The sequence below is a fragment of the Cupriavidus sp. FW305-46 genome, from assembly GCF_058787075.1.
In genome coordinates this window covers 83,707-140,422 of record NZ_JBYSZI010000004.1, presented here as the reverse complement: position 1 = coordinate 140,422, position 56,716 = coordinate 83,707, and the positions used below count along the sequence as shown (strand labels likewise).

50 protein-coding genes (2 of these 50 running past the window's edge) are annotated in these 56,716 nt (G+C 66.9%); 31 read left to right on the top strand and 19 right to left on the bottom strand.

All coding sequences use genetic code 11. The features are described from left to right. Both AC3WON_RS03380 and AC3WON_RS03375 read right to left on the bottom strand, forming a co-directional pair. Positions 1-1,302, bottom strand: the 5' portion of a protein-coding gene (locus AC3WON_RS03380; RefSeq protein ID WP_492351140.1) for a class I adenylate-forming enzyme family protein. 249 nt of this gene lie to the left of the window's left edge; the window shows 1,302 of its 1,551 coding nt (coding positions 1-1,302); its start codon is at positions 1,300-1,302; its stop codon lies beyond the left edge, outside the window. Between the two features lie 66 nt (positions 1,303-1,368). Beyond that, on the bottom strand, positions 1,369-2,376 hold the full coding sequence (locus AC3WON_RS03375) for a tripartite tricarboxylate transporter substrate binding protein (protein ID WP_492351139.1): 1,008 nt from the start codon (positions 2,374-2,376) through the stop codon (positions 1,369-1,371). A gap of 306 nt (positions 2,377-2,682) precedes the next feature. On the opposite strand from AC3WON_RS03375, the gene AC3WON_RS03370 reads away from it, so the two are divergent. After that, complete coding sequence (locus AC3WON_RS03370; RefSeq protein ID WP_114130968.1) at positions 2,683-3,003, top strand: helix-turn-helix domain-containing protein; 321 nt, start codon at positions 2,683-2,685, stop codon at positions 3,001-3,003. After that, entirely contained in the window at positions 2,996-4,318 is a 1,323-nt protein-coding gene (locus tag AC3WON_RS03365; protein WP_492351138.1) for a HipA domain-containing protein, read from the top strand. The genes AC3WON_RS03370 and AC3WON_RS03365 overlap by 8 nt, the downstream gene beginning before the upstream one ends. Positions 4,319-4,324: 6 nt before the next feature. On the opposite strand, the gene AC3WON_RS03360 is transcribed toward AC3WON_RS03365, so the two are convergent. The 7 genes from AC3WON_RS03360 to dapC all read right to left on the bottom strand — a co-directional run bounded on the left by AC3WON_RS03360 (position 4,325) and on the right by dapC (position 11,114). Continuing rightward, positions 4,325-5,587, bottom strand: a complete 1,263-nt coding sequence (locus tag AC3WON_RS03360; protein WP_492317849.1) for an MFS transporter — start codon at positions 5,585-5,587, stop codon at positions 4,325-4,327. Positions 5,588-5,943: 356 nt separating this feature from the next. Beyond that, the gene (gene prmB, locus AC3WON_RS03355) at positions 5,944-6,837 is read right to left on the bottom strand and encodes a 50S ribosomal protein L3 N(5)-glutamine methyltransferase (RefSeq protein WP_492351137.1); all 894 of its coding nucleotides are present in this window, start codon (positions 6,835-6,837) and stop codon (positions 5,944-5,946) included. A gap of 25 nt (positions 6,838-6,862) precedes the next feature. Then, entirely contained in the window at positions 6,863-8,014 is a 1,152-nt protein-coding gene (gene dapE, locus AC3WON_RS03350) for a succinyl-diaminopimelate desuccinylase (protein ID WP_492351136.1), read from the bottom strand. 19 nt (positions 8,015-8,033) lie between these two features. Next, on the bottom strand, positions 8,034-8,381 hold the full coding sequence (locus tag AC3WON_RS03345) for an ArsC family reductase (RefSeq protein WP_436221894.1): 348 nt from the start codon (positions 8,379-8,381) through the stop codon (positions 8,034-8,036). 22 nt (positions 8,382-8,403) lie between these two features. Beyond that, positions 8,404-8,787, bottom strand: a complete 384-nt coding sequence (locus tag AC3WON_RS03340) for a hypothetical protein (protein ID WP_011615476.1) — start codon at positions 8,785-8,787, stop codon at positions 8,404-8,406. Between the two features lie 97 nt (positions 8,788-8,884). After that, a complete protein-coding gene (gene dapD / locus AC3WON_RS03335) occupies positions 8,885-9,712 on the bottom strand; it encodes a 2,3,4,5-tetrahydropyridine-2,6-dicarboxylate N-succinyltransferase (RefSeq protein ID WP_492317846.1) in 828 nt (275 codons plus the stop codon). Positions 9,713-9,914: 202 nt separating this feature from the next. Next, positions 9,915-11,114, bottom strand: coding sequence for a succinyldiaminopimelate transaminase (dapC, locus tag AC3WON_RS03330; RefSeq protein ID WP_492351135.1), 1,200 nt, complete (start codon positions 11,112-11,114; stop codon positions 9,915-9,917). 194 nt (positions 11,115-11,308) lie between these two features. Between dapC and AC3WON_RS03325 the strand changes: the two genes are divergently transcribed. Continuing rightward, positions 11,309-12,277 carry a DMT family transporter gene (locus AC3WON_RS03325; RefSeq protein WP_492317844.1) on the top strand — a complete coding sequence of 323 codons (969 nt, stop codon included), beginning with the start codon at positions 11,309-11,311 and terminating at the stop codon, positions 12,275-12,277. A gap of 17 nt (positions 12,278-12,294) precedes the next feature. Here the strand turns inward: AC3WON_RS03325 and AC3WON_RS03320 are convergent, their stop codons facing one another. Continuing rightward, on the bottom strand, positions 12,295-13,122 hold the full coding sequence (locus AC3WON_RS03320; protein WP_492317843.1) for a ferritin-like domain-containing protein: 828 nt from the start codon (positions 13,120-13,122) through the stop codon (positions 12,295-12,297). A gap of 431 nt (positions 13,123-13,553) precedes the next feature. Between AC3WON_RS03320 and smc the strand changes: the two genes are divergently transcribed. From smc to def, 4 genes are read left to right on the top strand one after another with little or no spacing between them, the layout of a single operon-like run. Beyond that, positions 13,554-17,069: a chromosome segregation protein SMC gene (gene smc / locus AC3WON_RS03315; RefSeq protein ID WP_492351134.1), complete on the top strand. Its 3,516-nt coding sequence runs from the start codon at positions 13,554-13,556 to the stop codon at positions 17,067-17,069. Continuing rightward, positions 17,066-18,400, top strand: a complete 1,335-nt coding sequence (locus AC3WON_RS03310) for a cell division protein ZipA C-terminal FtsZ-binding domain-containing protein (RefSeq protein WP_492317841.1) — start codon at positions 17,066-17,068, stop codon at positions 18,398-18,400. The genes smc and AC3WON_RS03310 overlap by 4 nt, the downstream gene beginning before the upstream one ends. A gap of 12 nt (positions 18,401-18,412) precedes the next feature. After that, positions 18,413-20,542, top strand: a complete 2,130-nt coding sequence (gene ligA, locus AC3WON_RS03305) for an NAD-dependent DNA ligase LigA (protein ID WP_492351133.1) — start codon at positions 18,413-18,415, stop codon at positions 20,540-20,542. A gap of 14 nt (positions 20,543-20,556) precedes the next feature. After that, positions 20,557-21,090, top strand: coding sequence for a peptide deformylase (gene def / locus AC3WON_RS03300; protein WP_492351132.1), 534 nt, complete (start codon positions 20,557-20,559; stop codon positions 21,088-21,090). Positions 21,091-21,179: 89 nt separating this feature from the next. Here def and AC3WON_RS03295 read toward each other — a convergent pair whose 3' ends face one another. The 3 genes from AC3WON_RS03295 to map form a co-directional block, all read right to left on the bottom strand. Then, complete coding sequence (locus AC3WON_RS03295; protein ID WP_492351131.1) at positions 21,180-22,931, bottom strand: pseudouridine synthase; 1,752 nt, start codon at positions 22,929-22,931, stop codon at positions 21,180-21,182. Positions 22,932-22,953: 22 nt separating this feature from the next. After that, positions 22,954-25,536 (bottom strand): [protein-PII] uridylyltransferase, encoded by a 2,583-nt coding sequence (locus tag AC3WON_RS03290; RefSeq protein WP_492351158.1) that lies wholly within the window; start codon positions 25,534-25,536, stop codon positions 22,954-22,956. Positions 25,537-25,623: 87 nt separating this feature from the next. After that, a complete protein-coding gene (map, locus tag AC3WON_RS03285) occupies positions 25,624-26,442 on the bottom strand; it encodes a type I methionyl aminopeptidase (protein WP_013956962.1) in 819 nt (272 codons plus the stop codon). Between the two features lie 335 nt (positions 26,443-26,777). Here map and rpsB point away from each other — a divergent pair, with 335 nt between their 5' ends. From rpsB to AC3WON_RS03205, 16 genes are all read left to right on the top strand, one after another. Next, positions 26,778-27,524, top strand: a complete 747-nt coding sequence (gene rpsB / locus AC3WON_RS03280; protein ID WP_492317837.1) for a 30S ribosomal protein S2 — start codon at positions 26,778-26,780, stop codon at positions 27,522-27,524. A gap of 296 nt (positions 27,525-27,820) precedes the next feature. Next, positions 27,821-28,699, top strand: a complete 879-nt coding sequence (gene tsf, locus AC3WON_RS03275; protein WP_010809600.1) for a translation elongation factor Ts — start codon at positions 27,821-27,823, stop codon at positions 28,697-28,699. Between the two features lie 271 nt (positions 28,700-28,970). After that, entirely contained in the window at positions 28,971-29,681 is a 711-nt protein-coding gene (gene pyrH, locus AC3WON_RS03270; RefSeq protein WP_010809599.1) for a UMP kinase, read from the top strand. A 110-nt stretch (positions 29,682-29,791) separates the two neighbouring features. Next, on the top strand, positions 29,792-30,352 hold the full coding sequence (frr, locus tag AC3WON_RS03265; RefSeq protein ID WP_010809598.1) for a ribosome recycling factor: 561 nt from the start codon (positions 29,792-29,794) through the stop codon (positions 30,350-30,352). A gap of 44 nt (positions 30,353-30,396) precedes the next feature. After that, positions 30,397-31,167 carry a polyprenyl diphosphate synthase gene (gene uppS / locus AC3WON_RS03260; protein ID WP_035815510.1) on the top strand — a complete coding sequence of 257 codons (771 nt, stop codon included), beginning with the start codon at positions 30,397-30,399 and terminating at the stop codon, positions 31,165-31,167. Positions 31,168-31,203: 36 nt separating this feature from the next. Further along, positions 31,204-32,025: a phosphatidate cytidylyltransferase gene (locus tag AC3WON_RS03255; RefSeq protein ID WP_492317836.1), complete on the top strand. Its 822-nt coding sequence runs from the start codon at positions 31,204-31,206 to the stop codon at positions 32,023-32,025. An 11-nt stretch (positions 32,026-32,036) separates the two neighbouring features. After that, entirely contained in the window at positions 32,037-33,218 is a 1,182-nt protein-coding gene (gene ispC / locus AC3WON_RS03250) for a 1-deoxy-D-xylulose-5-phosphate reductoisomerase (RefSeq protein WP_492351130.1), read from the top strand. Between the two features lie 107 nt (positions 33,219-33,325). Further along, entirely contained in the window at positions 33,326-34,729 is a 1,404-nt protein-coding gene (gene rseP, locus AC3WON_RS03245) for an RIP metalloprotease RseP (RefSeq protein ID WP_010809594.1), read from the top strand. Positions 34,730-34,829: 100 nt separating this feature from the next. Beyond that, positions 34,830-37,163: an outer membrane protein assembly factor BamA gene (bamA, locus tag AC3WON_RS03240; protein ID WP_231881344.1), complete on the top strand. Its 2,334-nt coding sequence runs from the start codon at positions 34,830-34,832 to the stop codon at positions 37,161-37,163. 23 nt (positions 37,164-37,186) lie between these two features. After that, entirely contained in the window at positions 37,187-37,714 is a 528-nt protein-coding gene (locus AC3WON_RS03235) for an OmpH/Skp family outer membrane protein (protein WP_492317834.1), read from the top strand. A gap of 53 nt (positions 37,715-37,767) precedes the next feature. After that, positions 37,768-38,859, top strand: a complete 1,092-nt coding sequence (gene lpxD, locus AC3WON_RS03230; protein ID WP_492351129.1) for a UDP-3-O-(3-hydroxymyristoyl)glucosamine N-acyltransferase — start codon at positions 37,768-37,770, stop codon at positions 38,857-38,859. A 12-nt stretch (positions 38,860-38,871) separates the two neighbouring features. Next, complete coding sequence (gene fabZ / locus AC3WON_RS03225; protein ID WP_010809590.1) at positions 38,872-39,321, top strand: 3-hydroxyacyl-ACP dehydratase FabZ; 450 nt, start codon at positions 38,872-38,874, stop codon at positions 39,319-39,321. Positions 39,322-39,455: 134 nt separating this feature from the next. After that, entirely contained in the window at positions 39,456-40,259 is an 804-nt protein-coding gene (lpxA, locus tag AC3WON_RS03220) for an acyl-ACP--UDP-N-acetylglucosamine O-acyltransferase (protein ID WP_340530707.1), read from the top strand. 87 nt (positions 40,260-40,346) lie between these two features. Continuing rightward, positions 40,347-41,480 carry a lipid-A-disaccharide synthase gene (gene lpxB / locus AC3WON_RS03215; RefSeq protein WP_371258342.1) on the top strand — a complete coding sequence of 378 codons (1,134 nt, stop codon included), beginning with the start codon at positions 40,347-40,349 and terminating at the stop codon, positions 41,478-41,480. Beyond that, positions 41,480-42,205: a ribonuclease HII gene (gene rnhB, locus AC3WON_RS03210; protein ID WP_492317832.1), complete on the top strand. Its 726-nt coding sequence runs from the start codon at positions 41,480-41,482 to the stop codon at positions 42,203-42,205. Before lpxB ends, rnhB begins: the two co-directional genes overlap by 1 nt. A 34-nt stretch (positions 42,206-42,239) precedes the next feature. Beyond that, positions 42,240-43,022 (top strand): TrmH family RNA methyltransferase, encoded by a 783-nt coding sequence (locus tag AC3WON_RS03205; RefSeq protein WP_492351128.1) that lies wholly within the window; start codon positions 42,240-42,242, stop codon positions 43,020-43,022. Between the two features lie 48 nt (positions 43,023-43,070). On the opposite strand, the gene ppsR is transcribed toward AC3WON_RS03205, so the two are convergent. Next, positions 43,071-43,874, bottom strand: coding sequence for a posphoenolpyruvate synthetase regulatory kinase/phosphorylase PpsR (gene ppsR, locus AC3WON_RS03200; protein ID WP_010809585.1), 804 nt, complete (start codon positions 43,872-43,874; stop codon positions 43,071-43,073). Positions 43,875-44,271: 397 nt separating this feature from the next. Here ppsR and ppsA point away from each other — a divergent pair, with 397 nt between their 5' ends. The 3 genes from ppsA (at position 44,272) to AC3WON_RS03185 (ending at position 48,264) form a co-directional block, all read left to right on the top strand. Beyond that, the gene (gene ppsA, locus AC3WON_RS03195) at positions 44,272-46,656 is read left to right on the top strand and encodes a phosphoenolpyruvate synthase (protein WP_492351127.1); all 2,385 of its coding nucleotides are present in this window, start codon (positions 44,272-44,274) and stop codon (positions 46,654-46,656) included. A 152-nt stretch (positions 46,657-46,808) separates the two neighbouring features. Then, positions 46,809-47,231, top strand: a complete 423-nt coding sequence (locus AC3WON_RS03190) for an NfeD family protein (RefSeq protein ID WP_010809583.1) — start codon at positions 46,809-46,811, stop codon at positions 47,229-47,231. A 100-nt stretch (positions 47,232-47,331) separates the two neighbouring features. Next, positions 47,332-48,264: an SPFH domain-containing protein gene (locus AC3WON_RS03185; RefSeq protein ID WP_010809582.1), complete on the top strand. Its 933-nt coding sequence runs from the start codon at positions 47,332-47,334 to the stop codon at positions 48,262-48,264. Positions 48,265-48,304: 40 nt separating this feature from the next. Here the strand turns inward: AC3WON_RS03185 and smpB are convergent, their stop codons facing one another. Continuing rightward, positions 48,305-48,757, bottom strand: a complete 453-nt coding sequence (smpB, locus tag AC3WON_RS03180; RefSeq protein WP_013956942.1) for an SsrA-binding protein SmpB — start codon at positions 48,755-48,757, stop codon at positions 48,305-48,307. Between the two features lie 177 nt (positions 48,758-48,934). Between smpB and AC3WON_RS03175 the strand changes: the two genes are divergently transcribed. Both AC3WON_RS03175 and AC3WON_RS03170 read left to right on the top strand, forming a co-directional pair. Next, positions 48,935-49,372, top strand: coding sequence for a type II toxin-antitoxin system RatA family toxin (locus AC3WON_RS03175; RefSeq protein ID WP_010809580.1), 438 nt, complete (start codon positions 48,935-48,937; stop codon positions 49,370-49,372). Continuing rightward, a complete protein-coding gene (locus AC3WON_RS03170; RefSeq protein ID WP_492317829.1) occupies positions 49,359-49,706 on the top strand; it encodes an RnfH family protein in 348 nt (115 codons plus the stop codon). Before AC3WON_RS03175 ends, AC3WON_RS03170 begins: the two co-directional genes overlap by 14 nt. 54 nt (positions 49,707-49,760) lie before the next feature. Here the strand turns inward: AC3WON_RS03170 and AC3WON_RS03165 are convergent, their stop codons facing one another. Together AC3WON_RS03165 and AC3WON_RS03160 are read right to left on the bottom strand one after the other, a co-directional pair. Further along, entirely contained in the window at positions 49,761-50,270 is a 510-nt protein-coding gene (locus AC3WON_RS03165; protein WP_492317828.1) for a DUF4124 domain-containing protein, read from the bottom strand. A gap of 203 nt (positions 50,271-50,473) precedes the next feature. Beyond that, the gene (locus tag AC3WON_RS03160) at positions 50,474-51,433 is read right to left on the bottom strand and encodes a DMT family transporter (RefSeq protein ID WP_492317827.1); all 960 of its coding nucleotides are present in this window, start codon (positions 51,431-51,433) and stop codon (positions 50,474-50,476) included. A 124-nt stretch (positions 51,434-51,557) separates the two neighbouring features. Here AC3WON_RS03160 and guaB point away from each other — a divergent pair, with 124 nt between their 5' ends. The 3 genes from guaB to guaA all read left to right on the top strand — a co-directional run bounded on the left by guaB (position 51,558) and on the right by guaA (position 55,435). After that, positions 51,558-53,021, top strand: coding sequence for an IMP dehydrogenase (guaB, locus tag AC3WON_RS03155; RefSeq protein ID WP_010809576.1), 1,464 nt, complete (start codon positions 51,558-51,560; stop codon positions 53,019-53,021). Between the two features lie 196 nt (positions 53,022-53,217). After that, entirely contained in the window at positions 53,218-53,841 is a 624-nt protein-coding gene (locus tag AC3WON_RS03150) for a membrane protein (RefSeq protein ID WP_010809575.1), read from the top strand. Beyond that, the gene (gene guaA / locus AC3WON_RS03145; protein WP_492351126.1) at positions 53,816-55,435 is read left to right on the top strand and encodes a glutamine-hydrolyzing GMP synthase; all 1,620 of its coding nucleotides are present in this window, start codon (positions 53,816-53,818) and stop codon (positions 55,433-55,435) included. The genes AC3WON_RS03150 and guaA overlap by 26 nt, the downstream gene beginning before the upstream one ends. Before the next feature lie 122 nt (positions 55,436-55,557). Here guaA and AC3WON_RS03140 read toward each other — a convergent pair whose 3' ends face one another. Together AC3WON_RS03140 and AC3WON_RS03135 are read right to left on the bottom strand one after the other, a co-directional pair. After that, complete coding sequence (locus AC3WON_RS03140; protein ID WP_492317825.1) at positions 55,558-56,574, bottom strand: D-cysteine desulfhydrase; 1,017 nt, start codon at positions 56,572-56,574, stop codon at positions 55,558-55,560. Between the two features lie 107 nt (positions 56,575-56,681). Beyond that, positions 56,682-56,716, bottom strand: the end of a protein-coding gene (locus tag AC3WON_RS03135) for an amino acid ABC transporter ATP-binding protein (RefSeq protein WP_492317824.1). Its footprint extends 691 nt past the window's final position; only the last 35 of its 726 coding nucleotides appear in the window; the start codon falls outside the window, past its right edge; its stop codon occupies positions 56,682-56,684.

Sequence of the window (56,716 nt, the reverse complement as noted above, 5' to 3'; positions counted from 1 at the left end):
GCGCACCACCGCCTCGAGATCGCTCGGGTAGATGTTGAAGCCGCCCGAGATGATCATGTCCTTCTTGCGGTCCATCAGCACCAGGAAGCCGTCTTCGTCAAAGCGGCCGATGTCGCCGGTGCGGATAAAGCGCTGGCCCTGCGCGTCGTGCCACTCGGTCTCGGCGGTTTTTTCCGGCTGGTTGTGGTAGCCGTTCATCATCGCCGCCGAGCGGCCCACCACTTCCCCGGTGCTGCCGGGCGGCAGCTCGCGGCCCTCGTCGTCGATGATGCGCACGTCGGCACCGGTGGCGGGGCGCCCCACGGTATGCAGCTTGTCGGGGAACTGGTCGGCGAACAGCAGGCAGCCGCCGCCGCCTTCGGTCATGCCGTACAGCTCGGTCAGCGCGCCCGGCCAGCGCCGCAGCACTTCGGCCTTCAGGGCGGGGCTGAACGGCGCGCTGGTGCAGAACTTCTGCTGGAAGGACGACAGGTCATGGCGGTCGAACTCCGGATGCGCCAGCAGCCGCTGGTACTGCACCGGCACCAGCATGGTGTGCGTGGCGCGGTGCTGCTGCGCCAGCGCCAGGTACTGGCCCGCATCGAACTTGGCCATCAGGATCGCCGTGCCGCCCAGGCCGATGGTCGGGAAGAAGCTGGCCAGCGTGGTGTTGGAGTACAGCGGCGTCGACAGCAGCGTGATGGCATGCGTGCCGTAGCCGGTGGCGGCGCCGCGCGACACATGGGCCCAGCGCATGCCGTGCGACTGCACGATGCCCTTGGGGGTGCCGGTGGTGCCCGAGGAATAGATGATGTTGAGCGGCATCTCCGGGCGGATCACGGGCTCGGTCACCGGTGTGCCGGCGGGTGCCAGCCAGGCCTGGTACGGCTGGCCTGCGTCGCTGCCGTCCAGCGTGACGATGGGCGTGGCGGCCAGCTGGTCGCGCACCGGTTGCAGCACGTCGGCCACGCTGGCGTCCGTGAACAGGATGCGCGCGCCCGCGTCGGCAACCATGCCGGCCAGGCTGTCCGGCGTGGATGACGGTGCCAGCGGCGCCACCACTACGCCGGCGCGCACCGCGCCCAGGTACACCGCGGCGTATTCGATCGAGGACGACGCGCAGATGGCGATGGCCTCGCCGGGGCGCACGCCGTCGCGGGCCAGCGCCGCGGCAATGCGGTCCATGGCGGCATCGAGGCCGGCATAGTCGAGCACGCGCTCGCCATGCATCAGGGCGCGCTGCGTGGGGCGCTGCGTGGCGTGCTCGCGCACGAGCACGGACATGGTGGTAAAGGGGCGTTGGAGCGGGGTCGGTTGGATCATGTTCGGCAAGGGAATGCGGACGCCGGCCTGGCGGCGCCCGATGAGCAATGATGGAGCGAAGCAGGCTTACTGGATCTGTGCGCCGGAGTCCTTCACCACCTTGCTCCAGCGGTTGATCTCGGCGTCGATATGGGTGCGCAGCGCGGCGGGCGTCGAGCCCACCGGCTCATAGCCGTTGGCGGCCAGCGTCGCCTTCAGTTCGGGCTGGCGCAGCACCGTGGCAATCTCGGTGCTGAGCCGGTCGATCACGGGCTGCGGCGTGCCGGCCGGTGCCAGCATCGCGTACCAGCCGGTGATGCTGATGCCCGGCACGCCGGCCTCGGCCAGCGTCGGCACCTCGGGCGCGACCGCGGCGCGCTGGCTGCCGGTCACGGCCAGTGCGCGCAGCTTGCCGCTCTTCACATGCGGCAGGGTGGTGGAGATGCTGTCGAAGGTCAGCTGGACCTCGCCCGACAGCATTGCCGTCACCACCTGAGCGCTGCCTTTGTACGGAACGTGGGTCATCTTGATACCCGCGACCGAATCGAACAGTTCGCCCGCCAGGTGGCCGGTATTGCCGTTGCCGGCCGAGGCGAAGGTCAGCTTGCCGGGCGCGGCCTTGGCCTCGGCGATCAGCTCTTTCACGTTGGTGGCCTGCAGCGAGGGGCTCCCGGCCAGGATCATCGGCAGGTTGGCCACCAGCGAGACCGGCGCGAAGTCCTTGCGCGTGTCATAGGGCAGCTTCGGGTACAGGCTGGCATTGATGGCATGGGCGGCCAGCACCATGATCAGGGTGTAGCCGTCGGGCTTGGCCCGGGCCAGCGCCTGGCTGGCGATGGTGCCGCCGGCGCCGGGCCGGTAGTCCAGCACCACGGGCTGGCCCAGGCGCTCCTGCAGCCTGGCCGCGACCGGGCGGGCCAGCAGGTCGGCGCTCCCGCCCGGCGGGTAGGGGATCAGCAGCTGGATCGGGCGCGATGGCCAGGTCTCGGCGCTGGCGCCGGACGGCAAGGCGGTTGCGGCCGCGGTGGCCAGCATGCCGGCCAGCCATGCGCGGCGGCCCCAGGCGCGGCGGCGGGATGCGATCAGGGATGCCATCAGCTTGTCTCCTCGTTATGCCGGCCGCGGGCGCAGCCGTTGTCCCTTGTCGCCAGGTCGGGCTGGGATGTTGGTGTCACAAACGGTAAAGGCGTAAGCGCGCCAGCGGAATTCTTAAATCGATAAGTCTGGCTTTTTGCAGGCGAAGCGGTAGGGCGGCACCGGCGCCAATGGCTGCAATAATCTTTGTGAATGAGGAGATTTTTCCGGTTGGCCGTGTCCAGAGGCTAGAATCTTTGCAATCAGGGAGATTTCTTGATTTTCCCGCCTGGAAACACTAAAGTCTTTGCAATCAAGGAGATTTTTGTGCCAGTGACCCTCACCGAACCCGGCGATATCGGCGCCTTCGTACGCGCTGCCCGCAAGGCGCAAGGCCTGCGCCAGGACGATGCCGCAGGCGCCATCGGCGTCAGCGAAAACTTCATGGTGCGCGTAGAGAACGGCGCCGAAGGCATCCAGTGGGGCAAGCTGTTCCAGGTGCTGGAAGGGCTTGGCCTGCGCGTGGTGGTGGATATGCCGGAGGCAGCGGCCCCGCTGGTAGCGGCTGAACTTGCCAAGCTCAGGCAACGCCAGGCGCGCAGCCGCAACCGGCGCGCAGCGGTCAAGGGAGGCGGCCAGCATGGCTGAGCGCGTACTGGTCGCCAGCATCAACGGTACGCCGGTGGGCGAGCTGCATGAGGCCAGCGATGCCTGGTCGTTCCGCTATGACGCGGCGTGGCTGGGCAACCCGCACGCCTTCGCCCTGAGCCCGGCGCTGCCGCTGCAGCCGGAGGCGCTCGCCGATGGCAGCACGCTGCGGCCGGTGCAGTGGTACTTCGACAACCTGCTGCCCGAGGACGGCCAGCGTGCGCTGCTGGCACGCGATGCCAGCATCCGCAACGAGGCCGATGCCTTTGCCCTGCTGGCCCACTATGGGGCGGAATCGGCGGGCTCGCTGACGCTGCTGCCGCCCGGCCGCGGGCCCGCCACCGCGCCGGCCCTGCGCGCCTTGAGCGACGCCGCGCTCGACGCCCGCATCCACAGCCTGCCCAGCGTGCCGCTTACACATGGCGCGGTCAAGCGCATGTCGCTGGCCGGTGCCCAGCACAAGCTGGCGGTGGTGCTGCGGGACGGCGCGCTGTTCGAGCCCGGCGCGGATACGCCGTCCACGCATATCCTGAAGCCGACCCGCCAGATGCAGGAGATCTATCCGCATTCGGTCATCAACGAGTGGTTCGTGATGTCGCTGGCCGCGCGGCTGAAGCTGGAGGTGCCGCCGGTGCACCGGCGCTATGTGCCGTCGCCGGTCTACCTGATCGACCGTTTCGATCGCCATCTTACGCAGCAAGGGCAGTGGCAGCGGCTGCATGCGATCGATGCCTGCCAGCTGCTGAACCTGCCGCGCACCTTCAAGTACGACCAGGGCAGCGTCGAGCGGCTGGCGCAGCTGGCAACGCTGTGCCGCGCGCCGGCGGTGGCGCGGGCACGGCTGTTCGACTGGCTGGTGTTCAGCATCCTGGTGGGCAATTCGGACGCGCACCTGAAGAACCTGAGCTTCCTGGTGTCCGATGCCGGCATTGCGCTGGCGCCGTTCTACGACCTGCTCAGCGAGGCGGCTTACGCCACCCGCACCTATGACAAGACCGGCTGGCCGCAAGCGCACCGCTTTGCCTGGCCGGTGCTGGGGGTGGAGTTCTACAGCGATTTCTCGCGCGCGCTGGTGCTGGAGGCAGGGCGCGCGCTGGGCCTGACCGGCGTGACCGCCGAGCGGCGGCTGGACGCCATGCTGCGCGGCATCGGGCCGGCCGCGCAGGCGCTCTACGAGCAGGCCGAGCAGCAGAACGCGGCCATGGCGCGGGAGCGCCCGGCGCTCACCGGCGGGTTTGCCGGCGAACTGGCCTGCCTGCGCGTGATCCGCTTCACCATCATCGCCGACATGGTCAGGGCGCTTGCCGCGGCCTGAGTCTGGCTAATGACTGGTGGGATGCGGCTGGCTGAAGAAGTAGGGCACCAGCGCGGCGGCAATCAGCAGGCCCGCGGACAGGAAGATCGCCGCATAGGTGGAAGGCAGCGGCCAGCCGCGCACATGGCCGGCATTGGCGATCAGCCCGTAGCCCCATGACGTCAGCGCCGATCCCAGGAACACAAAGGTGTTGAGCAGGCCCAGCCCGCGCCCGCGCCGCGACGGCGTGATCAGCCCGCGGCCCTGCGCCATCACCAGCGGGTGCAGCATGCCGATGGTCGACAGCAGCGCCATCATCGCCACGCCGTAGCCGATGCCGCTGTCCGGCCATAGCGCCAGCAGGAACGAGCCCGACATGGCAAAGCACGACCAGCCGGCGATGGCGGTTTTGAGCGTGTTGCGGCGGACCAGCACCGGCAGCAGGAAGGCGGTCAGGAAGCCGGCCAGGCTCAGTAGCGCCAGCGCCACCCCGCGCGGCGCCGAGCCCAGCCCGAACACGTCGGCCAGGTAGGGGCCGCTCCAGGCATTGCGGAAGGCGGTGCCGGCGGACATCGCCACGCACAGCGGAATCAGCGTCCACAGCGGCGCCAGCTTCAGCAGCTGCAGGCTTTCCGACAGCATCGCCGGCCACGACGCGCTGCGGGCCTCGGCATGGCCCTGGTCGCGCACGAAGCGCCACACGCCATAGCAGGCCGCGACCATGCCCAGGGCCGATACCGCCATCGACGGGCGCCAGCCGATCAGCGAGATGGCCCAGCCCAGCGGCGCCGTGGCACACAGCGCGCCGATCATGCCCATGGCATTGGAGCGGCTGACCACGCGGGTGTAGTCGCGCTCGGACAGCTGCTCGGAGGCGAAATGCAGCAGGCCCATGAAGACCGGCGCGCATGCCAGCCCCAGCCCTACCTGCGCCAGCGTGGCGGCCGCGCCGTTGGGCGCCAGCACGAACAGGATCGACGACACCGCGCCCACCGCCAGCAGCAGCGCGGTTGGCCGGCCCACGCCGTAGCGGTCGAAGGCAATGCCCACCGGGATCTGCGCCACGGCAAAGGCCAGGAAGAACGACGAAGACAGTGCGCCAAAGCCCGCCGGCGACAGCCCGAAATCATGCTGCAGTTCGGGCGCCATCACCGCCAGGCAGGAGCGGAAGAACTGGCTGAGCGCAAAGGCGAACGTCAGCAGGGCGATACCGCGCGCGGCGTGCGCTGCCGGGGCATGGGCGGGCAGGGCGTCGGGCGATGCGGGGAGGCGGGTGTTGCTGGGGGTCACGGCTTCAGGCCTTGCCGCCGCACTGGCTGCGGGGCGAAGGCGCTAATGGTTGGGGTGGAATGCCCTGGCGGGTACTTCAGGAACTGAGGTGGTATCTGTAGCGAGTGTAGGGCGGGCGCGGTATTCATGGCCGGGGGATGGCCGGTGTTCGCCCAGTTTGCGCGTGCTGGCAGTTGAGTGGCTGGTCCAAGGCGGCGTGGCATCACAGGCCACAGGCCGGGTCCCTCTCCTCTCAGCGGGCGAGGGTTGGGGAGAGGGGTGGTCTAGCAAGGCGCCACGCATCCGGAAGCTCCTGCCCTCTCCCCCAGCCCCTCTCCCGCAAGCGGGAGAGGGGAGCAAACAATGGCCCGGATCAATTACCCCGGCAGCGCGTCATACGTCAGCAAAAACACCTGCTCATCCCCAGCACTGACCGGCAGCCAGACGATTTCCAGTTCAGGGAACGCGGCTTCCACGTTGGCGTGCTCGTTGCCGATCTCCACCACCAGCACGCCGCCCGAATTCAGGTGCGCCTTGGCGCCGGCGACGATCCGGCGCACCACGTCCATGCCGTCGTCGCCGCCGGCCAGGGCGATGCGCGGCTCGGCCAGGTATTCCGGCGGCAGCGCCTGCATCGAGCCTTCGTTGACGTAGGGCGGGTTGGTCAGGATCACGTCGTAGGTGGCGCCGTGCGGCAGCGGCGCGTACAGGTCGCCCTCATACAGCCGGATGCGGTCGTCCATCTTGTAGTCGGCCACGTTGCGGCGCGCCACGGCGAGCGCGTCGGGCGAGATGTCGACGGCGTCGATCTTCGCGTTCGGCCACACGTGCGCGGCCACGATCGGCAGGCAGCCGGAACCGGTGCACAGCTCCAGCACCGGGCCGATGCTGTCGGTCTCGCCGACCCACGGCTCCAGCCCGTCCTGCAGCAGTTCGCCGATAAAGCTGCGCGGCACGATCACGCGTGAATCGACGTAGAAGCGCAGGCCGTGCATAAAGGCCTCGTGCGTGATGTAGGCGGCCGGCACGCGCTCATTGACGCGGCGCTCGATGACCTTGAGCACGGCATCGACTTCCTCGGGCAGCAGGCGCGCGTCCAGGAAGGGATCGAGCGTGTCGAGCGGCAGGTTCAGCGTATGCAGCACCAGGTAGGCGGCTTCGTCATAGGCATTGGCGCTGCCGTGGCCGAAGGACAGGCGCGCGGCGGTAAAGCGCGAGACTGCGAGACGCAGCAGGTCGCGCACGGTGCGCAGGGGAGAGGGCGTTGCCATGTATGGGTGTCTTCCGGCGAAAAAATCAGGCGACGAGACGTTCCAGCACGCCGCGGTAAACGTTCTTCAGCGGCTCGATGAAGCGCAATTCAACGTGCTCGTCGATCTTGTGGATGCTGGCGTTGGGCGGCCCGAACTCGATCACCTGCGGGCAGATCTTGGCGATAAAGCGCCCGTCCGAGGTGCCGCCGGTGGTCGACAGCTCGGTCTTGACGCCGGTCTCGGCCTCGATCGCCGACGACAGCGCGTCGGACAGCTCGCCGCGCGGGGTCAGGAAGGGCTCGCCGCCCAAGGTCCAGTCCAGCGCGTATTCCAGCTGGTGGCGGTCCAGGATCGCATGCACGCGCGCCTTCAGGCCTTCGGGCGTGCTGGCGGTCGAGAAGCGGAAATTGAAGTCGATGGTGACGTGGCCCGGGATCACGTTGGTGGCGCCGGTGCCGCCGTGGATGTTCGACATCTGCCAGCTGGTCGGCGGGAAGTACTCGTTGCCCTGGTCCCAGACCTCGGCGGCCAGCTCGGCCAGCGCCGGCGCGGCTTCATGGATCGGGTTGCGGCCCAGGTGCGGGTAGGCGATATGGCACTGGATGCCCTTGACCGTGAGCTTGCCCGAGAGCGAGCCGCGGCGGCCGTTCTTGACCATGTCGCCGAGCGTGTCGACCGAGGTCGGCTCGCCGATCACGCAGTAGTCCAGGCGCTCGCCGCGCGCGGACAGGGCCTCGACCACCTTGATGGTGCCGTCGTGCGCCGGGCCTTCCTCGTCGCTGGTGATCAGGAAGGCGATCGAGCCGGCATGCGCGGGGTGCGCCTTGACGAACTCTTCCACCGCCACCACGAAGCCGGCGATCGAGGTCTTCATGTCGGCGGCGCCGCGGCCGTACAGCTTGCCGTCGCGGTGTGTCGGCGCGAACGGGTCCGAGTGCCATTGCTCCAGCGGGCCGGTCGGCACCACGTCGGTATGGCCGGCAAAGACCAGCAGCTTGCCGTCCTTGCCCTGCGTGCCGCGCCTGACCGCCCACAGGTTGGTCACGCGGAAATCGTCGGGGCCGCTGACGAGCGCTTCGCAGTCGAAGCCGAGCGCCTTCAGGCGGGTTTCCAGGATGGCCTGGCAGCCTTCGTCGGCGGGCGTGACGGAGCGGCGGCGGATCAGGTCTTCGGTGAGGGCGAGGGTGGCGGTCATCGGACTACGGAAATGGAAATCAGAACTGGCCGGCGTACTGGTCGGCGGAGAAGCCGACCATCACCTTGCCATCGTGGGCCAGCACCGGGCGCTTGATCAGCGACGGGCTTTGCTGCATCAGCGCGATCGCGCCGGCTTCCTGCTCGGCGCGGGCCTTGTCGGCGTCCGACAGCGCGCGCCAGGTGGTGCCCTTGCGGTTGAGCAGCGTGGCCAGCGGTACATGCTTCAGCCAGCCGCGCAGCATGGCTTCATCCACGCCCTGCTTCTTGAAGTCGTGGAAGCTGTAGGCCACGCCGTTGGCATCCAGCCAGGTGCGGGCTTTCTTGACGGTATCGCAGTTGGGAATGCCGTAGAGCAGGACGGTCATGGCTAGTCTTGATGGATTGGATTCAGCGGAACAGCAGGTTCAGCGCGATCACCAGGCCGCCCAGGCCCAGCGCCACGCCGCCCATGGCCACCGCGGTCATCAGGCGCAGGCGGCGGTCCAGCCGGGCGGCTTCCTTGCGCAGCGCGTCGATGGTGATGGCATGTTGCTCGGCCAGCAGCTTGACGGCCTCGGCCTGCTGCACGGCAGCGGCTTCCAGCTCGGCGATGCGGGCGGCGGGATCGCGCGTGTCGGCCACCGCGCCTTCCGGCGTGCCGTCCTTGCGCTTGTTCTTCTTCAGTTTCTCGATGGTCTTGTTGGCCTGCTCGAGAATGGTGGGCAGCAGGGAGAGCACGGTACTGACGGTGGTGGGATCCAGGGCCATGAGTCGCTTGCGGAGGGAAGGCATGTTCAGCCTGGCCAGGCGGGGTGACAACGGAAATACTGCCCCGGGGCCGGGCCCCGGAGCGGGGCGGCGCAGCCGTTGCGGGCTGCGCCAGGCGCGCTCAGTCGCCGCGCAGCAGGTCGTTCAGGCTGGTCTTGGCGCGGGTCTGCGCGTCGACCTTCTTCACGATCACGGCGCAGTACAGGCTGTACTTGCCGTCCTTGGACGGCAGGTTGCCCGCCACCACCACCGAGCCGGCCGGCACGCGGCCATAGTGGATCTCGCCGGTTTCGCGGTCGTAGATCTTGGTCGACTGGCCCAGGTACACGCCCATCGAGATCACCGAGTTCTCTTCCACGATCACGCCTTCGACCACTTCCGAGCGCGCGCCGATAAAGCAGTTGTCTTCGATGATCACCGGGTTGGCCTGCAGCGGCTCCAGCACGCCGCCGATGCCCACGCCGCCCGACAGGTGCACGTTCTTGCCGATCTGCGCGCACGAACCGACCGTGGCCCAGGTGTCGACCATGGTGCCTTCATCGACGTAGGCGCCGATGTTGACGTACGACGGCATCAGCACCGCGTTCTTGGCGATGAACGAGCCGCGGCGGGCCACGGCCGGCGGCACCACGCGGAAGCCAGCCTTGGCGAAGTCGTCGGCGCTCCAGTTGGCGAACTTGGTCGGCACCTTGTCGTAGAACTGGGCAAAGCCGCCGGCGCTCATCGGGGCGTTGTCTTCCAGGCGGAACGACAGCAGCACGGCCTTCTTGATCCACTGGTTGACGATCCAGTCCTTGCCTTGCTTCTCGGCCACGCGCAGCGCGCCGGCATCCAGCTGGCTGATGACGTTGGCGACGGCTTCGCGGATGTCGTTGGGGGCGGACTTGGGCGACAGGCTGGTGCGGTCTTCCCAGGCCTGGTCGATCAGGGCTTGCAGAGCTTGCGTCATGTTTGGCTTCTCAGGGTTGATGTTGATGTTCGGTCGTCGAGTCTCAGCCTCGACCTCTTGTTTGCTCCCCTCTCCCGCTTGCGGGAGAGGGGCAGGGGGTGAGGGTGGGCGGTTCTACGGGCGTGGTGCCTTGCTAAACCACCCCTCACCCCGACCCTCTCCCCTTGAGGGGAGAGGGAGAACACAATTGGACAATCAGGCCTCAGGCCAGCGATTTGCAGAATTCCACGATCCGGCGCGCGCCTTCCAGGCATTCCTCCGGCGTCGCCACCAGCGCCATGCGCACGCGGTTCGCCCCCGGGTTGATGCCGTCGGCTTCGCGCGCCAGGTAGCTGCCGGGCAGCACGGTCACATTCTGCTCGGCCAGCAGGCGCGCGGCGAATTCGGTATCGGTGAGGCCGGTGCGCCAGACATCGGCCCACAGGTAGAAGCCGGCATCGGGCAGCGCGACGTCCAGCACCTCGGCCAGCATCGGCGTGACTTCGCTGAACTTGCGCACGTAGGCGGCGCGGTTCTCGCGCACATGCGATTCATCGTTCCAGGCGGCGATGCTGGCGCTCTGCACCGCGGGGTTCATGGCGCCGCCGTGGTAGGTACGGTATAGCAGGAATTTCTTCAGCAGCGCGGCGTCGCCGGCGACGAAGCCCGAGCGCAGGCCCGGCACGTTGGAGCGCTTGGACAGGCTCGAGAACATCACCAGCCGGTCAAGGCCGCGGCCCAGCTTGTGCGCGGCTTCCAGCGCACCCAGCGGGGCGCGCCCCTCGTCGAAATAGATTTCCGAGTAGCACTCGTCCGAGGCGATCACAAAGCCGTAGCGGTCCGACAGCGCAAACAGCTGCTTCCAGTCTTCCAGCGACAGCACCGCGCCGGTCGGGTTGCCGGGCGTGCACACAAACAGCAGTTGCACCTTCTGCCAGACCTCGCCGGCGATGCGGTCGAAGGCCGGGGAGAAGTTGCGCGCCGGGTCGCTGTTGGCGAATACCGGGGTGGCGCCGGCCAGCAGCGCCGCGCCTTCGTAGATCTGGTAGAACGGGTTGGGGCACAGCACCAGCGCGCCCGGGCGGGTGCCGTCGACCACGGTCTGGGCAAAGGCGAACAGCGCCTCGCGCGAGCCGGTCACCGGCAGCACTTCGGTGGCGGCGTTGACCTTGGGCAGGCCGTAGCGGCGTTCCAGCCAGCTGGCGATGCACTGCCGTAGTGCCTCGGAACCTGCCGTTGTGGGATAATTCGCCAGCCCCGCGAGCGACTCTGCCAGCGCTTGCTTGATGAATTCAGGCGTCGGATGCTTGGGCTCACCGATGCCAAAGCTGATGGCCGGCTTGTCGGCAGGCTTTACCTGCGCAAAGAGCACCCGCAGTTTCTCGAACGGGTAGGGCTGGAGCAGGTCGAGGCGCGGATTCACAGTGTCAGTCGGGGCCGGTTAAAACGACGCATTATAGAGGAACGGCGCGGGTTTCCGTGCGCCGGCCCGGCCCGCGCGGCCGGCCACGAGCACGGATGGCGGGCATCACGCCCTGGTGATGCCGCCGGCGCCGTCCGGACGCCGCCTGCCTGTCACCGGCCAGCGGCCCGGCTCGCCTCGCACTGATTCCCTTTATGAGCACAAATACTGTTGCGGCGCAGCATGCGCCGGCCGACCGCCATGCGGTCAAGGCATCGCTTTCCATCCTGATCGGCGCCTCGGTCTGGGGCATCGCCTGGTTCCCGTATCGCATGCTGGCGGGCTGGGGCCTGGGCGGCATGCACGCCGCGGCGCTGGTCAGCTCGGTCGCGGCGGTGCTGTCGCTGCTGGCCTTCCGCCGGCACCTGGCCGGCCTGCGCCCGCACTGGCTGTTCGTCGCGATCGGGCTGGCGGCGGGCGTGACCAACGCCGGCTTCGTCTGGGGCAGCGTCAACGGCCATGTGATGCGCGTGCTGCTGCTGTTCTACCTGACCCCGGTCTGGACCGCGCTGTTTGCCCGGCTGTTCCTGGGCGAGCGGCTGTCGGCGGCGGGGCTGTCGCTGGTGGCGCTGGCCCTGTTCGGCGCCGGGCTGATGCTGTGGACGCCCGAGGTCGGCGTGCCGCTGCCGGGTTCCGCCGCCGAATGGTCGGGCCTGATCGGCGGCATGGGCTTTGCCGTCAACAATGTGCTGTCGCGCCGCGCCGGCCAGCGCTTCCCGGACATGGACGCACGCGTGCGCACGGTGGTGGTCTACCTGGGCTGCACGGTGGTGGGCGTGCCGGCCGCGCTGCTGCTCGATGGCCCGTCGGTGACCATCGTCGCGGGCGCGCAGGTCAGCGTGGGCATGCTGGTGCTGGGCCTGGCGGCGGTGCTGGTGGTCAGCAACTCGGTGGTGCAATACGGGCTGCAGCGGCTGCCGGCCAACCGCGTGTCGCTGCTGATGCTGTTCGAAATCGTCATCGCAGCGCTGTCTTCGTGGTGGCTGGCGACCGAGGTGCTGAGCTGGAAGGAAGCGGCCGGCGGCCTCTGCATCATCGCCGCCGGCGCCTTGTCGGGACTGGTGCACCGCAGCCGCGCGCCGGCGCCGGCCGCAGCGGGCGCCGAGGCAGCGGCATGTCACTGACTGGGCCGGCGGGTGTTTCAGTGCAGCATGACCCGCGACACCACTGCCACCAATGGCGTCCGCACCGCGCGCTCCACGCCGCGATGCAGGTGCAGCGGCCGCAGCAGCATCTTCACGGTCATTTCGATGGGGAGGTTGCGCCGGATCACCCCGGACACGCGCGCATTGAGCGCGCGCACCTCGGCTTCTGACACCGCTTCCACACCGCGCTCCATGCGCAGCACATTGCGCAGCGCGATCGCGGCGTCCTCGTTCTTGATCTCCAGCAGCCGGCGCGCCAGCGCACCCAGCACGCGCAGCCGGCCCAGCCGCTCGGATGCCGCAAAGCGGTTGAAGTACTGGTAGAAGTGCTTGTAGTGCCGCACCTCGTCGTTGGAGATGCGGCGCGTCAGGTCGCGCAGCACCGGTTCGTCGCTGGCCTGTTCCAGCGCGCGGTAGTAGGCGGCGGTGCCGGTTTCCACCACGCAGCGGGCCGCCATTTCCAGGCCCTCGGTCGGCTCGAACTGGTCGATCGAGCAGGTCTTGCTGTACTCGTCGAAGAAGCGTGCATAGCCGCGCTCCCAGTCGAATTCCGGCCAGACATGCTCGACATAGCGCCGCAGCGCCAGCCCGTGCTGCAGTTCCTCGGCTTCCCAGTGCTCGGCAAGCCAGTCGGCCGCGTCGGGCACACGGGCGTAATAGGTGGCAAGGTTGCCTGCATAGGTGTCGGATCCGCTCTCGATAAACGAGGCTGACACCAGCAGGTAGAACAGATCGCGGTCGCCGCGTACGCGTTCCACGTCGATCGCCTGGTAGTTGATGTCGCTGACAGACCACGGCCGGGCGGCCGTTGACGGTTCACTCATGCTCTGTCCTCCTGGTTGGCCAAAGGCTGCGAGGGGCGTTCATGGGCGTGTGGCCCGGAGCGCATCCGGAGTCACGCCGACAGATCAGAGACTAGCATTTACCCTAATTAGTTTCCCGGCGATTGGCCGGCAACGATGGCTGACAGCGCCTGCGGCGCCTGCCAAAGTGCTTGCGGAAACGCCTGTAAGGGGCGGAATAGCAAGGGAAATCGGCCATGGGATAGGACGCCGGGGCGACTGCCAAACGGGCCGGCGAAGGCATCTGCGATGGTATGATTAGCCCCAATTCTCGGGCCCGAGGGGTATTTTGAGGTGCTGGCGTCACGCCGCGCCGGCTCCCGCGCAGCCCGGCTTTCTGAACAGTGCAATAGCCCCGATACCAGGCCGACCCCGGGTTCCATGCCGGAGTGGCCGATACCACACGAGAAACCGTGCGACTATCCTCGATCAAGCTGGCGGGCTTCAAGTCATTTGTCGATCCCACCAATTTTCAAGTGCCCGGCCAACTGGTCGGCATCGTAGGGCCCAACGGCTGCGGCAAATCGAACATCATCGATGCGGTGCGCTGGGTGCTGGGTGAGTCACGTGCGTCAGAGCTGCGTGGCGAATCCATGCAGGACGTCATCTTCAACGGCTCGACCGCGCGCAAGCAGGCCGGCCGGGCGAGTGTCGAACTGGTGTTCGACAACGCCGAGGGCCGCGCCGCCGGCCAGTGGAGCCAGTACGCCGAAGTCGCGGTCAAGCGCGTGCTGACCCGCGACGGCACTTCGTCCTATTACATCAACAACCAGCCGGTGCGCCGGCGCGACATCCAGGACATCTTCCTGGGCACAGGCCTGGGGCCCCGCGCCTACGCCATCATCGGGCAGGGCATGATCTCGCGCATCATCGAGGCCAAGCCCGATGACATGCGCATCTTCCTGGAGGAAGCCGCGGGCGTGTCCAAGTACAAGGAACGCCGCCGCGAGACCGAAAACCGCCTGTCCGACACGCGCGAAAACCTGACCCGCGTCGAAGACATCCTGCGCGAACTCGGCAGCAACCTCGAGAAACTGGAAGGTCAGGCCGAGGTGGCGCAGCGCTTCAAGACGCTGCATGCCGATGGCGAAGAGAAGCAGCACCTGCTGTGGCTGCTGCGCAAGCGCGAGGCCCAGCAAGAGCAGGAACGCCACCAGCGCGCCATCGAGCAGGCCCAGATCGACCTGGAAGCGCAGACTGCGCAGCTGCGCCATGTCGAGGCAGAACTCGAAACCATGCGCGCCGCGCATTATGGGGCGTCCGATGGCATGCACGCCGCGCAAGGCGCGCTGTATGAGGCCAATGCCGAAGTCAGCAAGCTCGAAGCCGAGATCCGCTACGTGGTGGAATCGCGCAACCGCGTGCAGGCCCAGATCGCCGCGCTGACCGGGCAGCGCGAGCAGTGGCAGGGCAAGGCCGAGCAGGCCACCGACGAGCTGGCGCAGGCCGAGGAAAACCTGGCCGTGGCCGAAGGCCGCACGGTCGAGGCGCAGGAAGCCGTCGCCCACAAGAACGACGAACTGCCGACGCTGGAAGCGCAATGGCGCGACGCGCAGCAACTGCTCAACGAGCAGCGCGCAGGCATCATGCAGGCCGAGCAGGCCCTGAAGCTCGAAGCCGCGCAGCAGCGCAGCGCCGACCAGATGCTGCAGCAGCTGGAACAGCGCCGCGAACGCCTGTCGGCGGAAGAAAAGGGCCTGGACCGCCCCGACGAGACCCGCCTGGAGCAGGCCCGCGCCGAACTGGCCGAGCAGGAAGCGCTGGTCGAGGAAGCCCAGGCCGTGCTGGCCGATGCGGAAGAGAGCGTGCCGCGCCTGGATGAAGCGCGCCGCGCCGCGCAGGCGAGCGTGCACAGCGAAGCCTCCGCCATCGCCACGCTGGAGGCGCGCCTGTCGGCGCTGCGCCAGCTGCAGGAGAATGTGCAGACCGACGGCAAGGTGCAGCCGTGGCTGGCCAAGCATGAGCTGGCCGAGCTGCCGCGCCTGTGGAAGAAGGTCCATATCGAGCCGGGCTGGGAAAACGCGCTCGAATCCGTGCTGCGCGAGAAGCTGGCCGCGCTGGAAGTGTCGAACCTGGACTGGGTCAAGGCCTTCCTGTCCGACGCGCCGCCGGCCAAGCTGGCGTTCTACTCGCCGCCGGCCGCCGCCCGCCCGCTGGAAACGCCTGCCGGCCTGCGCCCGCTGATGTCGCTGGTGCAGATCACCGAGCCCGGCATCCGCGCCGTGATGCAGGACTGGCTCGCCGATATCTATGTCGCCACCGACATGGCGCAGGCGCTGGCCGCGCGCAACACGCTGCCTGACGGTGCGTCGTTCGTCGTGGCCGAGGGCCACCTGGTGGGCCGCAACGCCATCCAGATCTACGCCGCCGATTCCGAGCAGGCCGGCATGCTGGCGCGCGAGCAGGAAATCGAAAACCTGCAGAAGCAGGCGCGCGCGCAGCTGCTGCTGTCCGACGAAGCCAAGACCCAGGCGGTGCGTGCCGAAGCGGCCTACACCCAGGCCAGCCAGGGACTGGGCGATGCCCGCGCGCGCGCCGAGCAGGCTACCCGCCGCGTGCACGCGTTGCAGATGGACGTGCTCAAGCTGTCGCAGGCGATGGAGCGCTACTCCGCCCGCAGCGGCCAGATCCGCGAGGAGCTGGACGAAATCAACGCGCAGACCGAGGAGCAGCGCGCCATCCGCGCCGAATCCGAAGCCAGCTTCGAGCAGCACGACGCCGCGCTGGCAGAGATGCAGGCCACCCACGAAGACCAGCAGATGGCCTTCGAGGCGCTGGACAGCAAGCTCTCGGGCGCGCGCCACCAGCTGCGTGACTTCGAGCGCGCCGCGCAGGAAGCCCTCTTTGCCGAGCGCAACCTGGCCAGCCGCATCGACGAGCTGCGCCGCAATATCCAGGTGGCCGCCGACCAGGCCGAACGCATCGCCGAGTCGCTGGAAAACGCCCGCGCCGAGCTGGAAACCATCAACGAGCAGACCGCGCACACCGGCCTGCAGGAAGCGCTGGAGCGCCGCGCCGAGAAGGAAGAAAAGCTCACCATCGCGCGCACCGAACTCGATGCGCTGTCGGCACAGCTGCGCCAGCACGACGAGCAGCGCCTGGCCGCCGAGCGCAGCCTGCAGCCGCTGCGCGACCGCATCACTGAACTGCAGCTCAAGGAACAGGCCGCGCGCCTGAACCAGGAGCAGTTCAGCGAGCAACTGACCGCGGCCGAGGTGGATGAGGCCGCGCTGGCCGACAAGCTGACCGGTGACCTGAAGCCGTCGTACCTGCAGGGCGAAGTCACGCGCATCAACAACGCCATCAACGCGCTGGGCCCGGTCAACATGGCCGCGCTCGACGAACTGGCGGCGGCGCGCGAACGCAAGACCTTCCTCGATGCGCAGTCGGCCGACCTGAATGACGCCATCAATACGCTGGAAGACGCGATCGCCAAGATCGACCAGGAGACCCGCGCGCTGCTGCAGGGCACCTTCGACCAGGTCAACCATCATTTCGGCGAGCTGTTCCCGTCGCTGTTCGGTGGCGGCCAGGCGCGCCTGATCATGACCGGCGAGGAAATCCTCGACGCCGGCGTGCAGGTGATGGCGCAGCCCCCGGGCAAGAAGAACTCGACCATCCACCTGCTGTCGGGCGGCGAGAAGGCGCTGACCGCGATTGCGCTGGTGTTTGCCATGTTCCAGCTCAACCCGGCGCCGTTCTGCCTGCTGGACGAGGTGGACGCGCCGCTGGACGACGCCAACACCGAACGCTACGCCAATATGGTGGCGCGCATGTCGGACAAGACTCAATTCGTTTTCATCTCACATAACAAGATTGCCATGGAAATGGCTCATCAACTCATTGGCGTGACCATGCAGGAGCAGGGCGTTTCGCGTATCGTGGCCGTGGATATGGACGCGGCGGTTTCGATGGCGGAGGCAGCATGAAACTGAACATGGACCTGCAGACCGCGCTGATCGTCGCGGGCCTGGTTTTCGTGGTACTGGTGTTCGGCTACAACCAGTGGCAGATCCGCAAGGCGCGCCGACCGCGCGAGCTCAGCCCTGAAGACGACCTGCCGCCGATGCGCGAGCCGGTGGTCGGGCCGGGCACCGCGCCGGAAACCGCCGCGCGCCTGCACGAAGCCGCTGCCGAACAGGCACCGCGGCGTGAGCCGACGCTATCTCCGGCGCAGGCCACGGCCGGTGCCGCGGTGGCGACGGACAGCAACCATGCGGCTGCCGCCGCTGCGGCCGCCGCAAGCACCGCGGACGCCGACGAAGTCGTCGCCGAGGAAGTGTCCGTCGCGGCCGCCGCGACGCATGCCGAGGCCGCCGAGGCCGCCGAGGACGAGGCTGAAGCCGAGGCCACTCCGGCCCCGGTTCCCGCGCCAGCACCCGCCCCGGCCGCGGCTCCGGTGGCCGCCGTGCCCGATGGCCAGCCCACGCCGGCCCTGATCGATCCGCTGATCGACTGCATCGTGCCCCTGCACCTGGAGCGCAAGGCCTCCGGTGACCGCATCCTGCCGCTGACCGGCCGGCTGCGCCGCGCCGGCACCAAGCAGGTCCATATCGAGGGCCTGCGCACCGAAGCCAATGCATGGGAGCCGGTCACCGCCGGCCACCAGTACGAAGACCTGCAGGTCGGCGTGCAGCTGGCCAACCGCGGCGGCCCGCTCAACGCGCTGGAATTCTCGGAGTTCATCACCGCGGTGGAGTCGCTGGCCGAGTCGCTCGATGCTTCGGCCGACCTGCCGGACATGAGCGAGACCGTCGCCAACGCGCGCGAGCTCGACGGCTTTGCCGCCGGCTGCGACGTGCAGTTGGGCGTCAACGTGATCTCGGATGGCGCGCCGTGGTCGGCGGCGTACGTGCAGAACGTGGCCACGCAGGACGGGCTGGTGCTGTCGCGCGACGGCACGCGTTTTATCCGCTACCAGGCCAATGCCGAGGGCGTGCAGCGTCCGCTGTTCACGCTGCAGTTCGGCGACACCAACTTCCTGCGCGACGACCTGACCGTCAAGGCCGGCCGCCAGATCACGCTGCTGCTCGACGTGCCGGTGGCCGACCAGGCCGCCAAGCCGTTCAAGACCGTGTGCGAATACGGTCACACGCTGGCCCAGCGCATGGGCGCGCAGCTGGTCGACGACAATATGCGGCCGCTGACCGAGGCCTCGTTCGTCGCGATCTTCAGCCAGCTTGAAACGCTCTACAACAAGCTGGAAGCGCGCGGCATGCCGGCCGGTTCGTTGGTGGCGCAGCGCCTGTTCAGCATCTAGCCGGAGCCTGCCATGACCGCAACACACCGCGGCGCGCAGGCAGATGCCTCCGCGCCCGCCGGCCCCTTGCCGCCCGAAGCCGCCGCCAGGCGCGTGGCCTGGCTGCGCGACGAGCTGGATCGCCACAACTACCAGTACTACGTGCTGGACGCGCCTACCATTCCCGACGCCGAGTACGACGCGCTGTTCAGCGAGCTGCAGGCGCTGGAGCTTGAGCATCCCGAACTGCAGACGCCGGACTCGCCCACCCAGCGCGTGGGCGGCGAGCCGCTGTCGGCCTTCGACTCGGTGCGCCACCGCGTGCCGATGCTGTCGCTCAACAACGGCTTCGCCGACGACGACGTGCTGAACTTCGACCGCCGTTGCGCGCAGGGCCTGGGCCGCACCGCGCCCGCAGCCGGCGAGCAGGACCTGTTCAGTGCCGCCGACGCAGTCGAATACGCCTGCGAGCTGAAGTTCGACGGCCTGGCCATGTCGCTGCGCTATGAGGACGGCCGCCTGGTGCAGGCCGCCACCCGCGGCGACGGCGAGACCGGCGAAGATGTCACGGTCAACGTGCGCACCATCAAGGCGATTCCGCTGAAGCTGCGCGGCCAGGCTCCCGCCGTGCTTGAAGTGCGGGGCGAAGTCTTCATGTACCGCGGCGACTTCGACAAGCTCAACGAACGCCAGGCCGAGGCCGGCGAGAAGACCTTCGTCAACCCGCGCAACGCCGCCGCGGGCAGCCTGCGCCAGCTCGATCCGCGCATCACCGCCAAGCGGCCGCTGTCGTTCTTCGCCTACGGGCTGGGCGAGCTGCAGGGCGTGGACCGTCCGCCCACCCACAGCGCCATGCTCGACGGCTTTGCCGCGCTGGGCCTGCCGGTGTGCAAGGACCGCGCGGTGGTGAAGGGCGCGCAGGGGCTGCTGGATTTCTACCGCGATATCGGCCAGCGCCGCGACGCGCTGCCGTATGACATCGACGGCGTGGTCTACAAGGTCAACGCACTGGCCGAGCAGGAGCGCCTGGGCTTTGTCTCGCGCGCGCCGCGCTTTGCGTTGGCGCACAAGTTCCCGGCGCAGGAAATGACCACCATCGTCGAGGACATCGAAGTCCAGGTCGGCCGCACCGGCGCGATCACGCCGGTGGCGCGGCTCAAGCCCGTCTTCGTCGGCGGCGTGACCGTGACCAATGCCACGCTGCATAACGAGGACGAGATCCGCCGCAAGGATGTGCATATCGGCGACACCGTGATCGTGCGCCGCGCCGGCGACGTGATCCCGGAAGTGGTCGCCGTGGTGACCGAACGCCGCCCCGACGATGCGCGCGCGTTCGTGATGCCGACTGCCTGCCCGGTGTGCGGCTCGCATATCGAGAAGCTCGAGGACGAAGCCATCGCCCGCTGCACCGGCGGCCTGATCTGCGCCGCGCAGCGCAAGCAGGCGCTGCTGCATTTCGCGCAGCGGCGCGCCATGGATATCGAAGGCCTGGGCGACAAGCTGGTCGAGCAGCTGGTCGACCAGGGCATCGTGCGCACGCCGGCGGATCTGTTCAAGCTGGGCGTGGCCAAGCTGGCCGCGCTGGAGCGCATGGCCGACAAATCGGCGGCCAACCTGGTGGCGGCGATCGATGCGTCGCGCGAGACCACCATGAACCGCTTTATCTTCGCGCTGGGCATCCGCCATGTGGGCGAAGCGACCGCCAAGGACCTGGCCCGGCACTTCGGCAAGCTGGATGCGCTGATGGCAGCCGACGAAGCGGCGCTGCTGGAAGTGAACGATGTCGGCCCGGTGGTGGCGCAGTCGATCGCGCACTTCTTTGCCGAGCCGCACAACGTCGAGGTCATCGAACAACTGCGCGCCGCAGGCGTACACTGGGCGGAAAGCGAGCCGGTAGCCAAGGCCCCGGCGCCGCTGTCGGGCAAGACCTTCGTGCTGACCGGCACGCTGCCCACCATGTCGCGCGAGGACGCCAAGGAACTGCTGGAAACCGCCGGCGCCAAGGTGGCGGGTTCGGTATCGAAGAAGACCGACTACGTGGTCGCGGGCGCCGAGGCAGGCAGCAAGCTCGACAAGGCCGAGGCGCTGGGCGTGCCGGTGCTGGACGAGGCCGGCATGCTGGCGCTGCTGGCTGAAGCCGGCGCCGCGCCGGCACAGGAATAACCGGGGAAGCAACCATGATCCGTGAGATTCTCAAGATGGGCGATCCGCGCCTGCTGCAGGTGGCGCGGCCGGTGGAGCGCTTCAATACGCCGGAGCTGCGCACGCTGATCGAAGACATGTTCGACACCATGGACCACGCCAACGGCGCCGGCCTGGCCGCGCCGCAGATCGGCGTGGACCTGCAGGTGGTGATCTTCGGCTTCGACCGCAACCCGCGCTACCCGGACGCGCCGACCGTGCCCAAGACCGTGCTGATCAACCCGGCGCTGGAAATGGGGTCCGACGAGATGGAGGACGGCTGGGAAGGCTGCCTGTCAGTCCCCGGCCTGCGCGGCGTGGTGCCGCGCCACCTGCGGCTGAAGTACAGCGGCTACGACCTGATGGGCAACCGCATCGAGCGCGTGGCCGAAGGCTTCCATGCGCGGGTGGTGCAGCACGAGTGCGACCACCTGCAGGGCATTCTGTATCCGATGCGGATCAAGGACTTCAGGCAGTTTGGGTTTACGGAGGTGTTGTTTCCGGATCTGCCGCCAAATAGCGACGATTGACGAGCTGTGCGGCGTGGTATCGAACTCGCGCAAGGCGCAAAAAAACCGGTCCCCAAGGACCGGTTTTTTTGTGTCGGCAAATTCCGGAATCAGAACTTCTCAAACTGCCCCAGGAACCGCCACTTGCCCGGCGGCAGGTCCCCCAGCACCACGCGCCCCATGCGCACGCGCTTGAGGCCGACCACCTGCAGCCCGACCTGTTCGCACATGCGGCGGATCTGGCGCTTGCGGCCTTCGCGCAGCACGAAGCGCAGCTGCTCCTCGTTCTGCCAGCTCACCTTGGCCGGCTTGAGCGGCACGCCATCCAGCGACAGCCCGTGGCGCAGCAGTTCGAGATCATCGGCCGGGAATTCCGCGCTGATATTGCGCTCGACCACGCCCTGCGGCGAGTGCCAGACCACGCGCACCAGGTATTCCTTCTCGACGGTCGAATCCTCGCCGATCAGCGCGCGCGCGACGCGGCCGTCCTGCGTCAGCACCAGCAGGCCGGTTGAGTCGATATCGAGGCGGCCCGCCGGGGCCAGGCTCTTGCGTTGCCACGGGGCAAAGCGCTTGCGCGTGGGGTCGCCTTCCCACTGGTTCTCGGGGGTGAACAGCACCGCGGCCGGCTCGTAGCCGTCTTCGGCCTGGCCGGAGACGTAGCCCACCGGCTTGTTCAGCAGCACCGTGACGCGCTCGCCCTGTTCGGAGCGCGCTTCCTGCATGATCTCGATCTCGGCGTCGGGGCGGATGCGGCTGCCCAGTTCGGTCACGGGCTTGCCGTCGACCAGCACCCAGCCGTGCGGGATCCATTCGTCGGCTTCGCGGCGCGAGCACAGGCCCAGTTCGGACATGCGCTTGGACAGGCGCACCAGGCCGTCGTCGTGGCTGGACTCGGCGCGGGCGGGCTTTTCCTGGCGCGCGGCCGGTGCCTGCTGGCGTGCCGGGCCGGCGGTGCGGATGCGGTCGGCGGCGTCGCTGAAGCGGCGTGCCGGCGCGGTGCCTTCACGGCGGCGCTCGCCCGACGGCGCGCGACGCGGGCGCTGGTCGCCATCGCCATCGCCATAACGGCGCGGACGCGAGTCGGCGCCTTCGAAGCGGCGGGGACGGTTGTCGTCGTCGCCATAGCGGCGCGGGCGCGAGTCGGTGCCTTCGAAGCGGCGAGGGCGGTTCTCGTCATCGCCAACGCGGCGCGGACGCGATTCGGCGCCTTCGAAACGGCGGGGACGGTTGTTGTCCTCGCCAGCACGGCGCGGCGGACGCGAATCACCGCCCTCGAAACGGCGCGGCGGGCGCGCTTCGCCGCCTTCGAAACGGCGCGGACGTGCCTCGCCCCGGTCATCGCCCGTGCGGCGCGGCCGGTTGTCGTCGTCGCCAAAACGGCGCGGCGGGCGCGCTTCGCCGCCTTCGAAGCGGCGCGGGCGTGCCTCACCCCGGTCATCGCCCGTGCGGCGCGGGCGATTGTCGTCGTCGCCAAAACGGCGTGGCGGGCGCGCTTCGCCGCCTTCGAAGCGGCGCGGACGTGCCTCGCCCCGGTCGTCGCCATAACGGCGCGGACGGCCTTCGTCATCGCCGAAGCGGCGCGGACGCGCCTGGCGTTCGCCGTCAGCGGGACGCGGCGCGCGGGGCGCGGCGCGCTGGGCTGCGCCGGCCTGCGCTTCGCCCTGGGCCGGACGGCCGCCGGTCTTGCCGCCGGCGCGCTCCTGGGCGCGCTTGATGCCTTCGGAGACGGCTTGCACGCGCTTGCGGTTCAGGTCGGACACGCGCACGGGGCGGGTGCCGGTCTTGCGCGCGGCCGTGCCGGTGTCGCTGGCGGCCTTGATACCTAGCGTCTTGCGCTTCTGCGAATTGCTGTCGGTCATATGTTGATGCTGCCCGCCCGCCTCAGATGGCGAGGGCGGCGAGCAAGTCCTGTTCAAGCTGAATCTGCAATCGGTTGTCGGCAGCCAGGCGGCTGCCCTCGACCAGGAACACGTCTTCGACGCGTTCGCCCAGGGTGTTGATGCGTGCCGTGTGGACGGATACGCGATGCCGTGCCAGTACGCGGGCGATGGCGTACAGCAGGCCGGTGCGGTCGTTGGCGGACAGCGACAGCAGGTAATACTGGCCGCGCTCGTCGGGGCGCAGGTCCACGCGCGGCTTGATCGGGAAGCTGCGCGACTGGCGCGACAGCCGCCCCTGCGTGGGTTCGGGCAGTGCGCCTTGCAGGCGCAGCCGCTCGCACAGTTCGTGCTCGACCAGCGCGATGATGTCGCGGTAGCTGCCGCCGTCGCCGGCCATGCCGGGGTCGGTGACCTGGAACGTGTCCAGCGCGTAGCCGTGGCGCGTGGTGTGGATCTTGGCGTCCTGGATCGAGAACGCCTTGCGCTCGAAGTAGCCGCAGATGCGCGCGAACAGGTCGGGCTGGTCCTTGACATAGACCGCCACCTGCAGGCCTTCGCCGGCGGGGGAAACGCGTGCCTTGACCACCGGCGTGGGGCTGTCCACCTTGTTGTACAGGTGGCGCGTGAGCCAGGCGATATCGTGCGAATCGTGGCGCAGGAAGAAGGCCACGTCGAGCTGCGCCCACAGGGACTTGCCCAGCGCCGGGTCGAAGGCCTTCAGGCGCAGCTCGGAGATGGTGTCCTCCTTGCGCTGCGACCACAGCGAATGCGAATCCACGCGCGCGCCGCCGAGCACGCGCAGCGTGATGTGGTACAGGTCTTCCAGCAGCTTGCCCTTCCACGCGTTCCATACCTTGGGGCTGGTGCCGCGGATGTCGGCCACGGTCAGCAGGTAGAGCGCGGTCAGGTAGCGTTCGCTGCCGACCACGCGGGCAAAGGCGTGGATCACGTCGGGATCGGTCAGATCCTGCTTCTGCGCCACGTGGCTCATGGTCAGGTGGTGCTCGACCAGCCAGCAGACCAGGTCGGCGTCTTCGCGCGCAATGCCGTGCTGCTTGCAGAAGCGGCGCGCATCCACGGTGCCAAGCTTCGAGTGGTCGCCGCCGCGGCCCTTGGCGATGTCGTGGAACAGCGCTGCGACCCACAGCACCCACGGCTTGTCGAAGCTGGCCATCAGCTGGCTGCAGAACGGGAACTCGTGGGTGTGCTCGACGATGGCGAAGCGGCGCATGTTGCGCACCACCATCAGGATGTGCTGGTCCACGGTGTAGACGTGGAACAGGTCGTGCTGCATCTGGCCGACGATGCGCCGGAAGTTGATCAGGTAACGGCCCAGCACGCTGGTCTGGTTCATCAGGCGCAGCGCATGCGTGATGCCCTGCGGCTCCTGCATGATGGCCAGGAACAGGCGGCGGTTTTCCGGATCGTTGCGCCAGCCCGCGTTCATCACGGTGCGCGCGTTGTACAGCCCGCGCAGCGTGCGCGGCGACAGGCCTTTCACGCCGGGCGTGCGCTGGTACAGCAGGAAGGTTTCCAGGATCGCGTGCGGGTCGCGTTCATAGATGTCGTCGCTGGTGATCTCCAGCATGCCCTGGCGCTCGACAAAGCGCTCGTTGAGCACGCGCGTCACCTGAGACTCGCTCGGGAACAGCATCGCCTCGATGTTCAGCAGCAGCACGCTGTTGAGCTGCGTGACCGCCTTGGCCGCCCAGTAGTAGCGGCGCATCAGTTGTTCGCTGGCGCGCTTGTTGGTGGTCTGGCGATAGCCGAAGGACTCCGCCAGCGCGGTCTGCAGGTCGAATACCAGCACGTCCTGGCGCCGGCCGGCCACCAGGTGCAGGCGCGCGCGGATGGTCTTGAGCAGGCGCTCGTTGCGCGCCAGCTCCTGCGCTTCGCGCTGCGTCAGCAGGCCGCGCTCGAACAGTTCTTTCCAGCTGTCGCCCAGGCCCGCCGCCTTGGTCATCCACAGGATCACCTGCAGGTCGCGCAGGCCGCCGGGGCTTTCCTTGCAGTTGGGCTCGAGCGAGTAGGGAGTGTCCTGGTACTTGGCGTGGCGCTGGCGCATTTCCAGCAGCTTGGCCTGGAAGAACGCGGCCGGGTCCAGGTCGGCGAGGTAGCGCGTACGCATCGACTCGAACAGCTTGCGGCTGCCGGTCAGCAGCCGCGCTTCCAGTAGCGAGGTCTGGATGGTGACGTCCTGGCGCGACTCGCGGGTGCAATCGTCCACGGTGCGCACCGAAGAGCCGATCTCCAGCCCGAGGTCCCAGCACAGGCCGATAAAGCGCTCCAGGCGCCCGGTGGTGTCCTGGTCGGGCTCGGCGGGCAGCAACAGCAGCACGTCGACGTCGGAGTACGGCAGCAGCTCGCCGCGGCCATAGCCGCCCACCGCCACCAGCGCCGCGCCCGCGGGCATCCCCAGGCCGCGCCAGGCTTCCACCAGCCCGGCGTCGACGGCGCGGCGCAGCCGCGTGATCAGCGTGCCGACATTGGCGCTGATGTTGAAGTCGGCAAACAGCGCCTGCTTGTCGGCTTTGAGCTGGTCGCGCACGCGCGCGGCAAGCAGCAGTTCCGGCGTGGTGTCCATGGTGGTGGCGGGCTCGGCGAGCGGATTGGTGGGCACGGCTGGAAAAAGAAAGGCGCCCGGTCAGGCGCCCCTGGCTTCAGTGCGACCTCAGGCCGCGACGGAATCGGTGATAAAGGCCGGCGGCGCCGGGCTCCCGGCCGATACCGTGAGGACCTCGTAGCCGGTTTCCGTGACCAGCACGGTGTGCTCCCACTGCGCCGACAGGCTGCGGTCGCGGGTCTTGACCGTCCACTGGTCGGGCATGGTGCGGATATCGCGCTTGCCGGCGTTGATCATCGGCTCAATGGTGAAGATCATGCCGGCCTTGATCTCGGCGCCGGTGCCCGGGCGGCCGTAGTGCAGGATCTGCGGGTCTTCGTGGAAGTTCTTGCCGATGCCGTGGCCGCAGTACTCGCGCACCACGCTGTAGCCGGCGGCTTCGGCGTGTACCTGGATGGCGTGGCCGATGTCGCCCAGACGGGCGCCGTGGCGAACCTGCGCGATACCCTTCCACATGCATTCATAGGTCACCTGCGACAGGCGCTTGGCCAGGATCGAGCCCTCGCCGACGATGAACATGCGGCTGTTGTCGCCGTAGTAGCCTTCCTTGGTGATGACCGTGATGTCCAGGTTGATCGCGTCACCGTTCTTCAGCACGCGGTCGCCTGGAATGCCATGGCAGATCACGTCGTTGACCGAGGTGCAGATCGCGCCGGGGAAGGGCGGATAGCCGGGGGGAGCATAGTTCAGGCACGCCGACACAGTGCCTTGCACTTCACGCATGTAGGCGTGGCACAGGCGGTCGATTTCGCCGGTGGTGATACCTGGCTGGACGAAGGGCGTGATGTAGTCGAGGACCTCGGACCCAAGGCGGCAAGCCACGCGCATCTGGGCGATGTCTTCGGCGGTGTTCAGGTGAATGCTCATGCTACGTCGCCAAAAAGTGAAGGCGAGGCCACTGGCCGCGCCGAAATCGAAAGGTCAATGTAGGATTATCGCACCATCGGGGCCAGATCGCAGCCTGTGCGCGCCCGTCCCGGGCTGAGTCCGCAGGGCGCCAGGAAGCCGGGCGGCTTGAGCGGGCCGCACTTTTGTTGCTACAATAGCGGGCTGACTTGGTTGCGGCGCAGCATTGCGTGCGCCAGGCCGGTATTTTGCAGGATTATTCCTGCTGTCGTTTGAAATCGCTGGCCCGCCTATCCGGGGTGTTCCTTTTCAGGAATGTCGGGGCGGGCTTCAGACCTAACCCTCTGGAGTTTTACATGTCCGTTACCATGCGCGAAATGCTGGAAGCTGGTTGCCACTTCGGCCACCAGACCCGCTTCTGGAACCCGAAGATGGCCCCCTTCATCTTCGGCCATCGCAACAAGATCCACATCATCAACCTCGAAAAGACGTTGCCGATGTTCCAGGACGCAATGAAGTACGTGCGTCAGCTGGCAGCCAATCGCGGCACCATCCTTTTCGTGGGCACCAAGCGCCAGTCGCGCGAAATCCTGGCTGAAGAAGCAGGCCGTGCCGGCATGCCCTACGTCGACGCCCGCTGGCTCGGCGGCATGCTGACGAACTTCAAGACGGTCAAGATCTCGATCAAGCGCCTGAAGGACATGGAAGCCGCCAAGGAAGCCGGCGCGCTGGAAACCATGAGCAAGAAGGAAGCGCTGATGTTCGAGCGCGAAATGCTCAAGCTGGAAAAGTCGATCGGCGGCATCAAGGACATGGGCGGCGTTCCGGACGCGATCTTCGTGGTCGACGTCGGCTACCACAAGATTGCCGTGACCGAAGCCAACAAGCTGGGCGTGCCCGTGATCGGCGTGGTTGATACCAACCACTCGCCGGAAGGCATCGACTACGTGATCCCGGGCAACGACGACTCGAGCAAGGCCGTGGCCCTGTACGTGCGCGGCGTGGCTGACGCGATCCTGGAAGGCCGTGCCAACGCGGTGCAGGAAGTGGTTGAAGCCGCTCGCGGCGGCGACGACGAATTCGTCGAAGTGCAGGAAGGCTGATTGCCCGCCGCCTGATTGCCGCAAAGGAACCCGCTAGCGCGCATCGTCACCGCACGACAGACAAGCAACGCTTGCCGCCCGTCACCACGGGCTGCGCGCAAGGCGAAAGCCGGGGTACGCCGGCAACCGGGCAAGAAGGGCAATAAAAAGGGGGCACATCTGGCGCCCCCTTTTTTTGAATTTGAATTGTTGTCATCCGCCGCAGGCAGTATCTGCCGCGGGTGTGCTGTAGACCCACCGACCGGGTGCCGCAGGCGACTGCCGGCAGCCGGCGTGAACCATTCAAGGAGTGACAAATGGCGGCAATTACCGCAAGCATGGTTGCAGAACTGCGCGCGAAGACCGACGCGCCGATGATGGAATGCAAGAAGGCCCTGACCGAGGCCGACGGCGACCTGGACAAGGCCGAAGAGCTGCTGCGCGTCAAGCTGGGCAACAAGGCCAGCAAGGCCGCCTCGCGCGTGACCGCCGAAGGCGTGGTCGCATCGTTCATCGACGGCACCACCGGCGTGCTGGTCGAACTGAACTGCGAGACCGATTTCGTCTCCAAGAATGACGACTTCCTGGCGTTCTCGGCCAAGGTCGCCGAACTGATCGCCAAGCAGAACCCGGCCGACGTGGCCGCCCTGTCGGCGCTGGAAATCGACGGCGTGAGCGTTGAAGCCACCCGCACGGCCCTGATCGGCAAGATCGGCGAGAACCTGACGATCCGCCGCTTTGCCCGCTACGCCAACGGCGGCAAGCTGGTTTCGTACCTGCACGGCACCCGCATCGGCGTGATGGTCGAGTTCGATGGCGACGAAGCCGCCGCCAAGGACGTGGCCATGCACGTGGCCGCCATGAAGCCGGTGTCGCTGTCGGCCGAGCAGGTCCCCGCCGACCTGATCGCCAAGGAGCGCAGCATTGCCGAGCAGAAGGCTGCCGAGTCGGGCAAGCCGGCCGAGATCGTCGCCAAGATGGTCGAGGGTTCGGTGCAGAAGTACCTGAAGGAAGTCTCGCTGTTCAACCAGCCGTTCGTGAAGAACGACAAGCAGACGGTTGAGCAGATGCTGAAGGCCGCCAACACGACCGTGAAGGGCTTCACCCTGTTCGTGGTCGGCGAAGGCATCGAGAAGAAGCAGGACGACTTCGCCGCTGAAGTGGCCGCCCAGGTGGCCGCTGCCCAGAAGGGCTGATGTCCGGGGCGCTGCGGACTGCCCGTTCGGGCTGGTCCGGGCGCCTATAATGCCGCAGGGGCGCCGTAAGGTGCCCCTCTGCATAAGTAGTGCGACGCTGCGCATGCCGCGTTGCACTGCAGCAGCCAGTTTCCGTGGTGGTCCGGCAGTCCGGGGCACCCCGAAAACCGGCTTTTTTCCGCCGGCGGCACGAGGATCCGTGCCGCCGGTGCCAAAACATACGTCTCAAGATCGTCTCAACCGAGCGATTTGCTCCTGTCCGAGGGTGAACATGCCAGCCTACAAGCGCGTCCTTCTGAAACTGTCCGGTGAAGCCCTGATGGGCGACGATGCCTTCGGCATCAACCGCTCCACCATCGAGGCGATGGTGAACGACATTGCCGAGATCGTGAAGCTCGGCGTGCAGGTCGCGGTGGTCATCGGCGGCGGCAACATCTTCCGCGGCGTCGCCGGCGGCGCCGCTGGCATGGACCGCGCCACTGCCGACTACATGGGCATGCTGGCCACCATGATGAACGCACTGGCGCTGCAGGACGCGATGCGCCACGCCAATATCGAAGGCCGCGTGCAGTCCGCGCTGCGCATGGACCAGGTGGTCGAGCCCTATATCCGCCCGCGCGCGATCCGCCAGCTGGAAGAGGGCAAGGTGGTGATCTTCGCCGCCGGCACCGGCAACCCGTTCTTCACCACCGACACCGCCGCCGCGCTGCGTGGCTCGGAAATCGGTGCCGAGGTCGTGCTCAAGGCGACCAAGGTGGACGGCGTGTACACCGCCGACCCCAAGAAGGACCCGAGCGCGACGCGCTACACCACCATCAGCTTCGACGAGGCCATCTCGCGCAATCTGCAAGTGATGGACGCCACCGCCTTCGCCCTGTGCCGCGACCAGAAGCTGCCGATCAGGGTGTTCTCGATCGTCAAGCCGGGCGCGCTCAAGCGCATCATCCTGGGCGAGGACGAAGGTACGCTGGTGCACGTCTGAGGCAGGGCGCCAGACGCCGGACTGCTGGTATCCGGCCGGGCAAAGGGTAGAATGATTCATTTTCGATCCCCGCCAGGGGGATCATGGTTGGCTGATTTCCGGAGGTAAAAATGAGCGTCGCCGACACAAAGAAGAGCGTCGAGCAGAAAATGCAGAAGTCGATCGAAGCCTTCAAGGCCGATCTGGCGAAGATCCGCACTGGCCGTGCCCACACCGGCCTGCTCGACCACGTTCAGGTGGACTACTACGGCTCGATGGTTCCCATCAGCCAGGTCGCGGCAGTCGGCCTGGCCGATGCGCGTACCATCACGGTGCAGCCCTGGGAAAAGAAAATGGTGGGCGCGGTCGAGAAGGCCATCCGCGACTGCGACCTGGGCCTGAACCCGGCCACCATGGGTGAAGTGATCCGCGTGCCGATGCCCGCACTGACCGAAGAGCGCCGCAAGGAGCTGACCAAGGTCGTCAAGGGCGAGGCCGAGGGCGCCAAGGTTGCCGTTCGCAACCTGCGCCGCGATGCCAACGAGCAGTTCAAGAAGCTGGTCAAGGACAAGACCATCTCCGAGGACGACGAGCGCCGTGGCCAGGACGAAGTGCAGAAGCTGACCGACAAGTACGTGGCCGAGATCGACAAGATGGTCGCCGAGAAAGAGAAGGAGATCATGACGGTCTGACCCCGTCCCGGCATGGCCGGGGCAGTCAACGACCGTCTGCCATCATGCAGCACATCAGTTCAACGCTCGACGTACCCGATACCTCCTACGTCCCCCGCCACGTTGCCATCATCATGGACGGCAACGGCCGCTGGGCGACCCAGCGGCACCTGCCGCGCGTTGCCGGGCACACCCGGGGGCTGGACGCGGTGCGCGCGGTGGTGGAAGCCAGCGCCGCCCGCGGCGTGCAGTTCCTGACGCTGTTCGCCTTCAGTTCCGAGAACTGGCGGCGCCCGGCGGACGAGGTCTCGTTCCTGATGCGGCTGTTCATGATGGCCCTGCGGCGCGAAGTGGTGAAGATGCACGCCAACAACATCCGGCTGCGGGTGGTGGGCGACCTGGACCGCTTCAGCCCCCGCATCCAGCAGCTGATCCGCGATGCCGAGGCGCGCACGGCCGGCAACACCGGCCTGACCGTGACCATCGCCGCCAACTACGGCGGCCGCTGGGACCTGCTGCAGGCCATGCGCAAGATGCTGGCGCGCTCGCCCATGCTCGACCCGGCCTCGATCGACGAATCGGTGCTGGCGCCGCACCTGGCGATGGCCTATGCGCCGGAGCCGGATCTGTTCATCCGCACCGGCGGCGAACAGCGCATCAGCAACTTCCTGCTGTGGCAGCTGGCGTATTCCGAGTTGTATTTCACCGACGTTTTCTGGCCGGATTTCGACGCCGCGGAACTGGACAAGGCCTTCGCCTCGTACCGCCAGCGCGAACGCCGTTTCGGCCGCACCAGCGCACAGCTGGTCGCCCCGGGACTATCGGGTACGGCCTGAGCCTGGCTACTCCAACCTCTCACGGGACTGCAGCGCATGCTCCTCACCCGCGTCATCACCGCCCTGTGCCTGTTGCTGCTGATCCTGCCAATCCTGTTCCTGGCGCCGCCCGCGGCTCTGGCCGGGCTGGTGGCCGTGATCGTGCTGCTGGCCGGCTGGGAATTCGGCCGCCTGATCGGGCTGCGCGGGCCGTGGCCCTATGTCTATGCGCTGGCGTGCCTGATCGCGGCCATTGCCTGGCATGACCTGCCGCTGCGCCACGCCACCACCTGGCTGCTCGAAGCCGCGGTAGTCTGCTGGGGCGTTGCAGTGCTGCTGCTGGCGCGCGGTGTGCGCACCGCGACGCCGTCGTTTACCGCCCTGGGCGCGGTGCTGGGACTGGTGATGCTGCCCGCGTTCGCCCATGCCACCATGATCCTGCGCGGCGCCGGCATCGGCGTGCTGCTGACCGCGGCCGTGCTGGTGTGGGCGGCCGACATCGGCGCGTATTTCACCGGCAAGGCCATCGGCCGGCGCAAGCTGGCGCCTGGCATCAGCCCGGGCAAGTCGTGGGAGGGCGCCATCGGCGGCTGGCTGCTGGCGCTGGTGATCGGCCTGGCGCTCGCCGCCACCCATGCCTTTGCCCCGACCTGGTTCTCCGCGATGGGCGATCGCGGCGGGCTGGCCTACGTGGCGGTGCTGACCACGCTGCTGGTCGCCGCGAGCGTGGTCGGCGACCTGTTCGAATCGCTGCTCAAGCGCCAGGTCGGCAAGAAGGACAGCAGCCGGCTGCTGCCCGGCCATGGCGGCGTGCTGGACCGCATCGACGCCTTGCTGCCGGTGTTCCCGCTGGCGGCCCTGATGCTGATTTTTCTCTGAAGCCGTCTGCTATGCATCGCATTACCATCCTGGGCGCCACCGGCTCCATTGGCGAAAGCACGCTCGACGTCGTCAGGCGCCATGCCGACCGCTATGCGGTGCATGCGCTGACCGCCCACCGGCAGGTGCGCAAGCTGGCTGACCAGTGCGTTGAATTCCGCCCGGCCCGCGCCGTGGTGGGGACCGCCGAGGCAGCGCGCGAACTGGAAACCCTGCTGCGCGATGCCGGCGTGAAGACCGAGGTCAGCCACGGCGAAGCCGCGCTGGAATCCGTGGCCGCCGATGCGCAGACCGATTCGGTGATGGCCGCCATCGTCGGCGCCGCCGGCCTGCGCCCGACGCTGGCGGCAGCACGTGCCGGCAAGCGCGTGCTGCTGGCCAACAAGGAAGCGCTGGTGATGTCCGGGCGCATCTTCATGGATGCGGTGCGCGAGCACGGCGCCACCTTGCTGCCGATCGACAGCGAGCACAACGCCATCTTCCAGTGCCTGCCGGCCGACGATCCGCGCTACGGCAGGGGCGTTGCCAGGGTGCTGCTGACCGCGTCGGGCGGGCCGTTCCGCACGCGCGACCCGGCCACGCTGCACGATATCTCCCCCGACCAGGCCTGCGCCCATCCCAACTGGGTCATGGGCCGCAAGATCTCGGTCGATTCCGCCACCATGATGAACAAGGGCCTCGAAGTTATCGAGGCGCACTGGCTGTTCGGCGCCCCCGCCGAGCGCATCGAGGTACTGATCCATCCGCAGAGCATCGTGCATTCGATGGTGGCCTACACCGACGGCTCGGTGCTGGCGCAACTGGGCAACCCGGACATGCGCACGCCGATCGCCTATGGCCTGGCGTATCCGGAACGGATCGATGCGGGGGTCACGCCGCTGGACCTGACCGTGGCAGGAGGCTTGCATTTCGAGAAGCCGGACCTGGTGCGCTTCCCCTGCCTGGGTCTGGCTTTCGATGCATTGCGCGCCGGCGGTGTGGCGCCGGCGGCCCTCAATGCAGCCAACGAGGTGGCGGTCGAGGCATTCCTGGGCGGCAAAGTGCGCTTCACGGACATTGCCGATATCGTCCGGCAGGTGCTTGAAGCGACACCTCAGGGGCCTGCCGATACGCTCGAAGCGGTGCTGTCAGCCGACGCGCTGGCGCGCGAGGCAGCACGCGCGGGCGTGGCCGCCCTGGCTGCAAAGCGCTGATCCGGCGGGTCGGCTTGCCGCATCTGCGACAATAGCGGCTGCGGCGCCCCCGGATCCCCCGGGGCCCGGCGCGCCAGTCCAGCCATCGTTACCGACGTCCCGACTCCATGCAAACCGTACTCGCTTTCATCGTTGCCCTGTGCGTGCTGATCTATGTGCACGAAATGGGGCACTACCTCGCCGCGCGTGCCTGCGGCGTGAAGGTGCTGCGTTTCTCGATCGGCTTCGGGCGGCCCTTGCTGCGCTGGATTTCAAAAAGCCGCGACCGGACCGAATGGACGGTGGCGGCGATCCCGCTGGGCGGCTACGTCAAGATGCTGGACGAGCGCGAGGTCGATCCCGAGCGCGACACGCCGATCGACCCGGCCGACCTGCCGCGGGCTTTCAACCGCCAGCCGGTCGGCAAGCGCTTCGTGATCGTGGCGGCCGGCCCGCTGGCCAATTTTGCACTGGCAATCGTGCTGTATTTCGCGCTCTTTGCCGGCGGCATGCGCGAGCCCGTGCCGGTGGTGGCGGCGCCCGCGGCCGGCACCATGGCGGCGCAGGCCGGCGTGCGCGAAGGCGACCGGGTGCTGTCGCTGACCGCCAATGACCATACCGAAGCGGTGCGCTCCTGGAATGACCTGCGCATGGCCGTATTCGCCGAGGGCTTTGGCGATGCGCGCGCCGTGCTGCGCGTGCGCGGCGCCGACGGGGCCGAGCGCGACGTAACGCTGCCGCGCCTGCCCAATACCGGCGGCAATCCCGAGCAGGATCCGCTGGCCACGCTGGGCCTGAACCTGAAGGGCGGGCCGGTGACGATTACCGAGGTGCTGCCGGACTCGGCCGCAGAGCGCGCCGGACTGAAAAAGGACGACCGCATCGTTGCCTGGCAGGGCAGCCCGCTCACGCAGGCCAGCGCGCTGATCAAGGCGGTGCGCAGCCAGCCCGGCCAGACCGTGACACTGGGCATCGAGCGCGACGGCAAGCGCCTGGACGTGCCGGTGACGCTAGACACCGCCGTGGCGCGCGATGGCGCCAAGGACGCGAGCGGCGCCACCGCGGCGCCGGCGGGCAAGCTCGGCGCGGCGCTCAGCCAGGCGGTGCAGATGGAAACCGTGCGCTACCGGCCGGACCAGGCGCTGGCGCGTGCGGCCGGCCAGGTCTGGGACACCAGCGCGCTCTCGCTCAAGCTGCTGGGCAAGATGCTGGTGGGGCAGGCTTCGCTGCAGAACCTGAGCGGCCCGCTGACCGTGGCGGACTACGCGGGGCGTGCCGCAAACCTGGGCCTGCAGGCCTTTGTCAGCTTCCTGGCACTGGTCAGCGTAAGCCTTGGTGTACTCAATTTGTTACCCATTCCGGTTCTGGATGGGGGGCATTTGCTGTATTATTGCGTGGAATTTTTGACTGGCCGGCCCGTCCCAGACCACTGGCAGGCAATGCTGCAGAAGGTTGGCATCGCCTGCATCTTGCTCCTGACTTCGCTCGCTTTGTTCAATGACGTCAGCCGAATGTTTCTGGCGAACGGCTAGAAACGTGTATCGGCAAGGGGGCGGTGGTGTCGTCGGGCACCGTCGCCAGGGACGCCATTTGCCAGGCGCAGTCCAATAAGGCATCGGAGCGCAATCCTGGATGGAATCAAAGAGGGGATCAACATTGATCAGACATAAGCGCATTTCGCTGGGCTTGCTGGCGAGTGCCGTTATTGCAGCCTGGAGCCCGGCGGGCTGGGCTGCCGATCCGTTCGTCGTCAGGGACATCCGCGTTGAGGGCCTGCAACGCGTCGAGCCGGGTACCGTGTTTGGCTACCTGCCGGTGCGCGTCGGTGAGACCTTCACCGATGACAAGGGCGCCGACGCCATCCGTGCCCTCTACAATACCGGCTTCTTCAAGGACGTGCAGATCCGCGCCGAGGAAGGCGTGCTGGTGGTCCAGGTCGAAGAGCGGCCGGCGATCTCGCAGCTCGAATTCGTCGGCATCAAGGAATTCGACAAGGACACGCTGCGCCGTTCGCTGCGTGCCGTTGGCGTGGCCGAAGCCCGTTACTACGACAAGGCACTGATCGACAAGGCCGAGCAGGAGCTCAAGCGCCAGTACGTCGCGCGCGGCTACTATGCCGCCGACGTGCAGACCACGATCACGCCGGTGGACCGCAACCGCGTCTCGGTCGTGTTCAACGTGGATGAAGGCCCGGTCGCCAAGATCCGCCAGATCAATATCGTCGGCAACAAGGCCTTCAAGGAAGGCACGCTGCGCGACGAAATGCAGCTGTCCACGCCGAACTGGCTGTCCTGGTACACCAAGAACGACCTGTATTCCAAGCAGAAGCTGACCGCCGACCTGGAAGCGCTGCGCTCGTTCTACCTGAACCGCGGCTACCTGGAGTTCGCGATCGAGTCGACCCAGGTGTCGATCACCCCGGACAAGAAGGACATCTTCCTGACGCTGAACATCAAGGAAGGCGACCAGTACAAGGTGTCCGATGTGCGCCTGGCGGGCGAGCTGCTCGGCAAGCAGGAGGAAATGGAAAAACTGCTGCAGCTGAAGAAGGGCGATATTTTCTCGTCCGAGAAGCTGACGCAGAGCACCAAGGCCATCACCGACCTGCTGGGCACCTACGGCTACGCGTTCACCACCATCAACCCGCAACCGCAGATCGACAAGGAAAAGCGTGAAGTCGCGCTGACCCTGATGGTCGACCCGGGCCGCCGCGTCTACGTGCGCCGCGTCAACGTGGTGGGCAACAGCAAGACCCGCGACGAAGTGGTGCGCCGCGAGATGCGCCAGATGGAAAGCTCGTGGTTCGACAGCGAGAAGCTCACGCAGTCGCAAGCCCGTATCAACCGTACCGGCTACTTCACCGACACCAACATCACCACCGAAGACGTGCCGGGCGCGCCCGACCAGGTCGATGTGAACGTCAACGTGACTGAAAAGCCGACCGGCCAGATCAGCCTGGGCGTGGGCTTCTCGTCCACCGACAAGCTGGTGCTGCAGGCCGGCCTGCGCCAGGACAACGTGTTCGGCTCCGGCACCAGCCTGGGCCTGGACGTGAACACCGCCAAGTCGTTCCGTACCATCGCGCTGACGCAGTACGACCCGTATTTCACGGTGGACGGCATCAGCCGCTCGACCGACATCTACTACCGTACTTCGCGCCCGCTGTACTACACCGGCGACCAGGACTACAAGATCGTGTCCGCCGGCGGTGGCTTCAAGTTCGGCGTGCCGTTCTCGGAAGTCGATACGGTGTTCTTCGGCATCGGCTATGAACGGACCCAGGTGTATACGTCGGTCAACACGCCGAGCCAGTACACCGACTGGCTGAACAAGATCGGCAAGAGCTCCGGCGACGGCATCAACAACTTCCCGTTCACCATCGGCTGGGCACGTGACCGCCGCGACAGCGCGCTGGTGCCGACCAAGGGACCGTACACCCAGGCCAACCTGGAAGTCGGGCTGCCGGGCGGCGATACGCAGTACTACCGCGCCAGCGTGCAGCAGCAGTACTTCTATCCGATCTCGAAGTCCTTCACGCTGGCACTGAACGGCGAAGTCGCTTACGGCCACGGCTACGGCAACACGCCGTTCCCGGTGTTCAAGTACTTCTACGCCGGTGGTATCGGCTCGGTGCGCGGCTACCAGACCAGCACGCTGGGCCCGAAGGACCAGAATGGCAACCCGGTGGGTGGTGCCTCGAAGATGATCGGCAACGTCGAGTTCATCTTCCCGCTGCCGGGCTCGGGCGTGGACCGCACGCTGCGCCTGTTCACGTTCTTTGACTTCGGTAATGTCTACCAGGAAGGTCAGCCGCTGAGCTTCAGCGAGCTGAAGTACTCGACCGGCTTCGGCATGTCGTGGTTGTCGCCGATTGGCCCGCTGAAGATCAGCATGGGCTTCCCGCTCAATCGCGACACCAACGACAAGGTCCAGCGCTTCCAGTTCCAGATCGGCACGGCATTCTGATTCTGATAAAGGATCTGTTTCAAATGATTACAACATCCAAGCTGGTCAAATCCCTGGGCGCCGCCGCGCTCGCCACGGCTGCCCTCTGCGCAGCGGCGCCGGCCTCGGCCCAGGAGGCGCGCATTGCGGCCGTGAACTCCGAACGCATCCTGCGCGACTCGCAGCCGGCCAAGGCTGCCCAGGTCAAGCTGGAGCAGGAATTCTCCAAGCGCGACCGCGAACTGCAGGACATGGCCCAGAAGATCAAGGGCATGGCCGACAAGCTCGACAAGGACACGGCCGTGCTGGCCGACTCCGACCGCCAGCGCCGCCAGCGCGAAGTGGCCGACCTTGACCGCGAGTTCCAGCGCAAGCAGCGCGAGTTCCGCGAGGACCTGAACCAGCGCCGCAATGAAGAGCTGGCACAGGTGCTGGAGCGCGCCAACCGCGTGATCCGCCAGCTGGCCGAGCAGCGCAAGTACGACCTGATCGTGCAGGAAGCGGTGTACGTGAACCCGCGCATCGACATCACCGACGACGTGATGAAGGCGCTGAACGCCGGCGCCCGCTAAGCCGCACCGGTTCTCACGTTCTTTCGTCTTTCGTTTTTTTAGGAAGTACCGCCATGCAGACACCCACACTGGGTCAGCTCGCCACCGAGAACGGCGCGCAGGTTGTGGGTGACCCCGACCTGGCGATCGTCGGCCTGGCCCCCCTGGACCAGGCCGGACCGGGCGAGCTCTCGTTCCTGTCCAATCCGCTCTACCTGCAGCAGGCGCTGGATTCGCAGGCCGGCGCCGTGATTGTCTCGGCTGCCGACCTCGAGCGCGTTCGCGCCGAGGGCAGGGCCGACGGCCGCAACTGGCTGGTGGCGCGCAATCCCTACGTATGCTTTGCCCGCGTGGCGCAGCGTTTTGACCGCGCCGCCAACACCGATACCCGCACCGGCATCGATCCGCGCGCGACCGTGGCGCCTGACGCGGTGGTGCCGGCTTCGTGCTACATCGGCCCCAACGTGGTGATCGAGCGCGGCGCGCGCCTGGGCGAGCGCGTGCGCATCCTGGCCAACGGCTATGTCGGCGCGCAGGCGGAGATCGGTGACGATTCGCTGCTCTATGCCAACGTTTCGGTCTACCACGGTTGCGTGGTCGGCGCCCGCGCCATCCTGCACAGCGGCGTGGTGATCGGCGCGGACGGCTTTGGCTTTGCGCCGGACATCAGCGCAACCGGCGTGGAATACGTAAAGATCCCGCAAACGGGACGCGCGGTGCTGGGCAATGACGTGGAGGTCGGCGCCAATACGGCAATCGACCGCGGCGCCATGGCCGACACCGTGATCGAGGACGGCTGCAAGATCGACAACCAGGTCCAGATCGCGCATAACGTGCGCGTCGGGGCCCATACGGTCATCGCTGGCTGCGCCGCGGTATCGGGCAGCACGCGCATCGGGCGCTTCTGCGTGATCGGCGGGGCGGCCAATTTTTCCGGCCACCTGAATATTGCCGACCGCACCACGGTGTCGGGCGGCACCTCGATCACCAAATCCATTACCAAGCCCGGGGGGCATTTCACCAGCGTCTTCCCGTTCCTGCCGCACGGCGAGTGGGAGCGCAATGCAGCCATCGTGCGCGGCCTGACCAGGCTGCGCGAACGGGTGGTGGCGCTGGAACGCCGCCTGCGCGGCCAGGCCGCCGGGTCCCAACCCTCACAAGACTAAAGAGAAATCATCATGAGCGCGGCCGAAATCGATATCCGCAAGATCCTCAAACTGCTGCCGCACCGGTACCCGTTCCTGCTGGTGGACCGTGTGCTGGAGTTCGAGGCGCAGAAGCGGATCAAGACGCTGAAGAATGTCACCATCAACGAACCGTACTTCCAGGGCCACTTCCCGGAACAGCCGGTGATGCCGGGCGTGATGATCCTGGAGGCGCTGGCGCAGTCGGCCGGCCTGCTGACCTTCGGCGCCGACATGGAGCGCAAGGAAGGCGCGCTGTACTACTTTGTCGGCATCGACGGGGCCCGCTTCAAGCAGGTGGTGTACCCGGGCGACCAGCTGCACATGAACGTGACAGTCGAACGCTATATCCGCGGCATCTGGAAGTTCAAGGCGTTCGCCACGGTGGACGACAAGGTGGCCTGCGAGGCAGAGCTGATGTGCACCGTGAAGCAGGCCGAGTGAGGCCGCCCGCGGCTGGCGGCAGCGCCGCCGGCTGACTGCCGCGCCCCCGTGCAGCGGGGGCAAGCGGCCCGGACGGGAACCATTGCCCCGCGCATTGGCCCATCCTTCACCAGACACACCAAAGGACAGGACGTATGACGCAAATCCACCCCACCGCGCTGGTCGACCCGAAAGCAGAGCTGGCATCCGACGTGACCGTCGGCCCGTTCTCCATCGTCGGCCCCAACGTGCGGATCGGCAGCGGCACCCGGGTCGGCTCGCATACGACGGTCGAGGGTTACACCACGATCGGCGAGGGCAACACGATCGGTCCTTACGCATCGGTCGGCGGCGTGCCGCAGGACATGAAGTACCGCAACGAGCCGACCCGGCTCGAGATCGGCGACCGCAACACCATCCGCGAATTCACCACGATCCACACCGGCACGGTGCAGGACCGCGGCCTGACCAGCCTCGGCAACGACAACTGGATCATGGCCTACGTGCATATCGCGCATGACTGCACGGTCGGCAACCACACCGTGTTTTCCAGCAACGCGCAGATCGCCGGCCACGTTGAAGTGGGCGACTGGGCGATCCTGGGCGGCATGAGCGGCGTGCACCAGTACGTGCGCATCGGCGCCCATGCGATGCTGGGCGGCGCCTCGGCGCTGGTGCAGGACGTGCCGCCGTTCGTGATCGCCGCCAGCGACAAGAGCGGCAACAAGGCCACGCCGCACGGCGTCAACGTCGAGGGGCTGCGCCGCCGCGGCTTCGACGCGGGCCAGATCGCCGCGCTGCGCCAGGCTTACAAGCTGCTTTACAAGTCCGACCTCAGCTTCGATGAGGCGCGCAACGAGATCACTGCCTTGCTGGGCCAGTCCGATGCCGGCACCGCGGCGCCGCTGCGCGCGTTCGTCGACTTCCTTGCCGCCACCCAGCGCGGCATCGTACGCTGAGACCGGACCGCAATGGTCGACGCCGCAATTCGGGGTGGCTTGCCCACAGGCAACGGTAGCGCTGCGGACAAGCGCGGCACCATCGCCATGGTCGCCGGCGAGGCCTCGGGCGACCTGCTGGCATCGTTGATGATGGGCGGGCTGCAGTCCCGCCTGGGCGATACGGTCGAGTACGCCGGCATCGGCGGCAAGCGCATGATGGCGCAGGGCTTCACCTCGCGCTGGCCGATGGAAACACTGTCGGTCAACGGCTATGTCGAGGTCCTGGGCTCGCTGCGCGAGATCCTGGCCACGCGGCGCGCGGTGCGCGACTGGCTGCTGGCCAATCCGCCGCAATGCTTTATCGGGGTTGACGCCCCGGACTTCAATTTCGGCCTGGAAGTGCCGCTGCGCCGTGCCGGCATCCCGGTGGTGCATTTTGTCAGCCCGTCGATCTGGGCCTGGCGCGGCGGGCGCATCCGCACCATCGCGCGCGCGGTGGACCACATCCTGTGCCTGTTCCCGTTCGAGCCGGAGATCTACGCCAAGGCCGGCATCCCGGCCACCTACGTGGGCCATCCGCTGGCTGACGTGATCCCGATGGTGCCCGACGTCGCCGGCGCGCGCGCCGAACTCGGCCTGCCGGCCGGGCACCGCATCGTCGCCGTGCTGCCGGGCAGCCGCCAGTCCGAAGTGCGCAACCTCGGCGCCACCTTCTTTGCCGCCATGGCTCGCATGCAGCGCATGGACCCGAACCTGGCGTTCGTGCTGCCGGTGGCGAGCGCGCAGCTGCGCGGCATCGTCGAGGAACTGCACGCGCAGTATCCAGAACTGCGCCTGACCATCGTCGACGGCAAGTCGCACCAGGCGATGGAGGCGGCCGACGTGGTGCTGCTGGCCAGCGGCACCGCCACGCTGGAAGCGGCGCTGTACAAGAAGCCCATGGTGATCTCGTACAAGGTGCCCTGGCTGACCGCGCAGATCATGAAGCGGCAGGGTTACCTGCCGTACGTGGGATTGCCTAATATCCTTTCAGGGCGCTTCGTCGTGCCGGAACTGCTGCAGGACGATGCCACGCCCGAGGCGCTGGCCCGCGAAACGCTGCTGCAGCTCAACGACGAGGGCAACACCGCCTTCCTCTACGAGCATTTCACCCGCATGCACGAGACGCTGAAGTGCAATACCGCGCAACTGGCCGCCGATGTGGTGGTGGATCTGATGCACAGCCGGGGGACCGTCTGATGGCGCGCCGCAATGCCGCTTCTCCCCAGATGGGCCTCGATCTCGCCCCGGCCGCTGCCGCCGTGCAGCGCCTGTGCGGCGTTGACGAAGCGGGCCGCGGCCCGCTGGCCGGGCCGGTCTATGCCGCCGCGGTGATCCTGGACCCGAAGCGTCCGATTCGCGGCTTGGCCGACTCCAAGATCCTGACTGCCGCCAAGCGCGAGCAGCTCTACGAAAAGATCTGCGAACGCGCGCTGGGCTGGCATATCGCCTTTGCCACGGTCGAGGAGATCGATACGCTCAACATCCTGCACGCGAGCATGCTGGCAATGCAGCGTGCCGTGCAGGGGCTGGCCGCCAGCGGCATCGTGCCGGACCTGGTGCAGGTCGATGGCAATCGTTGCCCGCAGGTGCCGTTCCCGGTCGAAGCCATTGTCCAGGGCGATGCGCTGGTCAAGGCGATCTCGGCGGCGTCGATCCTGGCCAAGGTGGCGCGCGACCGCGAGCTGAAGGTGCTGCACGAGCGCTATCCGCAGTACGGCTTCGATTCGCACGTCGGCTACGGCACGCCGCAGCATCTGGCTGCGCTGGCCGAGTTCGGCGCCACGCCGCACCACCGCCGTTCGTTTGCGCCCGTGCGCGAGGCGCTGCAGCAGCGGCCCATGTTCACCGCGGTGGCCGAAGTTACCGAAGTCATCGAAGTCACCGGGGCCAGCGCCTCGGTATCGGTCACGGTCGCGCCCTGAGGGGCAACCGGCGTATCCCGACAATTCCCGCATCGTGAAGCACGTCACCTCGCGCGACAACGCGCTGTTCAAGCATCTGAAGGCCTTGGCCACTTCCACGCACCAGCGCCGCAAGGCAGGGCAGTCGCTGCTCGACGGCGTGCACCTGGCGCAGGCCTATGTGGCCGCGCGCGGCCAGCCCGTCACCTGTGTGGTGTCGGAACGGCACTACGACCATGCCGAGGTGGCGCCGGTGCTGGCGCTGATCGAGGCCGACCGCGTGGTAGTGCTGGCCGATGCACTGTTCACGCAGATCAGCGGCGTGGTCAATGGCATCGATCTGATGCTGGTGATCGAGACGCCGGTCGGGCATCTGCCTGCGCGCATCGAGCAGGACTGCATCATCCTGGACGGGGTGCAGGATGCCGGCAATGTCGGCTCGATCCTGCGCAGCGCCGCCGCCGCCGGCATCCAGCATGCCTTCCTTGCCACCGGCTGTGCCTTTGCCTGGTCGGTCAAGACGCTGCGTGCTGGCATGGGTGCCAACTTTCACCTGAATATCGTCGAGCACTGCACGCTTGAGTCGCTTGCGCCGCGCCTCGCGGTGCCGCTGCTGGCGACTTCGTCGCACGCCGATGCCGCGGTATTCGAAACCGACCTGCGCGGGCCGGTGGCCTGGGTGGTCGGCAACGAGGGGGCAGGGGTCAGCGACGCCTGGATGGCGCACGTCACGCGCAAGGTGGGAATCCCGCAACCGGGCGGGCTGGAATCGCTGAACGTGGCGGCGGCGACCGCCATCTGCCTGTTCGAGGCAGTGCGCCAGCGGCGCGCCGCCTGAGGCTGCGCCGGCAGTGCAAAAAAAGCGGCCTGAGCGGCCGCTTCTTGCTTAGTAGTTGTCGCGATCGACCTTGATCTCCTGCAGGATCGTGGTCGCGATTTCCTCGATGGACTTGTGCGTCGATGACAGCCATTTGATGCCTTCGCGCCGCATCATGGCCTCGGCTTCGTTGACCTCGTAGCGGCAGTTTTCCAGCGCCGCGTACTTGCTGCCGGGGCGGCGCTCGTTGCGGATCTCGGTCAGGCGCTGCGGATCGATCGACAGGCCGAAGATCTTCGGCTTGAACGCATACAACGCCGACGGCAGCCGGCCGCGCTCGAAATCGTCGGGGATCAGCGGGTAATTGGCCGCCTTCAGCCCGTATTGCATGGCCAGGTAGAGGCTGGTCGGCGTCTTGCCGCTGCGCGACACGCCCACCAGGATCACATCGGCTTCTTCCAGGTTCTTGTGTGACTGGCCGTCATCATGCGCCAGCGAGAAGTTGATCGCCTCGATCCGGTTTTTGTAAGCCTCTGTATCAGCGTTCTGGTGGAAGCGGCCGATGGCGTGAGTCGACTTCAGCCCCAGTTCTTTCTCAAGCGGCTCGATGAAGGTCTGGAACATGTCCAGGATCATCGCCTTGGCGCGGCGCAGTGCCTTGTTCGCTTCCTGGTTGACCAGGGTGGTGAAGACGATGGGCGGCACGCCTTCGTTGTGGAATGCCTCATTGATCTTGCCGACGGCGATATGTGCCTTTTCCGGGGTATCGACGAAGGGCATGCGCACCTTGCGGAAGCGCATCTCGAACTGGGCCAGGATGGAGTGGCTGAACGTCTCCGCCGTGATGCCGGTGCCATCCGAGACGATGAACACGGTGCGGACCGCAGGGCGCTCGCTGGCCTGGGGCGCGGGAGCGGAGGGGGATTCAGGCTGCGTTCCAGGCTGGGACCCGGGCGTCGCCGTTCCGGGCGCTTCTGGCAGGGACATGGGGATGGCGCAATAAATAAATAGATTCAATCTTCCGCAGAAAAGTGCGGCGCAGCACGGTAGAATAGCGGCGATCTTTTCGCTAAGCAATTCCGCAGGGTGCCCGCCCATGGAACAATCCGGGCCCGGAATTGTCGACAATCTGCGCTACGCGATGAGAGCCGTAGCGCCAGGTCCGCAGCGCCAGTTCGGGGTTGCTTAGCCAAGCGATCAGTCCGGGAACAGAACTCCAAGAACATACCGGACATGGGCGACAAGTTTTCTACTTTGTTTTGAGGCTCTCATGACTAACCAGGCAGATAACGGCGCCTACGTGTTGCCGTTCGAGCAGTTGCGCATGGCTGACGTGGAAATCGTCGGCGGCAAGAATTCGTCGCTGGGCGAGATGATCTCCCAGCTGGCGGAGGCCGGCGTCCGAGTTCCCGGCGGCTTTGCCACCACCGCGCTCGCCTTCCGCGACTTCCTTGCCCACAACAACCTGACCGAGCGCATTTCCCAGCGCCTGAAGACCCTGAACGTCGACGACGTCAAGGCCCTGGCCGAGGCCGGTGCCGAGATCCGCGAGTGGGTCGCCTCCGCGCCGTTCCAGCCGCGCCTGGAACAGGAAATCCGTGAATCCTACGCCCGCGTGGCCGAGCGCGAAGGCGCCGAGGCCTCGTTCGCCGTGCGTTCGTCGGCCACCGCCGAAGACCTGCCCGACGCCTCGTTCGCCGGCCAGCAGGAGTCCTACCTGAACGTCAGCGGCATCGACGACGTGCTCGACAAGATCAAGCACGTGTTCGCGTCGCTGTACAACGACCGCGCCATTTCCTACCGCGTGCACAAGGGCTTTGCCCATGACGTGGTGGCACTGTCCGCCGGTATCCAGCGCATGGTCCGTTCGGACCTGGCCGCTTCGGGCGTGATGTTCACCATCGACACCGAATCCGGCTTCCCCGACGTGGTCTTCATCACCTCCAGCTACGGCCTGGGCGAAACGGTGGTGCAGGGCGCGGTCAACCCGGACGAGTTCTACGTCTTCAAGCCGACGCTGCAGGCCGGCAAGTACCCGATCATCCGCCGCTCGATCGGCTCCAAGCTGATCAAGATGGAATTCACCAAGCCGGGCGAAGCCGGCCGCGTGAAGACCGTCGACGTGCCGGGCGAACTGCGCAACCGCTACTCGATCAGCGACGAGGACGTGACCGAGCTGTCCCGCTACGCGATGATCATCGAGAAGCACTATGGCCGCCCGATGGACATCGAGTGGGGCAAGGACGGCAAGGATGGCAAGATCTACATCCTGCAGGCCCGCCCGGAAACGGTGAAGAGCCAGTCCGCCGGCAAGGCCGAGCTGCGCTTCAAGCTCAAGGGCACCGCCCCCGTGCTGACCAGCGGCCGCGCCATCGGCCAGAAGATCGGCACCGGCCCGGTGCGCGTGATCAACGACCCGTCCGAGATGGAACGCGTGCAGCCCGGCGACGTGCTGGTGGCCGACATGACCGACCCGAACTGGGAGCCGGTGATGAAGCGCGCCTCGGCCATCGTCACCAACCGTGGCGGCCGTACCTGCCACGCCGCCATCATCGCGCGTGAACTGGGCGTGCCGGCCGTGGTCGGCTGCGGCGATGCCACTGACATCCTCAAGGACGGCACGCTGGTAACCGTGTCTTGCGCCGAAGGCGACGAAGGCCGCATCTACGACGGCCTGCTGGAAACCGAAGTGACCGAAGTCCAGCGTGGCGACATGCCGGAAATCGACGTCAAGCTGATGATGAACGTGGGCAACCCGCAGCTGGCGTTCGACTTCGCGCAGATCCCGAACTGCGGCGTCGGCCTGGCCCGCCTGGAATTCATCATCAACAACAACATCGGCGTCCACCCGAAAGCCATCCTCGACTACCCGCAAGTCGATGCCGACCTGAAGAAGGCCGTGGAAAGCGTGGCCCGCGGCCATGCCAGCCCGCGCGCGTTCTACGTCGACAAGCTGGCCGAGGGCATCGCCACCATCGGCGCGGCCTTCTACCCGAAGCCCGTGATCGTGCGCCTGTCGGACTTCAAGTCCAACGAGTACAAGAAGCTGATCGGCGGTTCGCGCTACGAGCCGGACGAGGAAAACCCGATGCTGGGCTTCCGCGGCGCCTCGCGCTATATCGCCGACGACTTCGCCGAAGCGTTCGAGATGGAATGCAAGGCCATGAAGCGCGTGCGCGATGAAATGGGCCTGACCAACGTCGAGATCATGGTGCCGTTCGTGCGTACGCTGGGCCAGGCCGAGAAGGTCATCGAGCTGCTGGCCAAGCACGGCCTGAAGCGCGGCGAGAACGGCCTGCGCGTCATCATGATGTGCGAAGTGCCGTCCAACGCGATCCTGGCCGAAGAGTTCCTGCAGTACTTCGACGGCTTCTCGATCGGCTCGAACGACCTGACCCAGCTCACGCTGGGCCTGGACCGCGACTCCGGCATGGAGCTGCTGGCCAAGGACTTCGACGAGCGCGATCCGGCAGTGCGGTTCATGCTGTCGCGCGCCATCGAGGCGTGCCTCCGCCTGGACAAGTACGTCGGCATCTGCGGCCAGGGCCCTTCGGACCATCCGGACTTTGCCGAATGGCTGACCAAGGAAGGCATCAAGTCGATCTCGCTGAATCCGGACTCGGTGGTCGAGACCTGGCAAAAGCTGGCTTCCTGAAGCATTTGACGTCACAATAACGACATTGCCGGCGCCTTCTGGCAGCCGGCAGGCACCGGCCCTGCGTCAGGTGTTGCTACTGCCCCGCAGACGCTGAAAGGCGCTGCGGGGTTTTTACTTTTCGGGATGTATCTGGACGAACGGGAGCTTGGATGGCGTACTACATCTGGTTCGTGGCAGCGGTCGCGCTGGTGATCATCGAGATGAACACCGGCACCTTCTACCTGCTGATGGTGGCGGTGGGGCTGGCCGCCGGCGGCGTGGGGGCCTTGCTGGGATTGTCGCCGGCCGCGCAGACGCTGGTGGCGGCGCTGGTCGCTGCGGTGCTGATCGCAGGCCTGCGCCGCACCCGCTTTGGCAAGCTGCGGCGCGGCAACGCCGCCGCCGATCCCAACGTCAATATCGATATCGGCCAGGAGCTGGACGTGCCCGGCTGGGACGCCAACGGGCGCGCCCGCGTGCCGTACCGCGGCGCCGACTGGACCGTGGAGCTGGCGCCCAACTGTGCCGCCGCACCAGGACGCCACCGCATCGTCGCGGTGCGCGGCAGCACCCTGGTCGTGTCTCCCCGCTGAAACCCTGTCTTAATGCGCAGCGCGGCAATTGTCGCGCTGCGATCCGCCTGCCGCCGCCTGGCGGCTCCGTACTGCTGTCTTCTGTCTGGAGGGTCGTTACATGCTCGCATTTCAGCTTGGTTTGTTGCCGCTGATCATCCTCATTGCCGTTATCGTGCTGATTGCCAAGGGCATCAAGATCGTGCCGCAGCAGCATGCCTGGGTGCTCGAGCGCCTGGGCCGCTACCACGCGACGCTGACGCCGGGGCTGTCGATCGTGGTGCCGTTCGTCGACCGCGTCGCCTACAAGCACGTGCTCAAGGAAATCCCGCTGGACGTGCCCAGCCAGGTCTGCATCACCAAGGACAACACCCAGCTGCAGGTCGATGGCGTGCTGTACTTCCAGGTCACGGACCCGATGAAGGCATCGTACGGATCGAGCAATTTCGTGGTGGCGATCACGCAGCTGTCGCAGACCACGCTGCGCTCGGTGATCGGCAAGCTGGAGCTCGACAAGACCTTCGAGGAGCGCGAGTTCATCAACCACAGCGTGGTCAACGCGCTGGACGAGGCCGCATCCAACTGGGGCGTCAAGGTGCTGCGCTACGAGATCAAGGACCTGACCCCGCCCAAGGAGATCCTGCACGCGATGCAGGCGCAGATCACCGCCGAACGTGAAAAGCGCGCGCTGATCGCGGCGTCGGAGGGCAAGCGCCAGGAGCAGATCAACCTGGCCACGGGCGCGCGCGAGGCGGCGATCCAGAAGTCAGAGGGCGAGCGGCAGGCCGCCATCAACACGGCCCAGGGCGAGGCGAGCGCGATCCTGGCGGTGGCCGAGGCCAACGCGCAGGCGATCCAGAAGATCGGCAATGCGATCCGCACCGAAGGTGGCATGGATGCGGTCAACCTGAAGGTGGCTGAGGAATACGTGGCCGCCTTCGGCAACCTGGCCAAGCAGGGCAATACGCTGATCGTGCCGGGCAATATGGGCGACATGAGCAGCATGATCGCGGCCGCCCTGCAGATCGTGAAGGGGCAGCAGAAGGCTGCCTGAAGGGGCTGACGGACACGCCGCGGCAGCGCGGCGCCGGGGCTCAGTCCTTGGCGTCGCCCTTCATGATGCGGGCCTTCTCGCGCTGCCAGTCGCGCTGTTTCTCGGTCTCGCGCTTGTCGAACTGCTTCTTGCCCTTGGCCAGGCCGATCTCGCATTTGACGCGGCCGCGCGTGTAGTGCAGGTTCAGCGGGACCAGGGTATAGCCGCGCTGCTCGACCTTGCCGATCAGCTTCTTGATCTCGTCGGCCTTGAGCAGCAGCTTGCGGGTGCGCACCGGGTCGGGATTGACGTGGGTGGAGGCGCTTTGCAGCGGGCTGATATGGGCGCCGATCAGGAACATCTCGGCATCGCGCACCACCACGTAGCCCTCCTTGATCTGCACGCGGTTGGCCCGGATCGCCTTGACTTCCCAGCCTTCCAGCACGATCCCGGCCTCATATCGCTCTTCGATGAAGTAGTCGAAAAAGGCCTTTTTGTTGTCTGCGATGGTCATGCGTGCGGGTGGGGGAACAATGAGTGGAATCCGGTCGGATCGCTGCAGTGCCGCATGGCGAGGTGCCGCCATGCGCCAGCGTCGGCTAAAATTGGCATTTTAGCAAACCAGCCCCGGTACCGGCTCATGCTGCCGCGCGTTGCGCACGGCGTGGCCGGAAGCCAGATTGCCCACTACATGGCAGACGTCCATAAATCCGTGCTGCTCGGCTACTCCGCCGCGCAGATGTACGACCTGGTCACGCGCGTGGAGGACTATCCCAAGTTCCTTCCATGGTGCGGTGGCGTGGAGGTGTTCGAGCAGACCGATACCATGCTCGACGCCAAGATCCATATCCACTTCAAGGGGATCCAGCAGTTCTTCCACACCCGCAATACGCAAGAACGCCCCACCCGCATCGACATGACCTTTGCCGACGGGCCGTTCAAGACCTTCAACGGCGCATGGCGCTTTACGCCCCTGCGCGAAGACGCCTGCAAGATCGAATTCCACCTGCACTATGAGTTTTCCAGCCTGCTGCTGGAAAAAATCATCGGCCCGGTCTTCAGCATGATTGCCAATACCTTTGTCGACGCCTTCGTCAAGCGGGCCGAGGTGGTCTATGTCGCCAACTGACGCCGGCGCGGGGGCGGTGCATATCGCGGTCTGCTATGCGCGGCCCGATAGCGTCTTCCTGAAGGAGATCGACGTGCCAGCCGGCACCACGATTGCCGCGGCCATAGTCGGCTCCGGGCTGCAGCAGGCCTGTCCGGAGGTGGACCCGTCGACCATGCGGGTGGGCATCTTCGGCAAGCTCAAGACGCCGGAGACGGTGGTGCGCGAAGGCGACCGCGTGGAGGTCTACCGGCCCTTGACCGCCGATCCCAAGCAGGCGCGCCGCAAGCGCGTGCAGAAGCAGCGCGCGGGCGGCACGCGCGAAGGCCAGAAGTGGTTGCGCGGCAGCGGTTGAGCCGAGCCTGCCAGGCATGCAAACGGGGCCGATGCGCCCCGTTTTTCTTTGGTTTCAGCTGCAGTTCTTCTCGAGGCTGGCGTTGGTCTTGAGCACCTCGGCCTGGCGCTGGTCGCTGTTCAGGTGCTGCAGCGAACCGTCCGGACCCGCCACCGCGGCGCGCATGCCTTGCTGCAGGCCGTTGGCGTAGTTGCGCAGCTGCGCGCAGCGGGCCTCGCGCTCGGCCGCCTCGCTTTCCTTGCGGGCCTCTTCGGTAGCGGCTTTCAGGCTGGCCTCGCGGCGCTTCTGGAAGGCTTCTTCGGGCGTCGGCGCCGGGGCCGCGGCGGGCTTGGCCGGAGCCGGGGCAGCAGGGGCGGGCGCCCCGGCATTGGCGGCCTCCACCGGCTGCAGCTCGCCGGCGAAGCGGCCCGGGGCGCGCAGCACCTTGGCTGCCGCCGCCGACGGCGGCACGTCGCTGTAGACCATGCGGCCGTTGGCGTCGCGCCATTGCCAGTAGGCAAGGGCCTGGACGGGAACGGCGAGAGTGGCGGCGGCAAGCAGGCACAGCGCGGACGATCGTTTCATGGCGAGGCGTCTTAAAGTGACTCGGAAGTAACTGGTGCGGCTGGAATCGTGCTGGGCCGCCGGCTGGGCGCATGGCGATGCCGCGGCAGGACAGCCGCGGCGATGGCTTGGCGCCCGCCCGGTATCAGGTGCGTAGCGCCGGTTTGACCCTGGTAAAGCTGTTGTTCGTGGCGCGTGTGACCCCCGCGCCATCGTTCGCTAGTCTACGCAGACTTGTCGGTGGCGTGCAAGCGCACCGACCAGGCCACGCCGACCATCAGCAACACAATGGCGGCGATTTCCAGCGGCCGCGGCCAGCGGTGGTCGAAGACAAAACCGTAGGCCAGCGCGAACAGCGTCTCGAACACGATCATCTGGCCCGACAGCGTCAGCGGCAGGCGCCGGCTGGCGATGTTCCACAGGTTGTTGCCGATCAGTGATGCGCCCAGCGCCACCGCGGCATTGACCATCCAGAACCACTGCCAGTCACGGCCACTGTCGCCCGCGGTCAGCGTGTCGCCCGCCAGCGCCCAGCCGATCACGGCCAGCACCGCCGACACCGCGCCGGTCGACAACCCGTACAGCGCCGACCATTCATTGCCGCTGTAGTGCGGGTTGCGCTGCAGGTAGCGTGCGTTATCGACCGCGTAGAGCGTCCAGCAGACCAGCGCGCCGGCTGCGCAGCAGACCCCGGCCAGTTTCTGCCAGACCGGCCGGACTGCCGCGCCGGCTGCCGCCGCGTGGGCGCTCTGGCCGCCGCCGAACAGGTCGATATTGATGCAGGCGATGCCGGCGGCCACCACCAGCAGCGGCCACGCCAGCCGCGACAGCGGCATGGCGCCGTGGTCGCGCCGGCCCATGATGGTGACCGAGATCGGCAGAATGCCGATGATCAGGGAGGTGGGACCCACCCCGGCGAGCTGCACGCCGAAGGCCAGCAGCACGTAGTAGAGCAGGTTGCCGGTGAAGGCCTGGCGCAGCAGCGCCACGCAGTCCGCCCGGGTCAGCTTGCGCGCGATGCGCTTCATCAGCGGCAGCGCGGCCACGAAGGCGACCAGGCCGTAGGCCAGGTAGCGGCCGATGGCCAGCTCCCACGGCGAGAACACGGGCAGCAGCTTGGGGGCGATAAAGACCATGCCCCAGAAGGCGCCTGCCAGCAGCCCGCACAATACGCCGATTCCCATGCTTCGCGTTCGCCCGAATAAAAGGACGACGAGCATAGCAGACCGCTTCCAGGAAAGCCCATTGCAGTGCATCAGCAAAGCGCGCATTCCTGTATAATTCGGTTTTGCGCCTAGAGGATTTGCTATGCGTCTTGTCCAGAAAGCACTCACATTCGATGACGTGCTGCTCGTCCCGGCCTATTCGGCCGTCCTTCCCCGGGATGTCTCCCTCCGCACCAGCCTGACCCGCTCCATTGAACTGAACATCCCGCTGGTATCCGCGGCGATGGACACAGTGACGGAAGCCCGCCTGGCGATTTCCATGGCGCAGGCCGGCGGTATCGGCATCGTCCACAAGAACCTGAAGCCCGCCGACCAGGCCCGCGAAGTCGCGCGCGTGAAGCGCTATGAGTCGGGCGTGCTGCGTGATCCGATCACCATTTCGCCGGACATGAAGGTCCGCGATGTGATCGCGCTGTCGCAGCAACATGGCATTTCCGGCTTCCCGGTGCTGGAAGGCAAGGCCGTGGTCGGCATCATCACCAACCGCGACCTGCGCTTCGAGGAAGAGCTCGACGCCCCGGTGCGCGCCAAGATGACGCCCCGCGAAAAGCTGGTGACCGTGGCCGAAGGCGCGACGCTGGAAGAAGCCAAGCGCCTGATGAACCGCCACCGCCTTGAGCGCGTGCTGGTGGTCAACCAGGCCTTCGAGCTGCGCGGCCTGATCACGGTGAAGGACATCCAGAAGGCAGTGGACAATCCGCTCGCCAGCAAGGACGAGCGCGGCCAGCTGCGCGTAGGCGCCGCGGTCGGCGTGGGCCCGGACAACGACGAGCGCGTCGAACTGCTGGTCAAGGCCGGCGTCGATGTGATTGTGGTGGATACGGCGCACGGCCATAGCCAGGGCGTGCTGGACCGCGTGCGCTGGGTCAAGCAGAACTTCCCGCAGGTGCAGGTGGTTGGCGGCAATATCGCCACCGGCGATGCCGCGCGTGCGCTGGTCGAGCATGGCGCCGACGGCGTCAAGGTCGGCATCGGCCCGGGCTCGATCTGCACCACGCGTATCGTTGCCGGCGTGGGCGTGCCCCAGATCACGGCGGTTTCCAACGTGGCCGAGGCCCTCAAGGGCACCGGCGTGCCGCTGATCGCTGACGGCGGCGTGCGCTACTCCGGCGATGTGGCCAAGGCCCTGGCGGCCGGCGCCCACACGGTGATGATGGGCGGCATGTTCTCGGGTACCGAGGAAGCGCCGGGCGAAACCTTCCTGTTCCAGGGCCGTTCGTTCAAGAGCTACCGCGGCATGGGTTCGGTGGGTGCGATGAAGGATGGCGCGGCAGACCGCTACTTCCAGGAAGACAACACCGCCAACGTCGACAAGCTGGTGCCGGAAGGCATTGAAGGCCGCGTGCCGTACAAGGGCTCGGTGATGGCGATCATCCACCAGCTGACCGGCGGCGTGCGTGCCTCGATGGGCTATTGCGGCAGCAAGTCGATTGCCGACTGGCACGAGAGCGCCCAGTTCGTCCAGATCACGGCAGCCGGCATGCGTGAATCGCACGTGCACGACGTGCAGATCACCAAGGAAGCGCCGAACTACCATATCGACTGAGGCGCAGCGGCTGCGCCCGTCGCCTCGCGGCGGTGCGCGGCCGCAACGTCGTCGGGGCGAGGGCGCATTGCCGCGGGCGGCGCCTTCGCCTGACCGGAATGCCATCCGGCCCGGCCGCTCGCCAAGCCGGTGTTGCCTGAACGTGGGCCGCACCCGCCGGCCGCACCATCGGCCAGGCCCATGACGAGGAGCGCCAATGAAGGTATTGCTGCGAGCCGTGCTGTTTTTTGATGCCCTGGTGGATTTGATGCTGGGCATCCTGCTGTTGATGTCCCCGTTCACCACGCTGTATGCGGCGCTGCAGTTGCCGCAGCCGCAACCGGCCCTGTTCGGGCAGCTGCTGGGCGTGGCACTGGTCGGCCTGGCCGCGCTGCTGTGGCAGGCAACATTCAACGGCCAGCTGACGGTGCCAGTGGCGCGCACAGCCGGCTATGTGAACCTGGCCAGCGCAGTGCTGATCATTGCCTGGATGGTGTTCATGGAACTGCCGCTGGTCGGCGCGGGCAAGATCTGGCTGCCGGTGATGGCAGTGGTGCTGGCGTTTTTTGCGCTGGTGCAGATTCCCGCTTCCAGGCGCGTGCGCAACCGCGAAAGGCAGCTGAAGGCCGAGCGCGCACTGCAGGAACAGGAACACAAGAAGGAAGTCCGCAAGGAACCCGGCGTCGCCCCCGCGGCGCGCCCAACGAATACCCCAGAATACCGGCGCGAGCCGGTCATCACGCCGCCGCCGGGCTATGGCCCCGGCACGGAAGTCGTGACCGAGCCCATTCCGGAAGACACGCCATCGGCCCATCATGCACGACAAAATCCTCATTCTTGATTTCGGCTCGCAGGTCACGCAGCTGATCGCCCGCCGCGTCCGCGAGGCGCACGTCTATTGCGAGATCCACCCGAACGACGTCTCCGACGACTTCGTCCGCGAGTTCGCCCCCAAGGCCATCATCCTGTCCGGCAGCCACGCCAGCACCTATGAAGACCACCAGCTGCGCGCGCCGCAAGCCGTGTGGGACCTGGGCGTGCCGGTGCTGGGCATCTGCTACGGCATGCAGACCATGGCCGTGCAGCTGGGCGGCAAGGTCGAGTGGAGCGACCAGCGCGAATTCGGCTACGCCGAGGTGCGCGCCCATGGCCACACCAACCTGCTCAAGGACATCGAGGATTTCCGCACGCCGGAAGGCCATGGCATGCTCAAGGTCTGGATGAGCCACGGCGACAAGGTTGCCGGCCTGCCGCCGGGCTTCAAGCTGATGGCCTCCACCCCCAGCTGCCCGATCGCCGGCATGGCCGACGAGGCGCGCGGCTACTACGCGGTGCAGTTCCACCCCGAGGTCACGCATACCGCCAAGGGCCGCCAGATGCTGGAGCGCTTCGTGCTCGGCATCGCCGGCTGCAAGCCTGACTGGGTCATGCGCGACCATATCGAGGAAGCAGTTGCCAAGATCCGCGAGCAGGTCGGCGATGAAGAAGTCATCCTGGGCCTGTCCGGCGGCGTCGACTCGTCGGTGGCCGCGGCGCTGATCCACCGCGCCATCGGCGATCAGCTCACCTGCGTGTTCGTCGACCACGGCCTGCTGCGCCAGGACGAAGGCAAGCTGGTGATGGAAATGTTTGTCGGCCGCCTGCACGCCAAGGTCGTGCATATCGACGCCTCCGATCAGTTCCTCGGCCATCTGGCCGGCGTGACCGATCCCGAGCAGAAGCGCAAGATCATCGGCCGCGAGTTCGTCGAAGTATTCCAGGCCGAGGCCAGGAAGCTGACCAACGCCAAGTGGCTGGCGCAGGGCACGATCTATCCGGACGTGGTGGAGTCGGGCGGCACCAAGACCAAGAAGGCCACCACCATCAAGAGCCACCACAACGTCGGCGGCCTGCCGGAAACGCTGGGCCTGAAGCTGCTGGAGCCGCTGCGCGACCTGTTCAAGGACGAAGTGCGCGAGCTGGGCGTGGCCCTGGGCCTGCCGCCGGAAATGGTCTACCGCCACCCGTTCCCGGGCCCGGGCCTGGGCGTGCGCATCCTGGGCGAAGTCAAGCGCGACTACGCCGACCTGCTGCGCCGCGCCGATGCGATCTTCATCGAAGAACTGCGCAAGACCATCGCCACCGAACAGGACGCCGCCGCAGGCCTGTGCGAGCCGGACCAGGTCGGCAAGAGCTGGTACGACCTGACCAGCCAGGCCTTCGCCGTGTTCCTGCCGGTCAAGTCCGTGGGCGTGATGGGCGACGGCCGCACCTACGACTACGTCGTGGCGCTGCGCGCGGTGCAGACCACCGATTTCATGACCGCGCACTGGGCGCACCTGCCCTATGCGCTGCTGGGCCGTTGCTCTAACCGGATCATTAACGAAGTACGTGGCCTGAACCGGGTTGTGTATGACGTGTCGGGGAAACCGCCGGCGACGATTGAGTGGGAGTAACGTGTAATCCGCTTTTAATCGAGCATACAGGGCGCCCTCGAGGCGCCTTGTCTTTTGGCTCCGCGCTTCGCGTTGCCGCGGCGGGGCTGGGCGGTGGTGTCGACTTCCCCTCCGTTCCCGCTTTAGTCCCTCGGACCTGTATTGATTGCATTGCGATACGCAAACAACGCCGGCGCACCACCGGTATGCAGGAACAACACCGGGCCATCCGAAGCAAAACGCCCGCGCGCGACGCCATCGAGCAAACCAGCCATCGCCTTCCCCGTATAGACGGGATCGAGCAACACACCTTCGGTACCTGCCAGGATGCGGATGGCCTCCAGTCCCGCCTGGTTGGGTTCACCATAGCGAGGTGCGAAGTACTCGTCCCACAACTCGACCTTCAGCCCTGCCGGCACCGCGACATCGAGCAGCGCGGCAGTCCCTTCGATCAGCCCAGCCACCTTCGGCGTTTGCGCCGCGACGCTGCGCGACACGGTAACGCCGACGACCGGTGTATCCGGCATCGCGTGTGCGAGCGCAAACGCAAGCCCGCCATGGGTTCCGGCACTGCCGGACGCCAGCACGACCGCCGAGAACGCAAGACCCATCTCCTCGGCTTGCTGCGCCAGCTCCAGGCCGGCACGTACATACCCCAATGCCCCCAGCGGATTGGACCCGCCGATTGGGATGACATACGGCTTGTGCCCCTCGCCACGCAGCCGTTCCGCAAGGGCTTGCAACTGTGCGTCGGCGTTGTCGAGACTAGTAACCGGCTCGGCCTGTGCGTCGAACAAATCGAGCAGCAGGCGGTTGCCGCTGTGCAGGTAGTCGCCGTCTGCCGTGCCGGTCGGGTTCTCCAGCAACGCGTTGCAGCGTAGCCCAAGACGGGCCGCCAGCGCCGCCGTCTGGCGGACATGATTCGACTGTATGGCTCCGGCCGTTACCAGCGTATCGGCGCCCTGGCGCAAGGCGTCAGCCGCCAGGAACTCAAGCTTGCGCAGCTTGTTTCCGCCAAACGCAAGTGGTGTGGTGTCATCCCGCTTGACGTAGATATCGCGCCCGAGCATCCCGGACAGGCGATCAAGCTTTTGCAGGGGCGTGACCGCGCCGACCAGATCGAGGCGGGAGAAAGCGGCAAGGCGATCCGAGATCTTCATGATTTCGACTTTGGGGGAGGTGGACCAGGACGGTGCGGCGGCGGGCGTTGTCAGCGGGAACCTTGATCGCCCCCGACCGCCCCCGCCTTTATGCAAGCGGGTGTGAGTCAATGCAGGATCTTTGCGAGAAACTCCTTCGCAC

What these genes read in the sequence shown, in the direction of transcription:
- guaA (WP_492351126.1), top strand. Translation starts at nt 53,816, where the DNA reads ATGCACGACAAAATCCTCATTCTTGATTTCGGCTCGCAGGTCACGCAG.
- AC3WON_RS03255 (WP_492317836.1), top strand. Translation starts at nt 31,204, where the DNA reads ATGCTCCTCACCCGCGTCATCACCGCCCTGTGCCTGTTGCTGCTGATC.
- AC3WON_RS03170 (WP_492317829.1), top strand. Translation starts at nt 49,359, where the DNA reads ATGTCGCCAACTGACGCCGGCGCGGGGGCGGTGCATATCGCGGTCTGC.
- AC3WON_RS03320 (WP_492317843.1), bottom strand. Translation starts at nt 13,122, where the DNA reads ATGAGTGAACCGTCAACGGCCGCCCGGCCGTGGTCTGTCAGCGACATC.
- dapE (WP_492351136.1), bottom strand. Translation starts at nt 8,014, where the DNA reads ATGACCGCCACCCTCGCCCTCACCGAAGACCTGATCCGCCGCCGCTCC.
- AC3WON_RS03235 (WP_492317834.1), top strand. Translation starts at nt 37,187, where the DNA reads ATGATTACAACATCCAAGCTGGTCAAATCCCTGGGCGCCGCCGCGCTC.
- bamA (WP_231881344.1), top strand. Translation starts at nt 34,830, where the DNA reads ATGGAATCAAAGAGGGGATCAACATTGATCAGACATAAGCGCATTTCG.
- uppS (WP_035815510.1), top strand. Translation starts at nt 30,397, where the DNA reads ATGCAGCACATCAGTTCAACGCTCGACGTACCCGATACCTCCTACGTC.
- guaB (WP_010809576.1), top strand. Translation starts at nt 51,558, where the DNA reads ATGCGTCTTGTCCAGAAAGCACTCACATTCGATGACGTGCTGCTCGTC.
- rpsB (WP_492317837.1), top strand. Translation starts at nt 26,778, where the DNA reads ATGTCCGTTACCATGCGCGAAATGCTGGAAGCTGGTTGCCACTTCGGC.
- AC3WON_RS03325 (WP_492317844.1), top strand. Translation starts at nt 11,309, where the DNA reads ATGAGCACAAATACTGTTGCGGCGCAGCATGCGCCGGCCGACCGCCAT.
- AC3WON_RS03150 (WP_010809575.1), top strand. Translation starts at nt 53,218, where the DNA reads ATGAAGGTATTGCTGCGAGCCGTGCTGTTTTTTGATGCCCTGGTGGAT.
- lpxB (WP_371258342.1), top strand. Translation starts at nt 40,347, where the DNA reads ATGGTCGCCGGCGAGGCCTCGGGCGACCTGCTGGCATCGTTGATGATG.
- AC3WON_RS03295 (WP_492351131.1), bottom strand. Translation starts at nt 22,931, where the DNA reads ATGACCGACAGCAATTCGCAGAAGCGCAAGACGCTAGGTATCAAGGCC.
- AC3WON_RS03175 (WP_010809580.1), top strand. Translation starts at nt 48,935, where the DNA reads ATGGCAGACGTCCATAAATCCGTGCTGCTCGGCTACTCCGCCGCGCAG.
- AC3WON_RS03345 (WP_436221894.1), bottom strand. Translation starts at nt 8,381, where the DNA reads ATGACCGTCCTGCTCTACGGCATTCCCAACTGCGATACCGTCAAGAAA.
- lpxA (WP_340530707.1), top strand. Translation starts at nt 39,456, where the DNA reads ATGACGCAAATCCACCCCACCGCGCTGGTCGACCCGAAAGCAGAGCTG.
- frr (WP_010809598.1), top strand. Translation starts at nt 29,792, where the DNA reads ATGAGCGTCGCCGACACAAAGAAGAGCGTCGAGCAGAAAATGCAGAAG.
- smpB (WP_013956942.1), bottom strand. Translation starts at nt 48,757, where the DNA reads ATGACCATCGCAGACAACAAAAAGGCCTTTTTCGACTACTTCATCGAA.
- map (WP_013956962.1), bottom strand. Translation starts at nt 26,442, where the DNA reads ATGAGCATTCACCTGAACACCGCCGAAGACATCGCCCAGATGCGCGTG.
- fabZ (WP_010809590.1), top strand. Translation starts at nt 38,872, where the DNA reads ATGAGCGCGGCCGAAATCGATATCCGCAAGATCCTCAAACTGCTGCCG.
- ppsA (WP_492351127.1), top strand. Translation starts at nt 44,272, where the DNA reads ATGACTAACCAGGCAGATAACGGCGCCTACGTGTTGCCGTTCGAGCAG.
- AC3WON_RS03340 (WP_011615476.1), bottom strand. Translation starts at nt 8,787, where the DNA reads ATGCCTTCCCTCCGCAAGCGACTCATGGCCCTGGATCCCACCACCGTC.
- AC3WON_RS03160 (WP_492317827.1), bottom strand. Translation starts at nt 51,433, where the DNA reads ATGGGAATCGGCGTATTGTGCGGGCTGCTGGCAGGCGCCTTCTGGGGC.
- AC3WON_RS03165 (WP_492317828.1), bottom strand. Translation starts at nt 50,270, where the DNA reads ATGAAACGATCGTCCGCGCTGTGCCTGCTTGCCGCCGCCACTCTCGCC.
- AC3WON_RS03310 (WP_492317841.1), top strand. Translation starts at nt 17,066, where the DNA reads ATGAAACTGAACATGGACCTGCAGACCGCGCTGATCGTCGCGGGCCTG.
- lpxD (WP_492351129.1), top strand. Translation starts at nt 37,768, where the DNA reads ATGCAGACACCCACACTGGGTCAGCTCGCCACCGAGAACGGCGCGCAG.
- AC3WON_RS03140 (WP_492317825.1), bottom strand. Translation starts at nt 56,574, where the DNA reads ATGAAGATCTCGGATCGCCTTGCCGCTTTCTCCCGCCTCGATCTGGTC.
- prmB (WP_492351137.1), bottom strand. Translation starts at nt 6,837, where the DNA reads ATGGCAACGCCCTCTCCCCTGCGCACCGTGCGCGACCTGCTGCGTCTC.
- rseP (WP_010809594.1), top strand. Translation starts at nt 33,326, where the DNA reads ATGCAAACCGTACTCGCTTTCATCGTTGCCCTGTGCGTGCTGATCTAT.
- pyrH (WP_010809599.1), top strand. Translation starts at nt 28,971, where the DNA reads ATGCCAGCCTACAAGCGCGTCCTTCTGAAACTGTCCGGTGAAGCCCTG.
- tsf (WP_010809600.1), top strand. Translation starts at nt 27,821, where the DNA reads ATGGCGGCAATTACCGCAAGCATGGTTGCAGAACTGCGCGCGAAGACC.
- ispC (WP_492351130.1), top strand. Translation starts at nt 32,037, where the DNA reads ATGCATCGCATTACCATCCTGGGCGCCACCGGCTCCATTGGCGAAAGC.
- rnhB (WP_492317832.1), top strand. Translation starts at nt 41,480, where the DNA reads ATGGCGCGCCGCAATGCCGCTTCTCCCCAGATGGGCCTCGATCTCGCC.
- AC3WON_RS03375 (WP_492351139.1), bottom strand. Translation starts at nt 2,376, where the DNA reads ATGGCATCCCTGATCGCATCCCGCCGCCGCGCCTGGGGCCGCCGCGCA.
- dapD (WP_492317846.1), bottom strand. Translation starts at nt 9,712, where the DNA reads ATGACGCAAGCTCTGCAAGCCCTGATCGACCAGGCCTGGGAAGACCGC.
- def (WP_492351132.1), top strand. Translation starts at nt 20,557, where the DNA reads ATGATCCGTGAGATTCTCAAGATGGGCGATCCGCGCCTGCTGCAGGTG.
- AC3WON_RS03185 (WP_010809582.1), top strand. Translation starts at nt 47,332, where the DNA reads ATGCTCGCATTTCAGCTTGGTTTGTTGCCGCTGATCATCCTCATTGCC.
- AC3WON_RS03290 (WP_492351158.1), bottom strand. Translation starts at nt 25,536, where the DNA reads ATGGACACCACGCCGGAACTGCTGCTTGCCGCGCGCGTGCGCGACCAG.
- AC3WON_RS03365 (WP_492351138.1), top strand. Translation starts at nt 2,996, where the DNA reads ATGGCTGAGCGCGTACTGGTCGCCAGCATCAACGGTACGCCGGTGGGC.
- ligA (WP_492351133.1), top strand. Translation starts at nt 18,413, where the DNA reads ATGACCGCAACACACCGCGGCGCGCAGGCAGATGCCTCCGCGCCCGCC.
- AC3WON_RS03190 (WP_010809583.1), top strand. Translation starts at nt 46,809, where the DNA reads ATGGCGTACTACATCTGGTTCGTGGCAGCGGTCGCGCTGGTGATCATC.